The sequence below is a fragment of the Hymenobacter sp. ISL-91 genome, from assembly GCF_018613725.1.
Lineage (GTDB): Bacteria > Bacteroidota > Bacteroidia > Cytophagales > Hymenobacteraceae > Hymenobacter.
In genome coordinates this window covers 1-56,255 of sequence record NZ_JAGGPS010000027.1, presented here as the reverse complement: position 1 = coordinate 56,255, position 56,255 = coordinate 1, and the positions used below count along the sequence as shown (strand labels likewise).

Here is a 56,255-nt window from a genome sequence, read left to right as displayed (position 1 = left end):
GTTTCCAAGGATATAAACATTCAAGCAGTAGACGTAAATAAGCTGGTTCGGGACATTCGAACCGAATCTAGGGCTAACCGCTTGATAACGAAAACAAATAATCCCATAGATTCCTCACCAGCCCAAGAGTCCTACGCTGCCGAAGAATCAGAAGAAGTGGCTACTTGGCGGGAGAAATTACTCTCAACACTGCTAACTATTTCACCTGATGCTTTTGAGAGGTTGGCCAAACGCATTTTGCGGGAAAGCGGCTTTGTTCAGGTCGAAGTAACTGGAAAAACCGGCGACGGCGGTATCGATGGAAAAGGGATAGTACGCATGAGCGGCCTGCTTAGCTTTCATGTAATTTTTCAATGTAAGCGCTACAGAGGCTCTATTTCATCCAGCCAGATAAGGGATTTTCGCGGGGCGATGCAAGGCCGTTCTGATAAAGGGCTGTTCATTACAACTGGCAATTTTACCCGGGATGCCACGAAGGAAGCCACGCGTGATGGAGCACCACCAATTGACCTGATTGATGGAGAGCTGCTATGTGATAAACTGAAAGAGCTGAAGCTAGGTGTCACCGTTGAAATGATAGAATCTGTATCCGTGAAAACGGACTGGTTTCTTAATCTCTAATCCTCCCTATCCTGCACCCTATCTAATAACCGCACGGTGGCGTAGCCGAGTAGCAGAAACAGGCCGTAGAGCAGCGTAACGCCCCAGGTGCCGAGGTAGGCACGCGGGTGCAGCAGGCGGGTGAGGATATCGTAGAACAGGCTGATGGGGTTGGTAAGCACGTCCCAGCTGTTGAAGCGCAGGTAGCGGCCCAGGTAAATACCGAAGCTGCTGAGTAGCAGCGCCAGCGCAGCAAAGCCCCAGCCACTCAGCACCCCCAGCCGGCGCGTTACGAGCTGCTGCATATCGAGCAAGGAGGCGTAGGCCAGCATCAGCCCGTTCCAGGCGCAGCTCAGCAGCAGGGCCAGATCGTACCAGTAGGGCACGCCGGGGCGCGGGTGCAGGTGGAACAGGTCGGTGAGGATGTAGGGCGCGTTGGGAAAAAACAGCAGCCAGACCGCACCCACCGGCAGCAGCACCCGGGCCCGCAGCCGGCCGGCACTCAGGCCCAGCATCGTGCTCAGCCCAAACGGCACCAGGGCCAGAAACAGGTTCCAGAGCAGAAACACAAACGTGAGCTGGCGCGTGAGCAGCACCCGGCCAGTAATCAGGGCCACACTCAGGGCCAACGACAGGCCCAGTACCAGCAGCAGATTCAGGCGCCGCCGCAGCTGGGTTTGGGAGAATGTGCTTACCGACATCGACATGCCCGCAAATACGGAAATTCCGGCTGTCGGGGTCGGCCGCGTTTCTCTGCACAGTCAGTCCCGCCAATAAGCAAGGCAACAACGCGGTCATTCGGACCCTTAACGCGGCCGTTTGAGGTCATAACGTGACCAATCAGACCCATAACGCCGATGTTTGAGCCCATAACGCGGTCATTCAACCCTATAACATGGCCGTTCGAATCCGCAACGCGGCAAATCAAGCTCGCAACGCAGCGAATTGAACCCATAACGTGGTAGATCGAACTCGTAACGTGGGGTTTCAGGGGCAGAACGTGGCCTGCGCTACGGTTGCTCTTCTTCCACGATGCCGCCGGCGGCCCAGCGCAGGGTGGCCTGGGTCTGGGCATACTTGGCCTGCAGCTCGGCCAGTTTCTGGCTGGCCTCCAGCAGCTTGGCATCGCGCGAATTGAGCAGAAACACCGAACTCTCGCCGTTCTCGAAGCGGGTTTGCTCGCCGTCGCGCAGGCGCTGGGCGTTGGCTACCACCTGCTGCTGCAGGGCCAGCTGCTCGCGCAGGGCGGCCCAGCTGTTGGCCACGGTCAGCACCCCGGTTTCAATTTCGCGGGTGTCCTGCTGCAGGGCCAGCTCGGCATCCTGCTGCTTAAGGCGGTTGAGCTGGAGCTTGGCACGCTCCTGGCGCACGAGCAGCGGGTAGGCGAAGCTCACGCCCAGCTTGTAGTTGTTCTGCAGGTAACTGCCACTCAGACTGGCCGCTTTTTCGGGGGCGAACGGCTGGCCGGCCTGCAGGAGGTTGTAATCGAGGTTGAGCTTGGGGAGCAACTTGTTGCGCAGCAGCCGGTTCTCTACGGAGAGCTGCAGCAGCTTGGCCCGGCTCTTCTGCAGCTCCGGATGAATCTGCTGGGCCAGGGCCGTGAGGGCAGCTACCGAGTCGGGGGGCAGCGTGCGCCAGTCGGCGGAGCCGGGCAGCAGCTGCGGGCGGGCGGTCAGGGGCAGGTTCAGGGGCTGCTGCTGCTCGTTCCAGAGGTAGGTGCTCAGCAGCAGCGTGGCATTCTGGAACTCCATGCGGGCCTGGCTCAGCTCGGCCTGGCGCTTCTGCAGCTCGCCCAGCGCCTCCACCGAATCGATGGCCGCCAAATCGCCAAAAATTACGCGCTGGCGCACGGCCCGGAAGCGCACGTCGCCCAGCACCAGGTTCTGGCGGTTCAGCTCCAGCTGCCGGTAGCGCAGCGTCCAGTCCCAGTAGTCTTTGGCGGCCTGCAGCAGCAGCTTGTTGAGAGCCCCGCGGCGCTCGGCTTCGGCTAAGCCCTGCAGGGCCTGGGCCTGGCGCACGGTGGCACGGCGCTCATCTATCAGCAGGCCCTGGGCCAGCGGCACACTCAGGCCCAGGTAGCTCAGGCCGCCCGGAGAGGTGGAGTTTTCGGGGTTGATGTACTGGCCGGTTCCCCGCTCGTAGCCGGCCTTTATGTCGAAGCCATACCAAACCGGAACCCGCAGCTGGGTGTCCCAGTCGTGGAAATACTCCTGGCCTTTAAAGGTTTTGCCGTAGTATTTGCTGGTGGCGGTGGGGTCGAAAAGGCCGCGGGCGTAGCGCACCTCCTGGCGGGCACGCTCGGGCAACAGCCCCGCCTGCCGGGCTACCGGGTGGCGTAGCGTTACGTAGGTCAGCAGGTCGGCCAGCCCGAATACCCGCCCCGAATCAACCGCCGGTGCCTCCACCCTGCCCTGGGCCCCGACCGGTAAGGCGGGCAGAAGCGCCAGTAAAAATAAAATGAGGGTTCGGCAAATCATGGATGTCTGGTTAACACTGCAAGCTGTTTGGGAAGTCGCCACCAGTAATCGGGTCGTCATGCTGAGTATATAGCGCCTGGAGCCAGTGTCGGAGCGAAATCGAAACAGCGCTACGCCCCGGCCAACGCTGCCAGCTGCAACGGCCAGCCGAAGCCTTGTACTCCTTTAATACGCAGCTTCTTCAGCCGCCGGCTGTTCGGCTTTGGTATCTGCTTTCGCCTTACCCGGCTGCTGCTCGGAGGGCGAGCCGACAAAATTGGCGGGGAAACCGTTGAGCTGCCGCCAGAGCTCGTACCAGATGGGCACATCATCGAGCAGAGCCCAGCCGTACACGCCGGACCCCACGCGCAGGGGCTCGGGCCAGCGCTCCAGGTCGGGGTCGGGCGTTACCAGCACCCGGTACTGGCCCTGCGAGTCGATGTTGTCGATGACGGCCACCCGACCGCCAAACGTGCCAAAGCTTGTGCCGGGCCAACCGCTGAATACCAGCGCCGGCCAGCCGTCAAACTGCAGGCGCACCTTGCGGCCTACGCTCAGCAGCGGAATATCCATGGGCTGCACGTACAGCTCGGCGGCCAGCTCGGGAGCTATAGGCAGCACCACCAGCACCGCTTCGCCCTCCTTCACTATTTCGCCCAGGCCCTGCTTGAGCGCCCGCACCACGTAGCCGTCCTGCGGGGCCCTGATGGCGTAGTAGCCCGACCGGATACTGAGGTTGGCCAGCTCGTTGCGCAGCTTGGCAATCTGGCCTTCCGAGTCGAACTGGTAGGCCACGGCCGAGCGGCGGTCCGACTCCGACTTGGCAATTTTATCCTGATACTCGGCCTGCAGCGACGATAGTTCCAGCTGCGCGTTGGTGAGTTCCTGGCGGGAAGCCCCCAGCTTGTTCTGCGACTCCTGCAGCTTGGCCCGCGACTCCTGAAACTTGAGGCGGCGCTGCTCCACTTCGGTCAGGCTTTTCAGCCCCTGTTGGTACAGCTCCTCCTGGCGGTCGAGCTGGCGTTGGGCAATGGCGAAGTCGTTTTCGGCGGCCCGCAATCCGGCTTCTTCCGAGCTTACCTTCAGGCGCGTCTGGGCTACCTTGTTGCGGGCCTTGTCGAGGCTGACGGCCAGCCCGGCCCGCAGGGCGTCCTGCTGGTCGCCGAGGGCTACGGTTTTGCCCTCGTTCTGCTCCAGAGCCGAAATTTTAGCTTCTAGCTGTTCGCGGGTACGCTCCAGCAGCTTGGGGTCGAAGTACTTTTCCTTTATCTCGCTGATTTCGACCAGCGTATCGCCCTTCTGTACCCGCTGGCCCTCGCGCACGTTCCAGCCCACAATACGGCCGGCAATGGTGCTGGGCACCTGCTGGGGCCGGTCCTGGGGCCGCAGCGTCGTCAGGCGGCCCGTCGAGCGGATATTCTGAGTCCAGGGCAGAAAGCCGGCGGCAATGGTAAGCACGCCCAGCACGGCCAGCCAGCGGGCCAGCACCCGCCCCGTACGCGGCGTCTGCACCCGCCGGAACGAGTGGAAACCGGCCGTTAGCGGGTTGGTTTCTTCCAGAGGATTTTCGGCAAAGGGCATTGGGTATGTTCGGGTTGAGTGTGCGGAATGGGAGTGAATGCGGGTGGGTAGCGGGGTGGCGAGGGTCGGCAAAGTCGGCGGGGTAAGAAAGCCACATCATGCCACATCCAGTGTCCACGAAACCGGAGCATCTCTACTACAATGCCCCTCTTGGCATGGGAGATGGTTTGGCAACGAAGTGGCAGAGTTGCTTGGGTTGCGGCGCCGCCTTCGCGGATGCAAAACGAAGCATGACCGTTCGTTTTCCCCTCATTTAATTCCCCATTACTGTCTCATAATCACCTTCTTTCACTACGTGGCCTTCCTGCAACAGCAGCAGGCGGTGGCAGAGGCGGAGCGTATCGGGCTCGTGGCTGGCAATAACTATTGTCCAGGGATGGCCGGGCTCCAGCAGGCGACTCAGGATGCGGTGGCGCTCGGCGCGCTCCACGTTCAGCAACGGGTTGTCGAGCAGTAGCAGGCGGGGGCGGCTGGCCAGGGCGCGGGCCAGCAGCAGCTTTTGGCGGGCGCTGTCGGAGAAGGGGGTGCCCACTCCTACGGGCGTATTCAGGCCCTGCGGGCGGGCGTACAGCTCATCGCGCAAGCCCACCAAATCTACGGCCCAGGCCACGTCGTCGGGCCCGACGCCGGGTTGATTGAGGGTCAGGTTTTGCAGCAGACTACCTTCGAACAGGCCGCGGTGCGAAATATTGTCGGCCAGCTCGTTGCTGAGGCTGTCCGGGGTCAGGTCGCGCATTGGCAGCCCATCGTAGGCTACCACCCCGGTATAGTCGGCCAGCAGGCCAGCCAACACGCTCAGCAGCGTGCTTTTGCCCGAGCCATCGGTACCGGCCAGACCCAGGTTCTCGCCTGCCGCCACGCTGAGCGAGAGGTTTTCGAGGGTGAACTTCTCGTTGGCGGGGTAGCGGTAGCTCAGGTCGCGCACCTCTACCTGCAGGCCAACCACCGGGCTCACGGCCGGCAGCACCAGCGTACCGGTGGCGGCGGGCAGCATCGGCAAATCGAGCACATGGCCGATTTTGTCGAGCGAAGTCAGGGCGTCGTACACCACATCAATTTTGAGCAGCACTTTTTCCATGGCCGTGATGATGAGGATAATCACGATTTCGGCGGCCACAAACTGGCCGATGTTGAGCTGTTTGCTGATCAGCAGCCAGCACCCGATAATAAGCAGTGCGGCTGTAATGAGGCTCTTGAAGGCGACGAAGCCCCAGAACTGCGTAATGAGCACCCGAAAATGGCTTTCGCGGGCCTTCAGGTAGCCTTCCACCAGCTCGTCGGTGCGGCCCAGCGAGAGTTGCTGCCGGGGCACATGGCGGAAGGTATTAACGGTGCGGGCCACGTCTTCGAGCCAGGCCACTACCTTATACTTGTACTTCGACTCGGCCAGGCTGCTATCAAGGCCGCCAGGACCGGTGAGGCGGATGAGCACGGCCAGCATGCCGAGCAGCAGCAGGCCGAATACGATGAAGATGGGATGGTAGAAGGAGAGCAGAATCAGGCCGAACAGGATTTGCAGGGCCGCCGCCGAAAATTCAATCAGCAGCGTAGAAAGGCCTTTTTGCAGCGTGGGCGCGTCGAGCAGCCGGTTCATCAGCTCGGGCAGGTACTGGCCATCGAGTTCTTCGGTACGCACCCGGGGCAGGCGCACGGCAAAATCGAAGCTGATGCGCGCAAACAACCGCCGCTGCACAAACTCGACCAGATGGAGCTGCATTACCTGCAGGGCGCCCACCCCGAACGTGCCCAGCACGATGAAGCTGATGAGTACCACCAGCGAGGTGCTCACGTCGCCGCTGCTCACAAAGCCAATCACCGACTGCACGCCCAGTGGCAGCGTGAGGCTGATGAGGCCCGCCAGCGCCGCATAAATGTAGAGGTAGGTGATGTCGCGCCGCTCGGCGTGCAACAGATTGAAGAGTCGCTGAACGGGCTTGAGCGAAGAGGTGGTGTCGGGCATGAAACGGATGTCGGATTGGCGCAAGTAGCGGAAAGCGGTGCGGAACTCAGGCAGCAGCCTTAGCGTAGCGCCCCGAAGGCCAGGTTTTCAAGGAATCGGTACAGAACTGTCTCTTCGCTGTCAGTGTTTTGCGCGTCGGTGAGTCCGGGCAGATGTCGGGCAAAAAAGTGTTGTTTGCGGGCCGCCTCCACCAAGGTGCTCACCAGCGTCCGCGGAAACGGGTAGGCGGGGGCGAGTTCCGTTACAACAGCGGCTACTTCGGCAACCAGCCGCTTGTATTCGCGAAACAGACCAGCTTGGTTGTCTTCATCCACGGCGTGGGTGAGATAAGCTTTGGAAGCTTCATTTACCACTATGCGGTACAAGGCCGCCTCATCAAGCGAGGTGGTGGTCAGGTCGTCGTGGTGGGCCCGCGTGAATACGCCCAGAATCAGGCGCAGGCGCTGGGCGGCATCGGGCACGTTGTGGGTATGGAAGCGGATCTGGTAGCGCATCCAGGCCCAGTACCACGACACCAGGTACACCAGCAGCCGGTGCTTGTTCTCGAAGTAGCGGTAAAGCGAGGCCTCAGTTGAGCCCATGCGCTGGGCGAGCTTTTTAAACGTGAACTGCTCCAGCCCGATTTCATCAATCAGCTGTACGCTTTCGCCAATCAGCCGGCGGCCCAGTTCCGTATCCTGCGGGTCGCGCAGGTACAGTCGCTCGTTCAACTCAATACGAAGCAGTGGATTCATTGTCTGTGGAGACGGCAAGGGGTAGTACTCTCGTTTTTGATAGCATTACTAGCAGACCGGGAACCAGACGGCGCCTGCCGAACAAGTTGCCCGTAAGGCTTGTCCTTTTCAAAACCTGCTGCAAAGGTACTTCCCCTGCTTGGCCGCTGGCTTAAGATGGAATTAAATGGAGCTTAAATTTCAATTAAAGCATCCTTCCTGCCATCCTTTGTTCCTGTACAACGTGCCTCAGCCCGGCCTTTTGCTGCCGAAGCAGGAGCACTTCCCCAGCAACGCTTCCTACCTGTACGCTACGCCCGTTACGCGGGTAAATGCGGCTGAGGCCGGGCGTGTAGGGCAGCTGCACCAGGCGCAAACCACCGCGCGCCTCCGCCAAGCCAGCATCAGCCCGGTTTCAACCCGGCCGCAACTGCGTACCTTTGCTACGCAGGCTGCGCTGGTAGCGACTTGCGTGGTTGTTCCGCTTTTCCCTGGTTTTCGGTCTATGAGGTTACCTGCCTTTCTGTCCACGGTACTGCTCTGCGCCGGTCTGGCGGCTGCTCCGTCGTTGCGCGCCCAGGCGGTGCGGCCGGCGGCCAAACCAGCCGGGCCGGCAGCGGCTAAGCCAGCAACGGCCAAAACGGCGGTGGCTACAACGGCTACTATGCTGCCGCCACCGGCCGGCCTGGGCTCAGCCGACCAGGATTTGCGCTACAAAAACGGGAAGATTTTAGTGGAGCAGGGCCGCTACGCGCTGGCCATGCAGGAGCTGGAACCCCTGACGCTCCCGGCCGCCAAATTCGGGCGGGCTCCCGAAGCCGCTTATCTGTACGCGGTAGCGGCCAGCCGAGCCAAAAAATGGGCCGAGGCCGAGCAGATGCTTAACCTGCTGCGCAACCGTTACCCTAGCTGGGGCGGCTTACCCGAAGCGCTGTTTCTGCAGGGCCAGATTTCGTTCGAGCAGCAGGACTATGCCAACGCGCTGGCCGTGCTCAACGAACTGCCCGCCAACGCGCTGGCAACTGAGCGGGCCAACATGGAAGCTATGTACCTGCCCCGCATCAGCGAGAAGGCCGTGTTCCAGGGTCTTGTAAAGAACTTCCCGCAAGATGCGGCCCTGGGCCGGGCCTACGCCGATAAGCTGGTGAGCGGCGGCTGGTACACGTCCGCCGACCAGCCCCAGCTCGACCAGCTCATCAGCCGCTTCAAGCTCGACCGCAACACCTACACGCCCCGGCCGGGCGGCACCAAAAAAAGCAGCTACAACATTGGCGTGCTCCTACCCTTCGAGTTCGGCGACACCAGCTGGGAGAAGCGCCGCCGTAACCAGTTCGTAACCGACCTGTATGCCGGCCTGCGCCTAGCCCAGGATTCGCTGCAGCGGGCCGGCCGGCCGGTGCAGCTCTTCGCCTACGACACCGGCGCCGACACTGTACAGCTTAAGCAGGTACTCACGCTGCCCGAGCTCACCGGCATGGATCTTATCATCGGCCCCATCTATAAGTCGGGTTCCAAAATACTGGCCCAGTACGCCCTGCAACACCAGATTGCCGTCGTCAATCCGCTTTCGCAGGATGGCAGCCTGGTAACGGATAACGCCTGGCACTACCTGTTTGAGCCCAGCACGGCCACCCAGGCGCGGCAGGCGGCCCAGTTTGCCTACACCCGCCTGGGCGGGCCACGCACGGCCGTGGTTCTCTACGAAGATACCCATGATGAAACAGCTTTCGGCGTGGCCTATAAGCAGGCCTACGAGGCGCTGGGCGGCAAGGTGCTGCAGCTGCGCCGCATCAAGTCTGATGATGAGACGACGCTGGCTGCCGGCTTCGGTGGCATCGATCTGAAGACCATTGGCCACCTTGTAGTGGCTTCGGACAACCCCAAGGCTGGCGTGTTCACGCTCTCGGCTATGCGGGTGCAGAACGCCAAGCCGCCGCTCATTACGTACGCGTCCTGGCTCAACAATAACCGCCTCAGCCTCGATCAACTCGACTCGCGCGACATTTACTTTGTCCACCCCAAGTACCTCGACCGCAACAATGCCGGGGTGCGGCGGGTGCGCCAGCTATACATTCAGCAGCTGAACCTGCCGCCCTCGGTATTCGCCTACACGGGCTTCGAGCTGCTATACTACTTCGGCAGCCAGTTGCATCAGCACGGCCCATCTTTCCAGCAGCCGTTGGCCAATGGCGGGCCGGTGTCCGGAGCTGTTTTCCAGGGCATTGGCTACCCCAACGGTGCCCACGACAACCAGTACGTGCCTATCACCAAGCTTGAACGACTCGAAGTGGAAGTGCTGAACCCGGTGGGCTTCCGGTAGGTTGGGTAGTATGGAGTAGTGGGTATTGAGTAGTTATATATCCGTTACTCGAACTGGAAGAATCTGATTTTAACCTGCATTTACTTCAATTCTCATGTCTCCCGACTCAGTACGCAATACTCAGCCCGCTCTCAACCTCTCCACCTCCGATACGCTTTTCACCCGCGCCCAGCACCACATTCCAGGGGGTGTAAACTCGCCGGTACGGGCCTTCCGGGCCGTGGGCGGCCACCCGGTGTTCATGCAGTCGGCCAAAGGGGCCTGGCTGACGGATGTAGACGGCAACCAATACCTCGACTTCATCAACTCCTGGGGCCCGATGATTCTGGGCCACGCCCCCGACCTCGTGGTAGATGCCGTGCGAGCTGCTGCCGGCGACTCGCTTTCGTTTGGCGCGCCTACCCGCCGCGAGGTAGAAATGGCCGAGCTGATCAAGAAAATGGTGCCTAGCATTGAGAAGGTGCGGCTGGTGAATTCGGGCACCGAAGCCACTATGTCGGCCATTCGGGTGGCGCGGGGCTACACGGGGCGCGACAAAATCATCAAATTCGAAGGCTGCTACCATGGCCACGGCGACTCGTTTCTGATTGCTGCCGGCTCGGGGGCCCTCACGCTCGGCGCGCCCGATTCGCCCGGCGTCACGCAGGGCGTGGCCCTGGATACCCTTACTGCCCCCTACAACAACCTGGAAGCTACCGAGCGGCTGATACTGGCCAACGAGGGTCAGGTCGCTGCCCTGATTTTAGAGCCGGTAGTAGGCAACATGGGCCTTGTGGCCCCGGCCGAGGGCTATTTGCAGGGCCTACGCGAGTTATGCACCCGCCACGGCATCGTGCTTATTTTTGATGAGGTGATGACCGGTTTCCGCCTCGCCCGCGGCGGAGCCCAGGAGCTGTTCGGTGTAGTGCCCGATATGACCACGCTCGGCAAAATTATTGGTGGCGGTATGCCCGTGGGGGCTTATGGTGGCCGCCAGGATATTATGGACCAGGTGGCTCCGGCCGGCAAGGTGTATCAGGCGGGCACACTTTCGGGCAACCCCATTGCTACGGCCGCCGGCATTGCCCAGCTTACTTACCTGCACGAGCACCCGGAGCTGTACACTGAGCTGGACCGCATCACGGCCCGCCTCGCCGACGGCACCCGCCAGATCTGCGCCGACCTGGGGCTGAACTACACCGTCAACCGCGTCGGCTCGATGTTCAGCGTCTTCTTCACCGACCAGCCCGTTTCCAACCTCGAAGACGCCAAAACCTCCGATACGGAGGCGTTCGGCCGCTACTTCCGGGCCATGCTCAACCGTGGCATCTACCTGGCCCCGGCCCTCTACGAAGCCCTGTTCATCAGCATCTCCATCACCGACGAACTGGTAGACCGCTACCTCACTGCCTGCCGCGAGTCGATGATAGAAGCGCACGGGCTGTAGGGTTAGAGATTATAACAGAGCGTCATTCAGAGCGAAGCGAAGAATCTCGCGTGCAGTAAGTACCCCCATCGTCAGAAGGTACTGTGGCACGCGAGATTCTTCGCTCCGCTCTGAATGACGCTTTTTTAGCTAACAACTAATCACGAAAAATCCGACCTTTGCGCGAATCAACCGCGCTTACATGTTTCGATTTCGCCCGCTGCCACTGCTTTTTCTGTTGCTGGGCCTTATGCTGCCACTGCTGCTGGCGGCCCAATCCACTCCCGATCCGGCTGCTGCCAACAAACGACTCTTCGACCGCACCGTCGACGAGCTGAACTTCCGGACGATGGAAACAGTGTACGATAAATCGTTTGCCCGCGCTAAATATCCGGTGAGCCTGCGCGCTACCAAGGCCCGGGCCGAGTTCGACACTTACTTCGGCCGCGACGACCTTAAAAAGCTGTTTCGTAACTACAACGGCGTATCGGAGCGGTTTAAGAGCCGGTTTGGGAAAGGCCGCACCGATTTGCTAGAGTTCGAAAAGCAGTTGAACAGCCTGCTGGTCGACCGCAACTTCGAGTTCTTTATCCGGGTGCTACCCCGCGATGAGCGGGTGGCGCTGGTACGCACCCTGCAGCGGGTTATCAAGCAGAGCGCAGCCCAGTTCAATGCCTCCCAGGACCCCGCCCCCGACGAGCTGGCGGCCGATGGCGCGGCCGTGCCGCCGGCGGCCGATGGAGCGGCTCCTGCCACGCTGCGCGGGCCTGCGGCCGTAGCCGAAGACCCGAACCCTCAGCCCGAAGCCGACCTAGCCTCGGCCCCCGCCTACGCCGGCCCCCGCCCCCTCGATGTGCCCGCCCGCCACGACTGGATGGATTACCTGAGCCTCATGCTGCTCATCGGCTCATTTCTGCTGCTCCTCTACCTGGTGCTCAGTGTAGCGCCGGCGCTGCAGCAGCGCCTCGACGCTCTTCTGCCTCCTTCCTACGCCGACTCTGACAACGAGCCCGAACCCCAACGGCCGCGCCGTGCCGCGTCGAAGGCTCTGCCCGAAGACCGCTACGAAGAGGAAGAGGAAAGCTGATTAAAAAACCGTGGCATGGAGGAAGAGTCTGCCCGTCGGGCGCCTCGCCCAAAGTGCGGCACAACACCCGAACTGGCTGCTATTTTCCGTTTTCAGCCCTTCACCTACACCTGATAAAATGATTCTTTCCGACCAGCAGATTCTTGCCGAAATTGAGCGGGGCACCATTGTAATAGCGCCTTACGACCGGAGCTGCCTGGGTACCAACTCCTACGACGTGCACCTGGGCCGCTACCTGGCCACCTACCGCGACGCGGTACTCGACGCCCGCAAGCACAACCAAATCGACGTATTCGAAATCCCGGCTGAAGGCTTCGTGCTGCAGCCCGGCACCCTGTACCTGGGCGTAACCGAGGAGTACACCGAAACCCATGCCCACGTACCGTTTCTGGAGGGCAAGAGCAGCGTCGGCCGCCTCGGCATCGACATTCACGCCACCGCCGGCAAGGGCGACATCGGCTTCTGCAACACCTGGACGCTGGAAATCAGCGTGTCGATGCCCGTGCGTATTTACCACGGCATGCCAGTGGGCCAGCTCATCTACTTCACAGTGGAAGGTGAGGTGGAAAACCTCTACAACAGCAAGCCCAACGCCAAGTACAATCAGCGCACCGTGAAGCCTGTTGAGTCGATGATGTGGAAGAACACATTTTAGGGCTGCCTACCTGAACCCTGGGCACTTTATGCAGCCCGCGCGGCGGCCTCGGCTGCCGCGCGGGCTGCGCATTTTTAAAGGGAGCTGGAGCAGCGGCGACACGCCAAAGTAAACTACCTGGCATCATTTTTCGTTAGCATGGGGCAAGCCCCGACCTACAGGCCGGCCGGCTAAAAGCGCTTCGGCCTTATTCCATCTATTCACGCTATTCTTTCCCGATGAAAAAGATACTTGCCCTCGCCTCCGCCCTTCTTCTGACTTCGTTCGGCGTTTATGCCCAGCAGCGGGCTCCGCTGGTTACCAAGCAGGACGCAACCAAACCATCTTCCCGCTTAAGCCCCGGCCAGCAGCGGGCCCAGGACCTGTCGTATCAGATGACGCGTGACTTGCGCCTGAACGGCTATCAGAAATCCCGCGTTCAGGCCATTAATGAAGACAAGCAGGCCCGTATCATTGCTATCATTCAGCAGAATGCCGGCAACGACAAACTCATCAAAGACCAGTGCGACATTGTGTGCCGTGAGCGGGACAAGGAGTTGCAGTCGGTGCTCAGCACCGACCAATACAGCAACTACTATGGTTCGCGCCGCGAGTACAACGCATTTAGCATGAACTATAACATCCAGACCACCAACGACGCTTTCGTGAAGTCGGTGAAGGACCCGGCCCCGGCCAGCAGCAAGGGCGCTACCATTGGCCCGGCTACGGCTACCAAGGCTAAATAGTAGTAGTATTGCTCAATCAATACAAAAGCCCCGTCGGCAGTGCGCCGACGGGGCTTTTGTGTTGGTTGAGCTAACCCAATGTCCGAGTAGCGAAACGAGTAATTACTTCTGCTTCTGCTGCTCGTCCTCAATATGATCCATGAGTTGGCGGCACAACTCGCGCATTTTGGTGGCCATTACTGTGTCGTTGGTGGCGGTGAGCACGCTTTCGGCCATGGCGCCGATGGTATCGACGTAGAAATGCTTCATCTCATCGACGGGCATATCCTTGGTCCAGAGGTCGATTTTCATCGTGCCCCGCTCGTCCCGGTCCCAAAGGGCAATGTTGATGGCTTTGGCAAAGTGGATATCGGGCCCCGCATCGGTGGCCGACCAACTGATGGCCTCGGGCACCTTCTGGTCGTCGAGGGCAATGCTGAAGCGGATTTCAGATTTCTTCATCACGGATTAGCGTGGATTTAAACGGATTTCACGGATTTTGTAGGCGGGTCACGAAGCAGCACGAATCCGGATGGATTTCATGAATGGTATCCTGGGAACAGTCGTTCGACGGGCCCATCTACAAAATCCGTGAAATCCGCGCTAATCCGCGCTAATCCGTGATCAGACGTAGTTGTTGAGCATCACGGGCATCACCAGCATCAGGATGCTTTCGTGGTCGTCGGGGGTGGTGGGCATCAGCAGGCCGGCGCGGTTGGGCGTGCTCAGCTCCAGCGTGATTTCCTCCGAGTCGATGTTGCTGAGCATTTCCTGCAGGAACTTGGCGTTGAAGCCGATTTCCATGTCCTCGCCGTCGTACTGGCAAGCCAGCTTCTCGTTGGCCTCGTTGCTGAAATCGAGGTCCTCGGCCGACACCGTCAGCTCGGAACCGGCGAGGCGCAGGCGCACCTGGTGGGTGGTCTTGTTCGAATAGATGCTGATGCGCTTCACCGAGTTCAGCAACTCCTGGCGGCTGATGATGAGCTTGTTGGGGTTGCTGACCGGAATTACGTTCTCGTAATCGGGGTAGCGCTCATCAATCAGGCGGCACACGAGGCGCATCTGGTTGAAGCTGAAGTAGGCGTTGGAGGCGTTGAACTCCATGCGCACGGGCGTGGCCTCGGAGGGCAGCGCGCCTTTCAGCAGATTGAAGGCCTTGCGCGGGATGATGATGTTGCTGGTCTGGCCCGCGCCCACATCGGAGCGGCGGTAGCGCAGCAGGCGGTGGCCGTCGGTGGCCACGAAGGTTACCTGGTTGTCGGCCAGCTGCACCAGAATGCCGGTCATGGCCGGGCGCAGCTCGTCGGTGCTCACCGCGAAGATAGTTTTGTTGATGGCCCGGCTCAGCGACGAAGAAGGCATTTCGACCGGAGCCGTGCCTTTTACCACCGGCACGCGGGGGAAGTCGGTGGCGTTTTCGCCGGCCAGCTTGTAGCGACCGTTGCTGCTGGCAATTTCGATGCTGTAGGTTTCCTCGTCGAGCGTGAAGGTAACGGGCTGGTCGGGCAGGTTTTTGAGCGTATCGAGCAGGATGCGGGCGGGAGCGGCAATGCGGCCGCTTTCGCGGGCTTCCACGGGCAGCTCGGTCATCATGCTCGTCTCCAGGTCGGAGGCCGTAATCGTCAGCTTGCCGTCCTCGATTTCAAAGAGAAAGTTCTCCAGAATGGGCACCACGGGGTTGTTCGTAACCACGCCGTTGATGCTCTGGAGCTGCTTGAGCAGGGCGGAAGACGAGACGATGAACTTCATAGGAAGAGTTGAGTTGGAAGGCAGTTGGGGTAATAGGCAAAGATAGGCAACGCGGCCGGGGTTTTCTAACGCCGGCGGGCGGCGTGGGCCGGGAATGTGGCAGCCGTGGTGCCATCACCGCAAAACAGCCATTTATGGCTCTGGTCCCACTCGCACCGCCCGCAGGTTAGCGGCCAATGGCACGACTGCATTTTACTGCCCGATAGCGGCCCAGAGGGCCTTTCCCAGCAGCAGCAACCCCGTCGCCGCCAATGCCAGCAGCAGCGCCACGCCCAGCCCCTGCAGCAGTCCCGTCAGCACTGCCGAGCCAGCCGTGGCGTAGCGGCCGCCGTAGCGCCCGGCCAGCTGCTCGCGCACCCGCCGCGGCCGCCAGTAGCGCAGATAGAGGTATACAAAGCCGATGCTGGCCTTCACGGCGTTGCTGAGGGAGCCTAGCAGGCCTTCAATGAGTATTTCACCTATAAATTCGCCGAGCATCATTTTTTGTTAACAATCAGGCTGTAATCGGCGGAATATCAAACATCCTAAACTTCAATCCTTTATCGTGTTTCAATGACGGGTGGATGTCAGCTCGCATTTCTATTAATAATTTGGTGAGATAGTCATCGTGAGATTCTGTTGTCTTACTGCTATTACTGTACTTTATTTCATCCTGAAAATTATAGAGAGCGGCCAACACTTTCTCCGGTGCAACTAATTGCAGAGTGTTTACAGCATCAGCATATCGTATTTGACTTTCAGCAGATGTACGCGAGCCAATAGCCCCCGATAGCGCGGCCATGTATGTTCTGTAATGTTCTAGTTTTAGCTTCCTCCATTCTATTTCTTGTTCACGGCGCTTAGTAAGATAATAAGTCAAACCAGCCACTATTACGGCCGAAACGGCTGTAACCAATGTTGTAATAACTGGAGTTTCCATTCTTGCAAATTAAACACCTATTCGCATCTCAAAACCGGGCATACCGGCGCTTGCGGCGCCAGGCGCGCACGACTCCGAAGAGGCCCAGCAACACCAGCGGGGCGGCTAGGTTCAGGAGCTGCCAGCGGCTCCGTTCGGCCGCTATGCGCACTTTATCGAGGGGGCGGAGCGTGATTTGCTTGCCGCGCACCGCTATCAGGCCCGACTGGTCGAGCATGTAATCGACGGCATTGAGCACCAGCTCGCGGTTGGCGAATTCGGTGGGCGCGAGGCGGTCGAAGCCCAGGCGCATGGGGCGGCCCGTTTTGGGGTCGATGTCGTTGCGCACGAAGTCGCCGTCGGAGATGACGAGGATTTTGGCGGGGCGGTTTTCGGGGCTGGTTTCGGGCAGGAAGCGGCTGGTGCCGGGCGCGGCGCGGTTGGCAAACAGCGAGCGGAACTGGCCTTCGAGCAGGTAGCCCACCGGCTTGTTGCGGGCCGTGTAGAGCTTGGGGTCGGGCGGCAGGCGGGCGTCGTTGAGGTTCACGGGCACCGGCGAGGGCAGCACCCGGGTGTAGCGCGAGGTGAACAGCAGCGGCGTTTTGCGGATGCCCACGGCCTTCACCGTATCGATACTGCTCACGAACTTGGTGTACACCGCGTCGAGGTTGCGGGTGATGGGGTGCGGGCTGAACTGGTTGATAAGCGGGTAAAACTGCCAGGGCATGGGCTCCACCTTGGGCTTATCGCCGTTCAGGCCCGTTACCAGCGGAATAACGCCCGAGTTGAGGTCGAGCAGCAAATCGGGGTTGATGCGCACACCGTACCTGAACAACAGGTCGTCGAGGTTCAGGCTGAGTGGGAAGGCGAGCATACCGCCGCGGCTGGCGCTGTCGAGGTTCACGCGCATGGCATCGACAAAGAACAGCGCGTTGCCGCCCTGCGTGATAAACTGGTCGAGCTTGAACTTCTCGGGCTCGGTGTAAGGCTGGGCGGGCTTAGCCACGATGAGGGCGCTGAGCGTGGTCAGATCCTGGGGACGCGACTTGTCCAGATTCACCCGAAACACGTCGTAGTCGCGGCTGAGCGAACCAATCAGGTCGCCGGCTTCGAGGTTGGTCAGCTCGCCGTGGCCTTCTACTACCCCGATACGCTGGCGCTTGCCGGGGCTAAGCCGGCCAATGGCACTGGCCAACTCGTATTCCAGGCCCTCGATGCTTTGGTTGAGGCGCACTTCGGGCGATTCGGCCTGGTTGCCGCGCAGCAGCAGCACCTTTTCCTCCTTGCCCCCGGCCGATACCACGGCCCAGGGGAAGATGATTTTCTCGGTGCGCTTGCCGTTGTCGTTGGCCCCGAGGTTGGTGGGCGTCAGGCCCTTTTTGAACAGCGTCTGGTAGAACTCGTTGCGGGCCTGCTCGGTGGCTGCCGCCGAGGGGTCGACGAATACGAAATGCAGGTTGGCGCCGCCATACACGCGCATTTCATTCAGGGTTTCGCGCACGCCCTGCTGCAGGCGCCGGAAGCCGGGCGGGAAGTCGCCATCCAGGTACACCGTCACGGTTACGGGCTGGGGCAGCTTCTCCAGCAGCTCCTTGGTGGCCCCCGACATGGTGTAGCGCTTATCCTCCGTCAGGTCGAGCCGGAAGAAGAACAGACTACCCAGAAAACTGAGCAGCAGCAGCGCGCCCAGCAGCACCGCAAACCGGGTCAAGTCGCGCTTTTTAGTTTGAGCTGTTGGGTTTTGAGCTGTTAGCTGAGAGCTGTTAGCTGTTAGCTCCTGTTCTGGTTCAATACTCACGAATGCATGCAAAAAAGTTATTCAAACTCACTCTCAATAGCTGACAGCCCTAAACAGAGCCATTAGCACAGAAAGCTAGCAGCTATCAGCTACTAGCTATCAGCTTAAGAAATCACCAGTTGCGGCTTTGGAGCGCCAGCCGGGTGGCCAGCAGCATGGCGGCGCTAAGGGTGAAGAAGTAGAGCAGGTCGCGCGAATCGATGAGGCCCTTGCTCAAGTCGCGGTAGTGAGCCGCAATGCCGAGCTGGCCGATGTAGTAGGCCGGCGCGCCATCGAACACCGAAGCCAGCGAATCGAAGCCCGAGTACACCAGGAAGCAGCCCACCACGGCCGCCAGAAAGGCCACAATCTGGTCGCGGGTGAGGGCCGAGGCAAACACGCCGATGGCCGCAAACACTGCCGCCAGCAGCGCCAGACCCAGGTACGAGCCCACCGTAGCCGCCGAGTCGATATTGCCTTGCGGGTCGCCGAGCTGGTACACCGAGTAGTAGTAGAGCAGCGTGGGCAGCAGCGCCAGTAGCGCCAGTAGCAGGCAGGCCAGGTACTTGCCGCCGATGAGCTGGGTATCGGTGAGCGGGCGCGTGAGCAGCAGCTCCATGGTGCCGGCCTTCTTCTCCTCGGCAAACGTGCGCATGGTGAGGGCCGGAATCAGAAACAGGAAAATCCAGGGCGCGATATTGAACAGCGTCTGCAAGTCGGCAAACCCGTAGTCGAGCACCGAGCTGTCAGGGAACACCCACACGAACAGCCCGGTAGCCACCAGAAACACGCCCAGCACCACATAAGCCACGGGCGAGTTCAGGAAGCTGTTGAATTCTTTGCGCAGAATGGCAAGCATGGTTGGGGGTTGATTTTTTGATGTGCTGAAGGGAAAGAAAGCAGTACTGGAGAACGTCATTCAGAGCGCAGCGAAGAATCTCGCACGCACTCTTTAGGGTTGCTGCTGCAACGTCAGCATGCGAGATTCTTCGCTGCGCTCTGAATGACGTTCTTTTCTCACTTCTTCCCGCCTTCTGTCAGCTGCTGAAACACCTGCTCCAAACTCTGTTCTTCCTGGCGCAGGCCCAGCAGTACCCAGCCCTGGGCGGCGGCCAAGCGCGAAATAGCGCCGCGCTGGTCGGAGCCGGCGCGGGCCCGGATGCGGTAGGTAGTGCCGGTTTCCAGGTCGGCGGCCAGGATGCCGGGCAGCGCCAGCAGCGGCGCCGTATCAATTAGCTGCTCGAACTCGGCGCGGATAACGGTTTCACCGGCGGCGCGGGCCCCCAGCTCGGCTACCGGCGAATCGGCCACGAGGCGGCCGCGGCTGATGATGACGGCCCGGCTGCACAGAGCGGCTACTTCGGGCAGGATGTGGGTGCTAAAAATGACGGTTTTGTCCTGGCCCAACTCGCGGATAAGCTGGCGGATTTCGCCGATTTGGTTGGGGTCGAGGCCGGTGGTAGGCTCGTCGAGGATGAGCACGCCGGGGTCGTGGATGAGGGCCTGGGCCAGGCCCACGCGCTGGCGGTAGCCCTTGCTGAGGGCGCCGATGAGCTTGTTCTGCTCGCGGCCAAGCCCTACCCGCTCCACCAGCTGGCGCACCCGCTGGCGCAGGCCGCTGCCGCCCAGTCCGTGCACCGAGCCGATAAATTCGAGGTACTCGTGCACGTACATATCAAGGTAGAGCGGGTTGTGCTCGGGCAGGTAGCCCACCCGGCGGCGCACTTCCAGCGGGGCCGTGCGCACATCGAACCCCTCCACGACCACCGTGCCGGCCGAGGGCGGCAGGTAGCCCAGCGCCATTTTCATGGTCGTGGATTTGCCCGCCCCGTTCGGCCCCAGAAAGCCCAGGATTTCGCCCTTGCCCACCGAAAAGCTGATGTCGTCGACGGCGGCCTGCGAGCCGAAGGTTTTGGTCAGGTGCTGAACTTCTACCATAGTTGCGTTATACGTTGTACGGATGCCCCCGCAGCTGTCATCCTGAGCGGAGCGAAGGACCTTATCACGTCTCTGTTGGTTGTTTCCTGATAAGGTCCTTCGCTCCGCTCAGGATGACAGCTGGTTTACCAACTTACTTCTTCGGCTGCAAAGGCCGCATTTCAATGTCTACTAGATGGAAGTTGAACGGCGTTTCCAGTGCATACACCATGGTCTCGGCAATGTCCTGGGGCTGCATCATGCCTTCGTTGGCTTCCACGCCAGGAATGTCGTCGAAGAAATTGGTTTGCGTAGAGCCGGGGTAAATGCAGGTAACCTTGATACCGTCTTTGCGCACCTCTTTAAATACCGACTGCGAGAAGCCGCGAACCGCAAACTTGCTGGCGCAGTAGCCGGCCATGTTCTCGATGCCGGTAGTGCCGGCAATGGAGCTGATGTTGAAGATGTGGCCCAACTGCTGCTTTTTCATGGCGGGCAGCACGGCCTGGGTGCAGTAAAAAGTGCCGTGCACGTTGGTGTCGAACATCAGCCGCCAGTCATCAGCCGAAAAGCCGTCAACGGCCCCCGAAATACCCAGTCCGGCGTTGTTTACCAGCACGTGTACCTCCTGCCCCAACTGCTTCTGGGTGGCTTTAAAAGCCTTCTGCACGGCCTTTTCATCGCGCACGTCGCACTCGATGAAGTGGAAGCGTGGGTGCTGGAAATCGGTGGGCGCGTTGCGGCCCCAGCCGGCTACATGCATGCCTTTGGCCAGCAGCGCCTCAACGGTGGCCAGTCCGATACCCTTGCTGACGCCTGTGATAATGGCTACCTTGCCGCTCAAATCCATTGCGCGAAGTGCTAAAATGTGGGGTTCCTGTTTGAAGATGCAAGGTAACGCCCCCGGCCGGGTTTTGCGCGTGGCCGCAGTTCTGGCCCTCGCCACCGCGCTGGGCGGCTGCCAAAAAGACAACGAGGCCGGCTGCTTCACCAGCACCGGCAACATCGTAGTTGAGCGCCGCAGCCTATCCCCGTTTCAGCAGCTTACCACCTACGACAACATCACGGTGATTCTGGTGCAGGACTCGGAAACCTACGCCGAAGTGCGGGCCGGCAAAAACCTGCAGGATGATATCCGGCTGGAAGTAACCGACGGCATGCTGACGGTGCGCAATAGCAGCCGCTGCAACTGGGTCCGCCGTTACAACACGCCCCGCGAAGTCACGTTGCACGTGCCCCGACTCACCGACCTGTTCCTGCGCGGCCAGGCCGACATCCGCACCGAAGGGCCATTTCGGCAGGACACCATTTCGCCCCACCTAGTGGGGGCCGGCGACCTGCGCCTGCATCTCATCAGCCACTACGTAAACATGGACCAGTACGAGCTGGGCAACATTTACCTCAGCGGCTCTGCCAAAGAGCTGCACCACACGCTGGGCGGCAGCGGCAGCCTCTACGCCCAGGAATTCGGGCTCCGCGACGCCTACTTACAAACCAACTCCGGCAGCGACGGCAATGCCCGCCTGCGCCCTTCGCGGCTGCTGGTAGGCACGCATGCTGGCACCGGCACCGTGTTCTACGCTCCGCCCGCTCCCACAACGCTCAGCCTGGCTGTTACCGGCCGCGGCCAACTTCGGCCCGAATAGCGCTATCTGTTTAGTATGGCCGCCTCCTACCCTTCCTGGCAACTTCTGCTGACTATAGCTGCCTACAGCCTGTTGCTGTGGGTTGTCTGGAACGGGCAGTTGCGCCGTAGCCGATTTGCCCTTCCAGTAGCCGGCACGGTGGCAGTGCTACTTGTCAGGCTATTGTTTAAAGTGCAGCACTCGGAGGGCAGCATGGTGCTGCTCGTCGGTAGCGGTGTGGCATTGATCGGGCTCTACGGCGCGTGGTTCGCCCGCAAACCCACCAAAACCCGCCTCGACCTGCTCAAGCTAAGCTACGCCCTTAGCCTGGGTATGTGGGCGGCGGCGCTGGGGCTGGGCTGGCGGCCGCTGCTGCCGTGGCTGAGGAGCCTGCTGCTGATGAGCCTATGGGCCGTGCTGCTCGATTTCGTGTATGTGCGCTACATCCGTCGGCCGGCTGGCAAAAACGCGCTATAAGTCGCCTAGCTGGGGTCGAATCAGCAACTCCTCTACTACCGCCTGCCCCGAGAGGCTGAAGACGCCAAAAATGGCATCGGCCACGTCTTCAGCCTTGATGAAGCGCTCCGCTGGCAGGTCTACGCCTTCCCAGCTGGCCGTAAGCGTGGCCCCAGGCAGCACTGCCGTCACCCGCAACCCGCTTTCTTTGAGTTCCTCGCGCAGGTTTTTGCTGAAGCCCAGCAGCGCGTGCTTGGCAATGCCGTAGGAGCCGCCGTTGGGGTAGGCCGTAATGCTGGCCGTCGAGCAGATGTTGAAGATATGGCCTTCGCGCTGCGTCAGCATGCCAGGCAGCAGCGCCAGCGTAGTGTCGTAGGCGCTCAGCAGGTTCACGGCCAGCATCTGGCGCAGCTGCGAGCCGTCGGCGGGCTCATCCTGCAACCTTCCGGGAATAAAAGCGCCCGTGTTGTTGATGAGCACCGCTACCGGCCCCAGTTCGCGCACAGCCTCGGTAAAGCCCTGCGTTTGCGCCTGCTCGCTCAGGTCGGCGGCGTGGGTGTGCAACACGGCGCCGGGCACCAGGGCAGCAGCAGCGGTTTGCAGCTCGGCCAGCCCCTCGGTCGAGCGGGCGCAAGTGATAACCGGGTAGCCGGCCCGCAGAAACCGAAACACCAGCGCCCGCCCAATTCCTTTGGTGCCGCCCGTTACGACGATATTTTTTTGCATTCCTTTGTTTAGCATAGCCGTTTTTACGTAGGGAAATCAGCGCCGGTCGACGGCCGAGCTTTCTGCCTGCCTTATCCCGGCACAAGTATCCGATTTTACTTTCTGTTTTTCCTTTTTATGGTTAAATCTTTTGGTCAGTTTTTGCTTTTCATGCAAAGCATGCTGGTGCGCAAAGAACGCTTTGCTGTGCTCTGGAAGCGTACTATCGATGAGTGCGTCACCATTGGTGTCAACTCCATCTTCATCGTCGCTATTGTATCGGCCTTTATCGGGGCGGTAACCTGCGTCCAGATTGCCTATAACCTAGTGAATCCGCTCATTCCCAAGAGCACCATTGGGTACATGGTGCGCGAAATGACCATTCTGGAGCTGGCTCCCACTATCACCAGCATCGTGCTGGCCGGCAAAGTGGGCTCCAGCATTGCCGGCGGCCTGGGTACTATGCGCATCACCGAGCAGGTGTCGGCGCTGGAGGTAATGGGCATCAACTCGGCCTCCTACTTGGTGCTGCCTCGCATCCTGGCCGCTATTTTCATGTTTCCGCTGCTTGTGGTTCTGGCCATGGCCCTGTCTATTATTGGCGGTTACCTGGCCGGCTCACTTACCGGTTCCATTTCGGGCCAGGAGTACATCGAGGGTATCCGCTCCGATTTTATTCCTTACAACATCGTGTTTGCCCTCATCAAGTCGGTGGTATTTGCCTTCCTGGTATCGGCCATATCGGCGTTTAAGGGCTATTTTACCGAGGGCGGTGCGCTCGAAGTGGGAACGGCTAGCACTACGGCCGTCAACAACTCCATCATCGCCATTCTCATTGCCGATTTTGTGCTGGCGGCGGTACTGCTGTAACTGAGTTCAGGGTTCTGAGCTTTACGGCGGGCGCAATGCGCAACCCAGCACTGCACCGCCACCATAGTTTAGGGCGCTCCTACTTTCAGCCCCACGTTTCCGATTTATATGATTGAGATTCATAACATTGAAAAGAGCTTCGACGGCAACCCGATACTTAAGGGCATCAGCTGCACGTTCGAAACGGGCAAGTGCAACCTGCTGCTCGGCGGCTCGGGCACCGGCAAATCGGTGCTGTTGCAGTGCGTGGTGGGCCTGATGCAGCCCGATCTGGGCAGTATCACCTTCGACGGCACTGTTTTCTCCAACAATAAGGTGCAGGTGCGGCAGGAAATCCGACGTAAAATCGGGATGCTGTTCCAGGGCTCGGCTCTCTTCGACTCGATGACGGTGGCCAAGAACGTGGAGTTTCCGCTGCAGATGCTGACGCCCGAAATGAGCCGCGAGGAGCGCCGCGACCGGGTGGAGTTCTGCCTTAAGCGCGTGGGACTCGAAAACGCGGGCGAAAAGATGCCCTCCGAAATTTCGGGCGGCATGAAAAAGCGCGTGGGCATTGCCCGCGCTATTGCTCCTAACTGCACCTACCTGTTCTGCGACGAGCCCAACTCCGGCCTAGACCCGCTGACGAGCCTCAAAATTGATGAGCTCATCCAGGAAATCACCTACGAATACAACATCACCACCGTCATCATCACCCACGATATGAATTCGGTGGTGGAAATCGGCGACCATATCATCTTCCTTTATAAGGGCCTTAAGCTCTGGGACGGCACCAAGGACGAAATTCTGAACGCGCAGGTACCCGAGCTCAAGGAGTTCATTTTCAGCAGCAGTCTGGTACGCGCCGCCAAGCGCATTGATGACGAAACGCACAGCGGCTTAGTCAAGCCCTAAAAACCCAGGGGTAGCGGGCATCTGAAGCCGGCTTCCGCTTTTACATGCCCTACAGCTACAAGGCCCCCGGCGTGCGTACGTCGGGAGCCTTCTAGCTGTGGGGGCTTTTGGTGAAGGGAAATACAGGCTTATACACCGGCGCAGTTCTGCTGCTCCCTGCGCTACAACTATTTACTCACCAGCTACCTCGTTGCCCCGCAAATGGGCCAGGTGGTGGCGGCCGTGCCAGGAGTACAGCACCAGCGCTTGGTCGAGCGTAAACGTGCGGTTAGCATCGGGATGGTAATACGTGCGCTGCCACTGCTCGTCGGTGAGGTGGCGCAGCAGCCGCACCCAGCGGATGTGCAGGGCCTCCAGCAGCGCCAGCGACACGGCCGGGGGCGTGGCCGTGCTATCGGGTAGATCGGCCCAGGCCGCCTCATCGTAGGGCTTGATGGTGGGGTTGTCTTCGGTGAGGGCCTGCTTGAAGCGCGTGTACGCCTGCATGTGCGAGTCGGGCAGGTGGTGCAGCAGCTGGCGCATCGTCCAGCCGCCGGGGCGGTAGGGCTGGTCGAGCTGGGCCGGCGTGCGGCCAGCTACAGTGGCCCGCACTAAGTCGGGCAGCGTGGCCAGGTGGGCCATATAAGCCGTGCGGGCACCGTGCTCCAACGGAGCGTCGGGCAACACTGGGTGGCCGATGGGGTAGCGCAGATCGGGAGAACCGGGGGCAGAATCTTGCATGAGAGCCAAAGCGAAGAAATCAGATGGGCCGGCAAGGTACGTCACAAAGCAAAACCCCGCCCCAACACGGGGCTGGGGCGGGGTTTTCAGCTGTACACTGTGCAGCAACAGTCGAAACCTAGTCGTTGCGTTTATTCAGCTCGTCGCGAATTTTGGCGGCCTTTTCGTAGTCCTCGCGTTCCAGGGCCTGGGCCAGCATCTTGGTCAGCTCGTCGAGCGACACCTGGCCGCTGGGCTCGCGCGGTGGCGGAGTTGCCCGGGGCTCGTCGGTATCAATGTCGTCATCATCATCGTCGTCGTCCGCGTCGTCGCCTTCGGTTTCATCGAGGTCAGAGAGGATGATGCCCGCTTCGCTGAGGACGCTTTCCACCGTGAAAATGGGTACACCAAAGCGCAAACCGATGGCAATGGCATCGGAAGGCCGCGAGTCCAGCTCGAACGTGCTGGCCCCATCGGAGCACACAATCTTGGAGTAGAACACGCCTTCCTTGAGGTCGGAAATCACCACTTCCAGCACCGCCACATGCACCTGCTCGGCAAACGAGCGAAACAAATCGTGGGTGAGGGGCCGGTTGGGGCTGATTTTCTCAATCTGGATGGCAATGCTCTGCGCCTCGAACATGCCGATAATAATGGGCAGGCGGCGGTTGCCGGTCTTCTCGCCCAGAATAAGCGCGAACGAGCCCGACTGCGACTGGCTGGACGAGAGGCCCAGGATTTCGAGCGGTATTTTTTTCACTGGCAAAGTCTTCGGGTTGGTGCTGATGGACCAGATGTACATACGTGCAGCTGGATAGGGCGGGAAGAAACACTTGGTCCTTCCGCCCTATCCAGCTGCCGATGGTATACTAGTTTAATTGCTTTACAGCCTCGGTAAGCTTGGGCAGCACGTCGAATACGTCGCCTACAATACCATAATCGGCCGCCTTGAAGAACGGCGCCTCGGGGTCTTTGTTGATAACCACAATCACCTTGCTCGAATTGACGCCGGCCAGATGCTGGATGGCACCCGAAATACCGCAGGCAATGTACAGGTTCGGCGACACGGTGATGCCGGTCTGGCCTACGTGCTCGTGGTGAGGGCGCCAGTCAACGTCCGAAACGGGCTTGGAGCAGGCTGTGGCGGCCCCCAGGGCTTTGGCCAGGTCTTCGATGAGGTTCCAATTCTCGGGGCCTTTCATGCCGCGGCCACCCGACACTACGAGGTCGGCCTCGGGCAGCAGTACGCCGCCGGCCTGGTCCTGCATGATCACCTCTTTGGGCGCATCGGCGAAGTCGGCATCGGTCAGCTGGGCCGAGAACGACTCGACCGGAGCCGTTTTACCGGCTTCGTGCAGGGCCTCAATCGAGTTCTTCTTAACGGCAATAATTTTCCGGTCACCGGCCAGCTCTACGTCGGCGAAGGCTTTGCCCGAGAAGGCACCGCGCTTTACCACGAATTTGCCGCCATCGGTTTTGGGCAGCTCTACTACGTTGGTAGCAATGCTGGCCTCAAGGCGGATGGAGAGGCGCGAGCCTACAGCGGCTCCGATGTTGGAGTTGGCCAGCACAATTACCTTGGCGTCCTCGTTCTGGGCCGCGGCGGCAATAAGCTTGGTATACGCTCCATTCACAAAATCTTTCAGGCGGGGCTCGGCGTCATACAACACCTTGCTAATGCCCTGCTCGCCGAGCAGGGCCAGGTTGGCCTCGGTAGCTTCGCCTACGGCAATAGCCGTGGCGGTGGTGCCCAGCATCTGGGCAACCTGGCTGCCGTAAGATGCCACCTCTAACGAGGACTTCTTTACCTCGCCGCCGTCACATTCAACAACTACTAATACAGACATTTATTTAGACATGAGATGTGAGAAATGAGTTGTGAGACGCTGGTGAGAAACGAGTAGAATGCAGCCCAATCAATGCCAGGGCAAACTTCTCGCCTCTTCGTACTCACTTCTACATTAAATTACTTTCGCCTCGTTACGAAGCAGCTTTATCAGCTCGCCGGCATTCTCGGCCGCGATGAGCTTGACGCCCTGCTTAGCAGGGGGCAGCGCGAAGGTGTCTACCTCGGTGCGGGCCGCATCGGTGGTAGGCTCTACTACCTTCAGCGGCTTGGTGCGGGCCGTCATGATGCCGCGCATGTTGGGAATGCGGGGCTCGCACATGGGCTGCTGGCAGGAAGCCACGAAAGGCGCATTCACCTCCACGATTTCCTTGCCGCCTTCGATTTCGCGCTCCAGCGTAGCGGTGTTGCCGCTCATATCGAGCTTCATGGCCGGAGCTACCGTTGGGATGCCGAGCAGCTCGCCCACCATGCCGTGTACCTGGAAGCCGTTGTAGTCGATGCTTTCCTTGCCCATCAGGATGACGTCGTAGCCACCTTCTTTGGCAATGGCCGCAATCTGCTTGGCCACAAAAAAGGCATCCTTGGGATGCGCATTCACGCGAATAGCGTCGTCGGCACCGATAGCCAGGGCCTTGCGGATATTGGGCTCGGTGTCGGCTTCGCCTACGTTGAGCACGGTAACGGTACCAGCACCTTGGGCTTCTTTCAGCTCAATGGCGCGGGTGAGGGCATATTCGTCCCAGGGATTAATCACGAACTGCACCCCGGCCTTGTTGAACTCCTTGTTATCGGGCGTGAAGGTGATTTTGGTGGTCGTGTCGGGTACGTTGCTGATGCAAACGAGAAACTTCATCTACGGCTGCTTATATGGAAGAAACTAAAGAAAGTGTCAAATTTGGGCGAAGATACTCAAAACTCCTGCCCTATGGAAACCGCGCCGAGCCGTTTGCAACAACTCCTGGCCTTCTACGAAGACGACCCTACCGACGCGTTTACCATCTATGCGCTGGCCACCGAATACCGCGAAACGGAACCCGAAACGGCCATGCGCTACTACCAGACGCTGCTCGACCAGCACCCCGATTATGTGGGTACGTACTACCACGCCGGCAAGATGCTGCAACACCTGCAAAAGCCCGACGAAGCCGAAAAAGTTTACCAGAAGGGCCTGCGCGTAGCCCGCAAAGCCGGGCAGCTGCACGCCGCCAGCGAAATTCAGCAGGCCCTCAACCAGCTACTGGGCCTCGATTATGAGGATGAGGACTAATTGTAGGTGCTTTGGTAGTATGGACACCTAACAAACCCAAGCGACGGTATACATCCATCCGCACGCTGTAGGGGCGGGGCTTGTCCCCGCCCGCCGCTGCAACAGGCTTCGCAGGGCCTCAAGTACGCATGCAGCGCATCGTTCTGACGGCGACAAAGGCTACTTCACTGCCACACCACCCGCTTCCAGCACTTTCTGAAAGAACAGCACCTGGTAGGGCAGCGCATTCTGCCAATACTCCCAGGTGTGGGCCCCGGGCCGCTCGATGTAGTCGTGGGGCGTGCGGTTGTACACGAGGCGGCGGTGGACTTCGCGGTTGATATCGATGAGAAAATCGTCTACGCCGCAGTCGATGATGAGGGGCAGCTCGTTGGCCAGCAGCTTATCGGCCATGTTTACCACCGAGTTGGCGCTGTAAACACTGGGCGCGGGTGTTTCGGGACCGAGGATGGGGTTGAACAGACTCTGGCGCTGCCGGGCCTCCGAGGGGTTTAGCTTGCGGTTGGTGATGCTTAGGTCGAGGGCGCCGCTCATGCTGCCGGCCGCCGCAAACAGCTCCGGGTGCCGCCCCGACAGGTACAGCGCGCCGTGCCCGCCCATCGAAAGGCCCGAAATTACGCGGCCCTCTTTGCGGGCCACCGTACGGTAGGTTTGGTCGATTTTGCCAAGTACGTCCTGGGTTATGTAGGTTTCGAACTGGCTGGCGGGGTTCACCGGCGAGTCGAGGTAGAAGCTGAACGTTTCGCCCTCGGGTGTTACAATGAGCAGGTTGTACTGGTCGGCGAGACGGTGGAGCAGGGTTTTGTCGGGCGTTTTGCTCGTCCAGTCGGCAAAGTGGCCGTAGGCGCCGTGCAGCAGGTACAGTACCGGGTAGCGGGCCTTTTTATTTTTGGCGTAGGAAGCCGGCACTACCACGGCGGCCCGGTAGCTACGCTGCATGGACGCGCTGGCAATAACCAGCGTATCGACGCGGGCCGCACGGGCCGATGAGGAGGCCAGCAATAGCAGCAGGCATATCAGCAGGCGAAGAGTTTTCATACTTTCAGGAATTGATTGGCTTTTGCCGGAAATTACGAATTCCTACATCCTCCCTTCTGCCCATGCCCCCAACTACCCCCGCTCCTGCTGCCTGGCCCGCTTTGCCCGTTGCCGGCTGGGCCGATACGCTCACAACCCTGCACATGTGGACGCAGGTAGTGGGCAAAATCCGGCTGGCTCAAACGCCCCTCATCAACCAGTTCTGGAACGTGCCGCTCTACGTTTCGGCCCGGGGCCTGACCACCTCGGCCATGCCCTACGAGCAGCGCAGCTTCGAAATCGAGTTCGATTTCATCGACCACCAGCTTCATATCCGGTGCTCTGACGGGGCCGCCCGGCAGCTGGCATTGGAGCCGCGTTCGGTGGCCGATTTTTACCAAGAAGTGCTGCGGCTGCTGCACGAGCTGGACTTGCAAGTGTCCATCTGGCCCATGCCGGTGGAAGTGGAAAACCCCATCCGGTTTCCCGACGACACCCAGCACGCCAGCTACGACGCTGAGGCAGCCCACCGCTTCTGGCGGGCCCTCACGCTGATGACGCCCATCCTGACGGAATTCCGGAGTGGCTTTACCGGCAAGTGCAGCCCGGTACACTTCTTCTGGGGCTCGTTTGATCTGGCCGTGAGTCGTTTTTCGGGCCGCCCCGCGCCGGTGAAGCCCGAGGCCGATTCCATCACCCGGGAAGCGTACTCGCAGGAAGTCATCAGCCACGGGTTCTGGCCGGGCGGCAATGGGCAGGCGGCCGCTTTTTATGCCTACTGCGTACCGGCCCCCAAGGGGTTTGCCGAGGCCCCGGTGCAACCCGAAGCCGCGTACTATAGCACCGAGCTGGGCGAGTTTCTGCTGCCCTACGAAGCCGTACGCACTGCCCCCGACCCGGCCGCTGCGCTGCACGAGTTCCTGCAGAGCACGTACACCGCCGCCGCCGACCTGGCCGGCTGGGACCGGGCCACATTGGAACGCGCCTGACCTGAAACTGCGCTACTCACCGCGCTGCCAGGCAACCTTGCCACCACTTTCTGCCTCTGTGAGAACTCCTGAGCCAGCTGCGCATCTGTGCCGAAAAGTTTGCAACTAGCACCCACTTTCCCCTTCCTTCATAATTGCCATGAACAAACCCTTCCTGCTGGCTCTTGGGCTGCTGTTTGCCACGCCGGCCCTGGCCCAGCAAGGCCCCGCCCGCCCCGATTCGGTGGCCCTGACGGCCTACCGCGCCTCGCGCACCAAAATCAACAGCCTCGTGCACACCAAGCTCGATGTGCGCTTCGACTATGCCAAGCGCCAGCTTATTGGCAAAGAGTGGCTTACCCTACAGCCCCATGCCTACCCCACCGACTCGTTGCGCCTCGATGCCAAAGGGATGGATATTGGGTCGGTGGCCCTAGTAGGCCAGGGGGATGCCAAGGCGCTTACCTTTAAAAACACCGGCGAGCAGCTCAACATCAAGCTCGACAAAACCTACCAGCCCGGCCAGCCATACACCGTGTACATTGAGTACGTGGCCAAGCCCGACGAGCTGAAAACAAAGGGCAGCGCCGCCATTACCGACGCCAAAGGCCTCTACTTCATCAACCCCGACAGCAGCGTGGCTGGCAAGCCGGTGCAGATCTGGACTCAGGGCGAGACGGAGGCTTCGTCGGTGTGGTTTCCGACTATTGATGCCACCAACCAGAAGACGACCCAGGAAATTGCCATGACCGTGCCGGCCAAGTACGTGACGCTGAGCAATGGGGCCCTGGTCAGCCAGAAGCCCAACGCCGACGGCACCCGCACCGACACCTGGAAGATGGACCTGCCCCACGCGCCCTACCTGTTTATGATGGCCGTAGGTGACTTTAAAATCACCAAGGACACGTGGCGGGGCAAGGAGGTAAACTATTACCTGGAGCCCAAGTACGCGCCTTTCGCCAAGCAGATTTTCGGCAACACGCCCGAAATGCTGGAGTTCTTCTCCAAGAAGCTCGGCGTAGATTATCCGTGGAACAAGTACTCGCAGATTGTGGTGCGCGACTACGTGAGCGGAGCCATGGAAAACACCACCGCCACGCTGCACGGCGACTTCCTGCACAAGGACGCCCGCGAGGCACTCGATGCCGAGTACGACCGGGGCGAGTCGGTTATTGCCCACGAGCTGTTTCACCAGTGGTTCGGCGACCTGGTAACGGCCGAGAGTTGGAGCAACCTGACGGTGAACGAGTCGTTTGCCGACTTCTCGGAGGCGCTGTGGGCCGAATACAAATACGGCCAGGAGGCCGGCGACGCGCATGCCTACCTGAACATGCGCAACTACCTGCGCAGCCCCCGCGACGCCCAGAAAAAGCTGGTGCGCTTCCAGTATGCCGATAAGGAGGACATGTTTGATCTGGTGAGCTACCAGAAAGGCGGCCAGATTCTGAACATGCTGCGCAGCTACCTCGGCGAGGAGGTCTTCTTCAAAAGCCTGCAGAAATACCTTACCGACAACAAGTTCGGCACCGCCGAAGCCCATCAGCTGCGGCTGGCCTTTGAGGCTGTATCGGGCCAGGATTTGAACTGGTTTTTCAACCAGTGGTACTTCGGCGCGGGCCACCCCCTGGTGGCCATCGACTACAGCTACGACCAGCTCAACAAAGAGCAGGTGGTTACCATTAAGCAGAACCAGCCCGGCCAAGTGTTTGAGCTGCCGCTGGCCATTGATGTGTACCAGAAAGGCAAGCCCACCCGCCACAACGTGGTGTTGCGCAAAGCCACCGAAGTGCTGCGCCTGCCCGCCGCTACCCAACCCGAGCTGGTGAATGTGGATGCCGAAAAGGTAACGCTGTGGCAGAAGCAGGACAACAAGCCCTTCGCCCAGTTCGCCTACCAGTACCGCAACGCCCCGCGCTACGTCGACCGGCGCGAGGCCGTGGCCGCTGCCGCCGCGCTGCCCCCCACCGATGCCGCCGCCCGTCAGCTGCTGTTTGCGGCCCTGAGCGACAAAAGCGAGTTTATCCGCCGCGCCGCGCTTGCTTCGCTTAAGCTCGACGACAAAGCCGTAGCGAAGGCAGCTGCCCCGCTGATTCGCAAGCAGTTGGCGCAGGAGAAAAACACCAATAACCAGGCAGGCATGTTGCAGGCCTTGGCAGCTATTGGCGATAAAAAAGACGAGAAACTGTTTACGAAGTCGCTCAGCAGTCAGTCGTATGCCGTGCAGGGCGCTGCCCTGGAGGGCCTGGCCGCCGTGCAGCCCAAGCAGGCCCTGGCCCGCGCCAAGACCCTGGAGGCCAGCGCCAAAGGCGACGTAGCCGCTGCCATCGCCAGCGTGTACGCCGAGGCCGGCGACGCCAGCACCTGGCCCTACGTGCGTACCCAGTTCGACGCTGGTGGCCCGCAGGCACAGTTTCAGATGCTGGAGAGCCTGGTCGGTTTTATGGCCCGCCTCTCCGACCCAACCATCCTGCGCGAAGGCGTGGACCGGCTGCAGAAAATGGCCATCCAATACAAGCAGTACGGAGTGGCCGAGCCCATTCTGGCCATGCTCGAAAAGGTGAAGCAGGGCAAGCCCGCCGACCAGCAAGCTGTTGTAATGGCTGCTGAAGAAGCCATAAAAGCAGCACAATAGCCTAAAGCTCAGCGCTTAGAAGCGCATGTAAAGGTCCCCACTGCGGTTGCGGTGGGGACCTTCTTTTTTGGGTCTGCTGTGAGTGGTCATCAGCTGAGCACAAACTACTATAAAATTAACACAAAGCACTAACGACCAAGCAGTAACAAACGGAACCATTTGTGGCTGGTGGGCGTCTTGGCTGCCATGCGTAAAACCACTTTGCTGACTACCGGCGCGCTGCTCATATTGGCGGCCCCGGTTCGCACCCTGGCCCAATCGGCTGCTGCTGATGCCGAGTTCAACCCGAACATGGAGTCGCCCTTTGTGCGGCTCATCCGCCCCGACCGGCCCGGGCAAACCATCACCACCAACATGCTGTATCCCGGGCAGTTTCAGCTCGAAACCAGCCTGACGCGCTACGCAGATGGCAGCAGTGTGGGTTACGCCGGCCGCCGGGTGTGGGGCAATACGCTCCGGGTGGGCTTCTTCAACCACATTGAGCTGCGCGCCACCCAGAACTACCTACCCGACCCGGTTGCCAACCGCTTGCTGGGGGATGTGCCGACTCCCTCCCTTGGTGGCCCGCGCGGTTTCGCGCCCCTCAACGTAGGGGCAAAATTCCTGGCTTCCAGCACGCAGAATGCCCGCTCGCAAGTGGTAGTGTTACTCGATATGAACTTGCGCAACGGCAACGCCAGCTTTACGGACAAGCAGTTGGAGCCCGGTGCCCGGTTACTGGTTTCGCAGCAGCTCGGTCAGCGGTTTGGCTTGGAAGGCAACTTTGGGTTTCGGCAGCGGGGCTTTAAGGCCGAGGGCACCAAACAGGGTCAGTATCTGACTACGCTGGCACTCAACGGTCCACTTGGAGCAGGTACGCACTTCGGTTTTTTGGCCGAAACCTATGCCACCTGGCAACGCCAGCAGGGTTGGCGGCCGGGCCTCAGCTCGGGACTGTACTATCGGCCCTTACCCGGCCTGCGCCTCGATGTAACCGCCGGCCACGGCCTTACACCGGCGGCCGGTGGCTTCAATATAGGAGCCGGCCTGAGCGCGCGACTGGGCAAGTAAACTACCGGCAGTCAGCATCCCGCTTCGTTACTTCTTCGCTTCCTCGCCCACAATGCGAGTTGGCGTTTGCTGCCCACTGATGATGGGCGCAGCAGCGCGGGCTATGGCCGTAATAACGGCCGTCATGTTGGCCAGGTCGAGGCTTTCCACTTCATCGTTCACAGAATGGTAGAGCTTGTCGGTCGGAATCTGGTCGGTGCTGATGGTATGGGCCGGTACGCCCAGTCGGGCCAGGGTAGCGTTGTCGGAGCGGTAGAACAGGTTCTGCTCGGGGTACGGATCGGCCTCAAACCGAAATATGCTGCCTTTGGCGTTCTGCTGAAGCAGCGGCCCGAAATCAGACTTATCGAAACCCGTAATAAAGGCGGAGTTGGGACCGAATTTAGCCTGCTTGCCAATCATTTCGATGTTGAACATGGCCACTACCTGGGCAGGGTTCAGCTGCCGGGAGAAGTGGCCCGCTCCGAAGCCGCCAATTTCTTCGGCCACGAAGGCCACGAACAGCAGCGGGCGGGCATTGCTGCGCTGCTGTTTGAAGTACTCTGCCAAAGCCACTACGGCCGATGTACCACTGGCATCGTCATCGGCCCCGTTGGCAATAGAGTCGCCGGCCACGGCAGGCAGCGTACCGATGTGGTCGTAGTGGGCACTGAATACGACTTTCTCGTTTTCCCGGTCTTTATCCAGGCCTGGCAGTACACCCACCACATTGCGCAGCTGTACCGTGCGGATTTCGGTGGTGGCCGTTATCAGAAACTTAAGCGGACCAACCGGAGCCTTGCCCAGCACGAGCAGCGTGGAAAAAGAATTGGGCTTTTCGGCCCGTAGCCCGCCACGTTCTACAGCACCGGCCACGCGCTTAAACGCGGCTTGGTGGGCCGAATCGACGAATACAATGGTATTGGCCTGGGGGTTGAGCAGCGGCCGGATTTCCTTCATCAGGTTATCCTTCGGCCCAACTGTTATGATGCGGGGCGCGGGTTCGTCGTAATGCATCCAGTTGAGTTTGGGCTGGCCCGAAACCAGCACGAATCGGCTGGCCGGTACCACTGCCCCCCCTACCGAAACCAGCATGGCATTGGTGCGGGCTTCATACACCGGAAACGACTGCGAGAAGCCCGGCAGGCCCGGTAACGGCTCCAGCCCGATCCGCTGAAACTCGGCCACCAAAAAATCGGCCGCCTTCTCGGCGCCGGGCTTGCCGGAGGCACGGCCCTGCATATCATCGGCGGCCAGTGCCCTGACAACCCGCTCTACGGTAGCTGCAGCAACGCCGGGGGCTGCCGGTAGCTTGACGGGTTTTTTTTGGGCGAATACGGGGCGGCCGGCAAGCCCCAGCAGCAGAACGAGCGCAATAGCTTTATACATGACGCAAAATAGGCAGCCCGCGCCGGATTTAATGCATTCCTGCGCGGGCTGCCTATTTACCTATCCTACTATTTAAATATTGGTAGGCCGTACTACGCAACTGCTATTTCTTTTCGGCAGCCGCTAGCACTGCAGCCCATTCGACATCGGTACTAGCTTTCCCGGCACCAGGCACCGATTTCAGGGCCAGTTCCGGGGCGGCAGCCTGCAGCGTTTTTAGCGTCAGTTTCAGCAGAACAAGCGTCTTATCGGGTCGTAACAGGTAATATTGGTTTTGATCATTTATTTCGTCATATCGTTGATCGGGGCTATAAGGTCCTTGGTAATTAGCCTTGCGCTTCAATTTGCTGTATCGCTTAAGCAGGGTATACTTTCCCTCATATACAACTTCCACATATGTTAATTGCTGCTCGAGAGTGGGAGCTTCCATAAAACGGCGAAAGTGCTGCTGGTGCGCCGGCTGGTTATAATCGCCTGGCACGGCCATCGTGAAACTTACAACAGAAGCATCGTTGAGCCGGATAGAATCATTCGGTGACTGGGGCAATCGTACCAATAGGCGTTGTTCCAGAATGTCATATTTAAGCAGCATCGATTCGGTTTTCGTTTCATTGGTTAACTGCACATTGGTTTTAAGCCACCGTTGGTCCAAATAAGGTGACCCTTTGAGACCGTAGGATTCACCCCTTGGTAGTGATACAGCATTTCCGTCTACGAGAGCTCGAACGTTATCCTTACCTGAGACCCCATCCTGCTTAAGCTTGGGAATTTCGGTTTTCTGATTTTGAGCTTGCACAGCCGTTACTGCTAATAACAGTGGTATTACGTAACGAATTTTCATTGGATAAGGACTTAAGTAATGGATATGCTAAAGCTACCTTTTTTTCGCAAAAACCAAATTCTTACCCCAGCGTCAGCACCAAGTCGTCGGCGTTTACCAGCGTGCCCTCGGCCAGGTTTACGGCCTGCACGGTGGTGTCGTTGGGGGCCGTGATGGTGGTTTCCATCTTCATGGCTTCGATGATGAACAGAGGCGTGTTTTTGCGCACCTGCTCGCCGCTTTTCACCAGCACCCGGCTCAGCAGGCCCTGCAGGGGCGCGCCCAACTGGCGGGGGTTGGCTTTATCGGCTTTCGGATTGCTGATGCGCTTGACCTCCACCGACTGGTCGCGGATTTTGAGGTTACGGGTCTGGCCGTTGAGGGTGAAGAACAGCGTGCGGTTGCCGTCCTCATCCACCGGCCCGATGCTCTGCAAACCCACGATGATGCTCTTGCCGCGGGCAATTTCGATGAGCGTTTCGGCGCCCGGCTGCAGGCCGTAGTAGAATACCGGCGTGGGCACCACCGACACGTCGCCGTACTGCTGGCGGAAGTCCCAGTACTGCTCAAACACCTTGGGGTAGAGCAGCCACGAAAGCACGTCGGTGAACTTGCCTTCGACCTCGAATTTTTCCTTGAAATTGGCCTGCTCCTGCTCGAAGTCAATCGGGGCCAGGTGTTCGTTGGGCCGGTCGGTGAAGGGCTCCTCCCCTTTCAGCACCACAGCCTGCACATCCTGGGGCCAGCCGCCCTCAGGCTGGCCAATGTCGCCGCGGAACAGCTGGCGCACCGACTCGGGGAAGTTGAGCGTCTCGCCCTTCTCCAGCACGTCGGCCGTCGTCAGGTCATTCGACACCAGGAACAGCGCCATGTCGCCGACTACTTTCGACGAGGGCGTGACCTTCACGATGTCGCCGAACAGCTGGTTGACGTCAGCGAAGGTGGTTTTCACGGTTTCGAACTTGTCGAGCAAACCCAGGGCCTGGGCCTGGGGCCGCAGGTTGGAGTATTGCCCACCCGGAATTTCGTGCTGGAACACCTCCGAGGTGCCCGCCTTCAGGCCCGACTCGAAGGGGTAGTAGTACTCGCGCACCGTTTCCCAGTAGGTCGAAAACTCATTGAGCGAGAGTTGGTTGAACTCGCGGTGCCGGGGCTGGCCGCGCAGCATTTCCACCACCGAGTTGAAGTTGGGCTGCGACGTGAGGCCCGAGAGCGAGCCCAGGGCTACATCAATCACGTTAACGCCGGCCTCCACGGCCTTAAGGTAGGTGGCGGGCTGCAGGCTGCTGGTGTCGTGGGTGTGCAGGTGGATGGGCAGGCTGATGGTGTCGCGCAGGGCCGTAATGAGTTCCTGGGCGGCGTAGGGCTTCAGCAGGCCGGCCATATCCTTGATGCAAAGGATGTGGGCGCCGGCGTCCTCAATCTGGCGGGCCAGGCGCAGGTAGTAATTGAGGTTGTACTTCTGGTGGCGGCTCACGTCGAGCAAGTCGCCGGTGTAGCAGATGCTGGCCTCGGCGAGCCGGTCGGTTTTGTTGCGCACGAAGCCAATGCAGGCCTCCATGCCCGGCATCCAGTTCAGCGAGTCGAATATGCGGAACACGTCGATGCCGGTTTCGGCCGCCTGCTGCACGAACCGCTCGGTCAGGTTATCCGGGTAGGCCTTGTAGCCCACGCCGTTGGCCCCACGAATCAGCATCTGGAGCAGAATGTTGGGCACGGCGGCGCGCAGCTTGGCCAGCCGCTCCCAGGGGTCTTCGTGCAAAAAGCGCAGCGCCACATCGAACGTGGCCCCGCCCCAGCACTCCAGCGAGAAAGTTTGCGGATGCTCGTGGGCGTAGCGGCCGGCCACTTTCAGCATATCAAACGTGCGCATGCGGGTGGCCAGCAAACTCTGGTGGGCGTCGCGCAGCGTGGTGTCGGTGTAGTGGATCTGCGGGTCGGCGCGCAGCCACTTGGAGAACCCCTCAGGGCCCAGCTCGGTGAGTAGCTGCTTGGTGCCGGCCGGCGGCGGGCCCGTGAGGTCCGATTCGGGCAAACGGGGTTTGCGCAGCTCCTTTTTGGGGTCGACGCTGCCCGCGACGTCGGCGTGGCCGTTCACGCTCACGTCGCCCAGAAAGCGCAGGATGCGGGTGGCCCGGTCGCGGCGCTGCTGAAAGCGGAACAGCTCGGGGTGGTCCTTGATGAAGTCGACGTTGGCCTCGCCGGCCATGAACACCGGGTGGGCAATGATGTTCTGCAGGAACTGGATGTTGGTACTCACCCCGCGCACCCGGAACTCGTCGAGGGTGCGGGCCATCTTCTGGGCCGCATCGGCCAGCGTGGGCGCCTGGGTCGATACCTTCACCAGCAGCGAATCAAAGAACGGCGACACCCGCACGCCGCTGTACACCGAGCCCTGGTCGAGGCGGATGCCGAAGCCGCCGGCCGAGCGGTACGCCGTGATGGTGCCGTAATCGGGCTTGAAATCCTGCTCGGGGTTTTCGGTGGTGATGCGGCACTGGATGGCGTAGCCGTTTTTCATCGGCACCACCTCGGGCCCCAAGTTGATTTCGGGGCTGTCGAGCCGGTAGCCGGCGGCCACGTAGAGCTGGGTTTTAATCAGGTCGACGCCCGTAATCATCTCCGTCACGGTGTGCTCGACCTGGATGCGCGGGTTCACCTCGATGAAGTAGATGCGGTTGAGCTCGGGGTTCACCAGAAATTCGACGGTGCCCACGTTGTTGTAGCCCACGGCCCGGCCCAGGCGCAGGGCGTACTCGTAGAGCTGCTCGCGCATTTCGGGCGTCAGGTGCAGCGAGGGGGCCACTTCCACCACTTTCTGGTAGCGGCGCTGCACCGAGCAGTCGCGCTCGTAGAGGTGGGTTAGCCCCCCGTGGTTGTCGGCCACCAGCTGCACCTCAATGTGCTTGGGCCGCTCCACGAACCGCTCCAGAAACACGGTGTCGTCGCCAAACGCCTTCAGGGCCTCGTTGCGGGCCTCAAAAAAGCCGCGCTCCAGCTGCTCATCGTCGCGGATGACGCGCATGCCCCGGCCGCCGCCGCCGCTGGCCGCCTTCAGCATCACCGGGTAGCCGATGCGGTGGGCTTCTACCAGCGCCACTTCCAGGTCGGTCAGGTCCTGCTCGCTGCTTTCAATGATGGGCACGCCGCACTCCACGGCCACGCGCTTGGCGGCTACCTTGTCGCCCAGCGCATCCATCACCTCCGGCCGCGGGCCCACGAAGATGATGCCTTCCTCGCGGCAGCGGCGGGCCAGCGTGGCGTTTTCGCTCAGGAAGCCGTAGCCGGGATGAATGGCATCAACCTGGTTTTCCTTGGCCGTGCGAATAATACCTTCAATGTCGAGGTAGGGCTTGAGCGGGTCGTCGTCGCGGCCCACCTGGTAGGCCTCGTCGGCCTTGTAGCGGTGCAGCGAGTAGCGGTCTTCGTAGGTGTAGATGGCCACGGTGCGGATGCCCAGCTCGGTGGCGGCGCGCAGCACGCGAATGGCAATTTCGCCGCGGTTGGCGACCAGTAATCGACGGATATTCATGCGGCAGGAAGGAATAGGGGTCACGAAGGAAGATGCCGCAAGCTACGGAAGGCGACGCAAAAACGTTAGCGAATATTTGCTGACAGCGAAATTTTGATAACGCCGTCCGAATGCCGGCCGGGTCGCCGGCCTGTTTTCACCACTGATTATCAATAAATTCATCTAATAGCGCTCTACTTCGTTAGTACCCGCAAACTCAACCGGCGGTTCATGGCGCGGCCGGCGGCGGTTTCGTTGGAGGCTATGGGGTAGTTGGGGCCGTAACCGCGGGCTTCGAGGCGCGAGGGGCTCACGCCCATTTCCACGAGGGCAGTCCAGGCGGTGCGGGCGCGGGCTTCACTCAGCTGCCGGTTCATCTGGTAGTTGCCCACGCTGTCGGTGTAGCCGCCTATTTTGAGGCGGGCCTGCGGATAGCTCTGCAGCAAAAGCGCAATGTTTTTGAGCTGGTTTCTCGATTCGGGCGTGAGCGTGGCCTGGCCCGTCATGAAGAACACCCGGTCGAAGCTGATCCAGCCCCGGGTGCGGTCCACGGTATCTACCTGCTGGCGAGGGCTGCTCAGGAACTGGTAGAGCTGGCTTTCGGTAGATTGGCGGCCCACATTACGCACCTGCTGGCCTTTGGGCAGCGGCAGCGTGATGGGCGTTCCGGTGTGGTAAATGTAGTAGCCCGATTTCGCGTCGTAGTGCCCGTCTACCAGCGGTGGCGCAATGGTGCCCGCCCGGCGGCTTCCCGGCTGATAGCGCGGCCGGCTCCGGGCGGCGGGCGGCAGCAGAGGAGGCGTTGGCCGCGCTGCAGCCGGTTGGGCCGAGGTAGGCGGCGAAGGAGTTGCAGCAGCTACCGGAGCGGCTGCTGCAACTGCTGCCGGAGTGGCTGGCGGAGCGGCGGCTGGTTTGGCGGCAACGGCCGCCGGGCGGGCGGCCGGTTTGGCGGGCGTTGCGGCCTTCGCGCGGGCAGCCGTGGCCGCCTCGCCCGGCGGAATAATGCGGCACTGCTGAATATAGGTCAGGTAGTCGCGGTTGGGCGTTTGGTTCGGCCCTTTTTCCACGGGGAAAAGCACGAACGTGCCGTTGGCCGTTTTGCCGGCCAGCAGAAAGATGTTCTCGATTTTCTGGGGCTGAAAACCGGTCTGGCTGACCTGTAGCAGGTAAGGCCCGCCCACTGCCAGGCCCTTGAAGGCGAAGTTACCGGCCTCATCGGTGGTGGTCGTGGTGCGGGTCTGGCTGGGCCCGTGTACCACTACCACCGCCGCCTTTTCGAGGGCCTGGTTGTTGGGCGCCATCACGTTGCCGACGATGCCCACCAGCTCCTGGGCCACTCCGGGCGTAGCCAGACTGAGCAGGCCCAGCAGAACGAGCAGCAGGAAATTAGAGAAGCGTTTCATAAGAATGTATTGAAGACCGAAACAAACAAATCAGTAACCCAATGTAAGCACAAGGCTGACTGATGCACATCAAAATACAAAATTATTTCTCTCTTTAATTATATTTATAATGACAGATATTTCACCGCTCCGCCATTTCCTGCCAATGGCCAGAAACCTTCCCTGCATGTCCTAGTTCTCTGGCCGCCCCCTCACCTAACCTCCCACGCATGGAATTCGCGGACAAGAACATTCTCATCATTGGCGCCTCTTCGGGTATCGGGCTGGCCACGGCCCGGCTGCTCAGCAAGCTCAACGCCAACCTCTACACGGCCTCGCGCACCCACTCGCCCGAGCTGGCCGAGCTGAACACGACCTTCGTGGAGCTCGACGTGACCCAACCGCTGGGCACCGCCCTCGACGCGCTGCCCGAGGTGCTGCACGGCGTGGTGTACTGCCCCGGCTCCATCAAGCTGCGGCCCTTCGAGCGCATTCCGCTGGCCGATTTTCAGGCCGATTTCCAGCTGAACGTGCTGGGCGCGGTGCAGGTGCTGCAAGCCTGCATGAAGCGGCTCAAGAAAGCCGATGGCGCCTCCGTCGTGCTGTTCAGCACCGTGGCGGCCGATACGGGCATGTCGTTTCATGCCAGCATTGCCACGGCTAAAGCGGCCGTGGAGGGCCTCACGCGCGCGCTGGCCGCCGAGTATGCCGGCAGCAACATCCGCGTGAATTGCGTGGCGCCCTCGCTCACCGATACACCCCTGGCCGCCGCCCTGCTCAACACGCCCGAAAAGCAGGAAGCCGGCGCCAAGCGCCACCCGCTGCAGCGCATCGGCCAGCCCCAGGATTTGGCCTACATGGCCTCTTTCCTGCTTTCCGACCACGGCTCATTCATCACCGGCCAGGTGATGAACGTGGATGGCGGCATGGGCAATCTGAAGTAAACACCTTGGTTGAACTTCATCCTGCCCACCGATGAAATGCGTCCTTTTCTGGCACCGGCGCGACCTGCGGGTGCACGACAACGCGGGCCTCGCGGCCGCTCTGCAAAGCGGCTATCCGGTGCTGCCGCTGTTCATCTACGACCGCGAAATCCTGGATTTGCTGCCTTCCCGGCAGGATGCCCGCGTCACGTTCATTTACGACCAGGTGGAACGGCTGGGCCGCGAAACCGCAGCCGCCGGCGGCTCTTTTCTGGCTTTCTACGGTCGGCCCCTGGAAGTATTTGAGCAGCTGCTGCGCCAGTATGAGGTGGCCGCCATCTACACCAACGAGGACTACGAGCCCTACGCCGCTGAGCGCGACGGGGCCGTGGCGGCGCTGGCCCGGCAGCACAGCGCGGAATTCCACGCGTTCAAAGACCAGGTAATTTTCGCCAAAAGCGAGTTGCTGGGTAAATCGGGTAAGCCGGCCCGCACGTTTGGCTCCTACCGCAAAGCCTGGCTGGAAAAGGTACAGGAGCAGGACCTTGCGCCGTACCCTTCGGCCGATCTGTTTATGGCAGAGCGGCTTTACGCCTTACCGAAAACCCCGGCCCGGCCCACGCTGGCCGAGATGGGCTTTGCGCGGCGCGAGCAGTTCGTGCCGGCCAACGAGCTGCCCGCCGAGGCGCTGGTGCGCAACTACCACGAAACCCGCGACCGGCCGGGCCTCGTCGACAGCAGCACCCGCCGCTCGGTGCACCTGCGCTTCGGCACGCTGAGCGTGCGCGAGCTGATGCGCCAGGCCCGGGAGCTCAACCCCAAGCTGCTGGCCGAGCTGGTGTGGCGCGACTACTTTATGATGCTGCTCTGGCACTACCCCGGCACGGCCACCGAAAGCTTCGACCCGCGCCTGCGCCAGGTGCCCTACCGCAACAACGAAGACGAATTCGCGGCCTGGTGCGCGGGCCAGACGGGCTACCCGCTCGTGGATGCCGGCATGCGCGAGCTGAACGCTACCGGCTACCTGCCCAACCGGGCCCGTATTGCGGCGGCCGGCTTTCTGGTGAAACACCTGCTCATCGACTGGCGCTGGGGCGACCGGTATTTTGCCGATAAGCTGCTCGACTACGATATGAGCCAGAACGTAGGTAACTGGCAGTGGATGGCCGGCACCGGCGTGGTGGCCGCCCCGTGGTTTCGGGTGTACAGCCCCCAAAGTCAGCTCGAAACCTACGACCCCGACCTGGCCTACGTGAAGCAGTGGGTGCCCGAGTACGGCACGGCCGCCTACCCCGCTCCCATCGTGGAGCACAAATTTGCCCGGCAGCGGGCTATTGATACGCTGCGAGCGGCCTACCGGGCCGCGGGGTAGCGTGCGAAACCCTACTGTACAGCTTCTTGTTATACCTCTGATATGAAACAGCCGACCACTGCCGCGCCCGAAGCGGCCACGCCCAAGGCCCGCATCAAGCAGGCATATTTCGATTACGTGCTCAAAAAGGGCTACCCGCCGCAGTCGGTGTACAAGCTCACCAAAAAGCTGGGCCTGCCCGAGCAGGAGTTCTACCGGGTGTACGCCAACTTCGACGCCATCGACCGCGAAATCTGGGCCGACTTTGGCCGGGAAGCCCGCGACACGGCCGCCCGCGAGCCGGTTTGGGAGCAGTACGGGGCCCGCGAAAAGCTGCTGGGTTTCTATTACACGCTGATTGAGATTCTCAAACGCAACCGCAGCTACGCCCTACAAAGCGTCCGTCGCTCCTTCGAGCGCCGCCCGATGCCCGGTTTCACGCCCCGCGTACTCGACGATTTCCGCCAGGATTTCGAGGAGTTTGTAGGTGAGATTCTGCGCGAAGGCCGCCGCACCGACGAGGTAGCCAGCCGCAAGCTTGTGCAGGACGGCTACCCCCGCTTCTTCTGGCAGCAAGTGCTGTTCGTGCTTGGCTTCTTCGCCAAAGACGACACCGTGGACTTTGAGCGCACCGATGCCGCCATCGAAAAGGCCGTCACCCTGAGCTTCGACCTGGTGGGCCGCAACACCCTCGATTCGGCCGTGGATTTCGTGCGCTTTTTGCTGCACAGCCGGCGGCACCGACGGTAGTTTTTAGTTGTCAGTTGCTGGAACGTCATTCAGCGCGAAGCGAAGAATCTCGCGTGCTAAAGTATTCCTGACGCAAGGAGTTACCGTTGCATGCGAGATTCTTCGCTTCGCTCTGAATGACGTTCAGTTTCGTTAGTACCATCCCTCGATACCCTTTTCGCATGTCCGATAGCCCTGCCAAGTCCCTCACCTCGCTGCCGACCACCAAAGTGGCGCGGGCGGCGCGGTTTGCCAAAACCGGCCTCAACGTGGGGGCCAACTACGTGAAGCACTACGCCAAGCGGGCCGTGGGCGCCGACAGCACGATGGCCGATTTGCACGCCGCCAACGCAGCCGAATTGTATGGCACACTCAGCGAGATGAAGGGCTCGGTGCTGAAGGTGGCCCAGATGCTGGCGATGGAGAAAAACCTGCTGCCCACTGCTTACGCCGACCAGTTTGCCCAGGCCCAGTACCAGACCCCGCCCCTCTCGGGGCCGCTGGTGGTCAAGGCCTTCCGCGATGCGTTTGGCAAGTCGCCGTTTGAGCTGTTTGATGAGTTTGACCGCGAAGCCCGGCAGGCGGCCAGCATCGGGCAGGTGCATTTCGCCCGCAAGGATGGTCGCGAGCTGGCCGTGAAGGTGCAGTATCCCGGCGTGGCCGACAGCATCCGCTCCGACATCCGGCTGGTGAAGCCGGTGGCATTGCGCGTACTCGGGCTCGATGAGGCTACCGTGCGCCCCTACATGCAGGAGGTGGAAACCCGCCTTATCGAGGAAACCGACTACGCCCTGGAGCTGCGCCGGGGCCAGGAAATTGCCGCCGCCTGCGCTAATCTGGCCCATTTACAGTTCCCGCACTACTACCCCGAGCTGTCGGCGGCCCGCATCCTGACGATGGACTGGCTACCCGGTCAACACCTGCGCGAGTTCCTGCTGACGGCGCCCAGCCAGGAAATCCGCAACCAGCTCGGCCAGGCCCTTTGGGACTTTTATATGTTCCAGCTCAACGAATTACGCCGGGTGCACGCCGACCCGCACCCTGGTAACTTCCTGCTGCGCTCCGACAACGGCGGCAGCGTGGGCGTGCTCGATTTCGGCTGCGTGAAGGAAATTCCCGAAGATGTGCACCGCCTTTTCACGGCCCTGCTCACCCCCGAAACCCTGGCCGACCCGGCCCAGCTGGCCGCGCTGCTCGAAGAAGGCGGCGTGCTCCAGGCCACCGACGCGCCCTCTCAGCGAAGCTTTTACGTGGAAACCATGCGGGCCTCGCTGGAGCTGGTGGGCCGCCCGTTTCGCCAACCCCGCTTCGACTTCGGCGACCCCAGCTACATGCAGGCCCTCTACGCCCTCGGCGACGATTTGATGCAGCAGCCCGAGCTACGGGAGCAGCGCGAACCCCGCGGCTCCGAGCACTTCATCTACCTCAACCGCACCTACGTGGGCCTCTACGCCTTGCTCACCGAGCTCCGGGCCAGCATCCGCACCGGCGCCGAATAGCGGGGCGCAAAACCAATTTACCGTCTTCCGGTTAAGAGCAACCCTGGCCTATTAGTGTAGCTACACGAAAAGGGTCGGGGTATTTTTCGCACCCTTTTATTTCTCCCCATGAAAAGATTCTGGACCCTTTGCGCCGCGCTGCTGAGCGTGGTTTCCATGGCTTCGGCCCAAACCTCCATGAGCTGCTGCGCCAAACCGGCCGCCGGCCCCAACGCCACCGAAACCTTCGCTATGCTGGCTTCCAACGAGGATTTCTCGGGTGGCCACGATGCGCCCCTGCCCTTCCGCTACGCCGGCGGCGGCGAGATGATAGAGTTCACGACCACCGACGGCGGCACGAGCAAGGCCTTCGAAATCAAGCCCAACATCCGCTCAGACAAGTACCTTTTCGTCATCCACGAGTGGTGGGGCCTCAACGACTACATCAAGCAGGAGGCCGCCCGCTTGGCCAAGGAACTGCCCGGCACCAACGTCATTGCCCTCGACCTGTATGATGGCCAAGTAGCCGCCACAGCCGACGAAGCCGGCAAGCTGATGCAGGCCGTGAAGACCGCGCGGGCCGAAGCCATTGTTAAGGGGGCGCTGCTGTATGCCGGCCCGCGGGCTCAGGTGGCCAGCATCGGCTGGTGCTTTGGGGGTGGCTGGAGTCTGCAGACGGCGCTGCTGGCCGGCAAGCAGGCGGTGGGTGCGGTGATGTACTACGGCATGCCCGAAAAGGATGTAGCCAAGCTCAAAACTTTGAACACCGATGTGCTGATGATTTTCGCCAAGCAGGACAAGTGGATCAATCAGGAAGTGGTAACCGAGTTCGAAAAGAACATGAAGGCGGCCAAGAAAGGCCTCACCGTGAAAACCTACGATGCCGACCATGCCTTTGCCAACCCTTCGAACCCCAAGTATAGCAAGGCCATGGCCGAAGATGCTCACGCCGCTTCCGTCGCTTACCTCAAAAAGAACCTCAAGCTCAAATAGGCTGCAAATTTTGTAAACGGGTACCTATATAACTGCGCCCCACCTAAAAACCCAGTGTTGCTCAACAAGAAAGGCTGCCCCTATGAGGCAGCCTTTCTTATTTGCTTCAGGAAAAAACTCGAGAGGGAGTTGGCACATGAACACCCAGCGGGTATGCTCCGGCCTGCTATTTCGCCTCGATGATTTCCTCCAGCGCAATCAGGCTCTCCGGCAGTTGGTCCATGCTGTCGAGCACGAAGTAGAGGTCCTGGAATTTGTCCTTCTCGAAGGGCGTATCCAACACGCCCTGCAGGCTAAAGGACAGGCGCGTAGGCTGCTCGCCCAGGCTGAATTTCACCTCGCCATGCGACGACAGCAGGCCCGCCCCGTAGATGCGCAGGCCCTCGGGCTGCTGGATCAGACCGAACTCGGCCGTGAACCAGTACAGGCGCGTGAACAGTTCGAGCGCGCCGGGCTGCTCACGGTGCTGCACGGCTGCCGCCCCCAGGTTCTGCAGGAAAGCCGCGAAACCGGGGTTCGTCAGCAACGGTACGTGGCCAAACACGTCGTGGAACATGTCGGGCTCCTCCAGATAATCGAGCTGGGCCAGGGTGCGCAGCCAAGTGGTGGCCGGAAACTTGCGCTCGGCCAGCAAACCAAAAAATATAGCATCGTCTACAATACCAGGCACTACCACCAGCTCCCAGCCCGTTAGCTCGCGCAGGCGCGGGTTCACCTCTCTAAAGTCAGGAATGGCCTCCCGGGTAAACCCAACCTGGCGTACACCTTCCAGAAACGCATCAGAAGCGCGGCTCGGCAATAGCTCCATTTGCCTATCGAAAAGCAACTGCCACACATGCTGGTCGGCGGCGGTGTAGCGGGCATATTCCTGGCGGAGCAGGGGCTGGAGGGCGGCGGTGGTTTCGAGGAGCGTGTTCATTGCAAATAAGAAAAAGAGGGAAAAAGAAAAGGCCTGCCCCCGCACGAAGCGGAAGCAGGCCTGACAAGACGTTGGATGAGGATTTGCTACTCCTGGTTCCGGCACGCCGCCGCCGCTCCGCTCCCTTGCGGGGCGTAATAGGCATAAGCATAATAGCGGGAAGTGAAGCGGGTCATCGGATGCAAATGTAGCTCGTCAAAATTGAACAGCCCAGGATCAGGCTGAAAAGCCGAAATTTTATATCGAACTGGCAGCCCATTAGCTGGCTACCAGCATTGGTCGGGGGGCATCGGCCAGCACGGCGGCCAGGTCGGCCACACTTTCGGTGAGCTGCTCCCAGCCGCTAAGCTCGAAGTAGGCATCCTGCAGGTGCGCCTCGCTGTAGGGCGTTTCGAGCACGGCCGCCAACTCGAAAGGCTGGCGCGGAGCTGCCTCAGACAGATAGTGATGAATTTCGCCCGACGACGAGAGCAGCCCGGCCCCGAACAGACGGGTTTCGCCGCCCTCACGCACCAGCCCAAACTGCACCGCGAAACCGTAGAGCCGCTCCAGGCGCACCATTGCCGCCGCGTCGGGCAGGTGCAGGGTAGCTACGTGGCCCAGAAACTGCAGGAAATCGGCGAAGGCCGCATCCATCAGCAACGGCACATGGCCGAACACGCCGTGGAACAGGTCGGGCTCCTCAATGAAATCGAACTGCGCCATGCTGCGAATCCAGACCGTGGCCGGGAACCGGCGCCGGGCCAGCAGGCCGTAAAAGTCGGCATCGCCCAGCAGGCCGGCCACCGGCACCAGCTGCCAGCCGGTAGCCTGCTGCAGGCGCTGGCTTACCTGCCCGAAATCGGGCAGGGCGTGGCGGTGCAGGCCGGCGGCGCGCAGCCCCTGCCAGAAGGCCCCGCAGGCCCGCTTGTGTAGCAGGGCGGTCTGGCGGTCAAACAATACTTTCCACACCAAGTGGTCCTGGGCCGAGTACTGGTCGTAGTGTTGCTGTAACATGGCAAAAGGCATAAAAAAAGGCCCGTTTCCTGTCGGAAGCGGGCCTTGCTGAGGTTCAGAGGAGGAGGTTGTTCAAATTCCCTACCTGTTGCACCGGCCACGCCGCCCGCTACCATACTGCAGATTGCAGACGGTAATCGACATAAAGCGCGTTGCGGTTGGTTTGAACATGGTATTGCAAATATAGAACTATATTTTTCTGATGCTAGTACTTTCTCTGCGGACAGTTTTCAGCTGAGAAGTCCTCTGCTCCCGCAACTTAGGCTTGCGGGTGGATTTCGGCCTTCTGATTGGAGAACGTGCGCCGCCCGTTCTTGTAGCCCAGCAACGGCTGGGCAATGGTGCGGATGGCCTCCACGGCGTCGGTGGCTTCCAGCAGCACAAACGTGGCCGGACCGCCTACCCGCAACTGCGCCTGCCGCGAAAGCAGCTTGGCGGCATCAGTACTTATCATCTCGTAGGTGTCCCGGATTTCGTCGTCGGTGGTGAGCTGGGCCACGTTGGCGTACAGGTTGGCCATGCGCACCAGCGAGGCGTCGCCGTAGGGCGTGAAGGCGTTGAGGATGTTGTTGCTGGAAATGGCCGTGGTAACGCCCAGCGCGCTGAACTCGTTGGCATTCACCACGCCTCGCGGAATCAGGTGCGAGTGGTCCTGGCCCATCATCAGCAGGTCGGTGGCCGGCAGCACAATCAGGGCCACATTGGCCTCCTGGAGCAGCCGGGCCAGCTTCAGGCGCTGGGCCGGGGGCATGGCGCTGAGCTTGTTGACGTGGCCGATGGACACGCGGCCCTGGTAGTTGCGGCGCTTGGTCTGCTCCACAATTTTGGGGATGCTGGTGTGGCTGGGGTCGAGGTCAAAATCGAGGTGGAAATCCACGGGCACGTCGAACTCCTGGGCCAAATCAAAAACCAGCTCGATGTGGCGGGCGGGGTCGGCGTCGGTATAGGGGCAGCCGCCCACTAGGTCGGCGCCCTGCTGCAGGGCCTGGCGCAGCAGGTCGTAGGTTTCCATCTCGTCGGTGAGGCCTTCCTGGGCGAAGGCGCACAACTCGATGTCGATGGCGTAGGCGTACTTCTCGCGCACCCGCTTCAGGGCTTCGAAGGAGCGCAAGCCGGCACGGGGGTCGGTTTCCACGAAGCTGCGCAGGGCCATGGTGCCCTTCTTGATGGCCATTTCCACCACCCGGCTACCGCGCGCAAACACGTCTTCTTCGGTGAAGTGCTTTTTGGCTTCCTTGGTTACTGAAGCGGCCTCGCCCTTGGTGCCTTTCTGCACGGTGCAGCGGTCCAGAATGCAGGCTTTGTCGAGGTGAATGTGGGTTTCAAAGAAGCCGGCGCACACAAACTGGCCCTCGGCGTCGATGGTCGTGCGGGCTTTGCGGGTGATGTTGGCTTCCAGCAGCTCAATTTTGTCGGCTACCACACCCACATCCACGCAGCCATCATGGTTGTCCAGCCGGGCGTTTTTTATCAGTAAATCAAGCATTCAGCATAGAAAACAAGTCCGCCGCAACGCGGAAACCGGGCACATAGTGCCGCCCGGCGGAAGAGGAAATTCAGCCAGTACAAGGCCGAAACCGAAACCCATTCGGCTCAGTTAGTACGGCCTGGCACCGGCACAGTTCGGCTTCCAGCCAAGTAGCGAAATCTAAATCTGAACCGCAGAAAAAAGCGGTGTACTACTCCAGTTCCTGCCGCAGCGCGTACACGCGGCGCAGGTTACGAATCAGGCGGCCCGACTCGTCGAAGTCGAGTGTCTGGGCGCCGTCGGAGGCGGCTTTTTCGGGCGTTGCGTGGGTTTCGTAGATGATACCGTCGGCGCCGGCCATCACGCCGGCCAGGGCCATGGCGGCCACGTGCTCGCGCAGGCCGATGCCGTGCGAGGGGTCGACGATGACGGGCAGGTGCGTTTTCTCCTTGAGAATGGGCACCGCGTTCAAATCCAGCGTGTTGCGCGAGGCCGTTTCGAAGGTCCGGATGCCCCGCTCGCACAGAATCAGCTTCTCGTTGCCGCCCGAAAACACGTACTCGGCCGACGAAAGCAGCTCTTCCAGCGTGCCCGAAATGCCGCGCTTAATCAGCACCGGCTTATCGACCCCGCCCAGCGCATCGAGCAGGTTGAAGTTCTGGGTGTTGCGGGCGCCCACCTGAAACACATCCACGTAGTCGTGCATCTCCTCCACCTGCGACACCTGCATCACTTCGGTAATAATTTTGATGCCGCGGGCGCGGGCCATCTGATGAAACAGCTTCAGCCCGTCCATACCCAGCCCCCGGAACGAATAGGGCGAGGAGCGCGGCTTGAACACGCCACCGCGCATAATGCGCACGTCATTGTCCAGCAAGTGCTGCATCACGCTCTCCATCTGCGCCTCGCTCTCGATGCTGCACGGGCCGGCAGCCAGCGTCAGCGTGCCCTCGCCAATGCGCACGCCGTCGCCGAGGTCGAGCACGGTGGGGCGCACGCGCCACTTACGGCTCACCAGCTTGTAATCGTCGGATACGCGGTGGATATCCTGCACGCCGGGCAGCTGGCCCAGGCTGCGCAGGTCGATTTCGGCCTTGCCGATGGCCACGAGGTAATGCGCCCGCTGAGTTTTCACCTCGGTGGATTTGTAGTTCAGGGCCTTTATCCGGGCTTCGATTTCTTGCTGGTTCTGCGCGGAAATCCGGGGGTCGAGTTGGAGAATCATTGGGTGGTAAGGGAAGGTTTTCGCAGCACGATGTAGGGGCGGGGCTTGTCCCCGTCCGCCGTTGAACGATTGTCGTTGAATAAGCACCGTTGATGTGGCGCTAACGGCGGGCGGGGACAGCCCCGCCCCTACGTCGTTCTTCACTGCCTGGGTTACTTGATAACGGAAGAAACGAAAGCGGCAGCGGCGGCCGGCGCATCATCGGCGCCCTCCAGGGCCCGAATCAGGGCCGAACCGATGATGGCGCCCTCGGCGTGCTGGCAAGCCTTCTCAAACGACTGCTTGTCGGAAATGCCGAAGCCCACGAGGCGCGGGTTGCGCAGGTTCATGGCCTCAATCCGCTCGAAATAGGCTTCCTGCACGCCCGCGGCCTGGGTGTTGGCCCCGCCCGTAGTGCCGGGGCCCGACACGAGGTAGAGGAACGAATCGGTCAGTTCATCGATGCGGCGGATGCGCTCGGGAGCGGTTTGGGGCGTGATGAGGAACACCGGCCGCAGGTTGTGACGGCGGAAAATGTCCTGGTATTCGGCCACATAGTCGTCGAGCGGCAGGTCGGGCAGAATCACGCCATCGACGCCGGCCGCGGCGGCCTCGCGGCAGAAGTTTTCGACCCCAAACTGCATCACCGGGTTGAGGTAGCCCATGAGCAGAATCGGCGTGTTGGGCACCTGTTCGCGCACGCCTTTCAGCTGCCCGAACAGCACCCGCATGTTCATGCCGTTCTGCAGGGCCACGCTGCTGCTCTGCTGAATCACCGGCCCATCAGCCAGCGGGTCAGAAAACGGCACTCCGATTTCGATAACGTCGGCGCCGGCGCTGGCCAGTGCTTTCAGGATGGGCACTGTGTCGTTGAGCCGCGGGTAGCCGGCCGTGAAGTAGATGTTGAGCAGTTTTTTATCCTGCTGGAAGGCTTGTTGAATTCGGTTCATGGCTTTGGTATAAACTGTCATCCTGAGTTTGCGAAGGACCTTACCACGTTGCTGCGGTTATCATTCATCGTGATGAGGTCCTTCGCAAGCTCAGGATGACAGACGTTTCAACGGCTTACATCAAGTCCTGCTGGATATAGGTTTCGAGGTCTTTGTCGCCGCGGCCCGAGAGGTTGATGACTACCACATCGTCGGGGCCGGCACCAATTCGGTCGAGCACGGCCAGCGCGTGGGCCGTTTCGAGGGCCGGAATGATGCCTTCGAGGCGGCTACACTCCACCACCGCTTTCAGCGCATCGTCGTCGGTAACGCTGATGAACTGCGCCCGGCCGGCATCGGCCAGAAAGGCGTGCAGCGGCCCGATACCGGGGTAGTCGAGGCCCGCCGAAAGCGAGTAGGGCTCAGTAATCTGGCCATCTTCGTCCTGCATGAGCAGCGTCCGCGAGCCGTGGATAATGCCCGGCTTGCCCAGCACCGACGTAGCCGCCGAGTGGCCCGAATGCACGCCGTGTCCGGCCGCTTCCACGGCCACCAGCTGCACCTCAGCGTCTTCCAGAAAGTGATAGAACGCCCCGGCCGCATTCGAGCCGCCGCCCACACAGGCTACCACGTACTGGGGCAGCTCGGAGCCCGTTTTTTCCAGCAGCTGCTTGCGCATCTCCTCGCTGATAACGGCTTGCAGGCGCGCCACCAGATCGGGGTACGGGTGTGGGCCGACCACCGAGCCGATGATGTAGTGGGTGTCGACGGGGTTGGAAATCCAGTCGCGGATGGCCTCGTTGGTGGCATCTTTCAGGGTTTTGCTGCCGCTGCTGGCGGGCCGCACTTCGGCGCCCAGCAGGCGCATGCGGTACACGTTGGGCTTCTGGCGCTCCATGTCCACCTCGCCCATGTACACGATGCACTCCATGCCCATCAGGGCGCACACGGTGGCAGTGGCCACGCCGTGCTGGCCGGCGCCGGTTTCGGCAATGATGCGGGTTTTGCCCAGCCGCCGGGCCAGCAGAATCTGGCCCACCGTGTTGTTCACTTTGTGGGCGCCGGTGTGGCAGAGGTCTTCGCGCTTGAGAAACACGCGGGTATTGTACTTGGCCGACAGCCGCTTGGCCTCGAACAGTGGCGTGGGCCGGCCCACGTAGTCGCGCAGCAGCTGCTGGTATTCCTGCTGAAACGCCGGATCGGCCATGATGGCCAGGTATTGCTGGCGCAGCTCCTCCACGTTGGGGTAGAGCATTTCGGGGATGAAGGCGCCGCCGAACTGGCCGTAGTAGCCGCGCTCGGTGGGTTGCTGGTAGGTTGGAGCAGTCATAATATAGGTTGAGCTGTTAGCCGCTGGCTGCTAGCCGGTAGCTTTTCGTTGAGAAAACAAATGCTGATGGAAGGCAAGCCAGAAACAGGGGCTGGCCGGAGGAAATCAAGAAGTGAACATCACTCCCGTAAATCGGCGAAAAACCGGCGTAGCACGGCCGCATCCTTTAGGGCCGGCGCCGTTTCGAAGCCGCTGTTCACATCGAAGCCGTACAGACCCGGCAGGCGCAGGTGGGCCAGCTCGGCTACCATGCCCGGGGTGATACCGCCGGCCAGCAGGTAGGGCACCGGCAACGCATACTGGCGTAGCAGCTCCCAGTTGAAGCGGGTGCCGTTGCCGCCCGGCTGGGGCCCGGCCGCATCAAACAGAAAGTAGTTGCACACCGGCGCGTAGGGTTCCAGCGTGGCGAAATCAACGGCTTCGCCCACCGCAAACGCCTTGATAACGCCCACGCCGGCCGCTTGCAATTCGGCACACTGGGCTGGCGACTCGGCACCGTGCAGCTGCACCAAATCGAGGCCAAAACGCCGCACCTGCTGCATGATTTCAGCCGTACTTTGGTCAACAAAGACACCGACTTTGCGCACGCTGGCCGGCAGGCTCTTCAGCAGCTCCTCACTCAGCTCTTCGCCCACAAAACGCTTGGACTGGGGAGAGAAGATGAAACCGATGAAATCGGGTTCGAGGCCTGCCACTTCCAAAATATTGCCAGCCTGCCGCAGGCCGCAGACTTTCAAATGCAGGGGAGCAATAGGTACCATACCGTAGTTTTTGAAGAGCCAACCGGGACAGGGGCAGCGAAGTTCAGGAACGAGTGCAGCGGCAGCGCCTTACAGCTGCTGAACCAGCGCGGCGCAGGCCTGCTCGGGACGGGCGTGGCGCATGAAGGCCTCCCCCATCAGAAAACCCCGGTACCCGACCTCGCGCAACGCCCGGATGTCGGCCGCCGAGTTCAGGCCACTTTCGGTCACCTTCACGTACTCGTCCGGAATCTGGCGGGCCAGCTCGCCCGAAACGTCGAGGCTCACGGCGAAATCGTGCAGGTTGCGGTTGTTTACGCCTACCAGGCTCACGGCGTCGGGGTGCAGCGTAGCCGTCAGCTCCTGCTCGTTATGGATTTCGAGTAGCACCTCCATGCCCAGGCTACGGGCCAGCCGGCCCAGGCGCAGCACTTCCTCGCCGCTGAGCACAGCCGCAATCAGCAGCACGGCATCGGCCCCGAGGCTTTTGGCCTCGATAATCTGGTATTCGCCCACCACAAAATCCTTGCGCAGAATGGGGCAGAAATTAAAGCGCCGGGCCGTGGTCAGGTCCTCGTTGCGGCCACCGAAAAACTCGGTGTCCGTGAGCACCGACAGCGCCGACGCACCGGCCTGCATGTAGCCCAACGTGGTGCGCTCGACCGGCGCGTGCGCATTGATAATGCCCTTGCTAGGTGATTTGCGCTTGAACTCGGCAATAATGCCGCTCAAATCGTCGCGCAGCACGTAATGGCGCAAGCTCAGCGGCTTGGCCTCCATGTACAGGCTCTGCTCCAGCAGTTTTAGTGGCACCAGGCTCTCACGGTCGGCTACTTCGCGGCGTTTATGGGCAATGATTTTATCCAGAATGGTCATTTTTTTAAGCTTTTAGCTAACAGCTGGTAGCTGGTAGCCTGATGTTCTGTTTTAATAGGAATCTGTTTTGGTGTAAAAGGCGCCGCGAGCGAAAGCTACCAGCTAAAAGCTGTCAGCTAAAAGCTTCAAAGCCTTTCTCGCCCTTCCTGAATCCAGCGACTCTTGAGCGGCGGCCAGGGCTTCGGCGAAGCTGAAATTTGGTTCGCAGCAGGCAATGGCTAAGGCGGCGTTAGCCGTTACCACGTCGCGTTGGGCGCGAGTGGAGCGGCCTTCGAGCACGTCCACGAACAACCGGGCCGACTCGGTAGGGTTGTGTCCGCCGGCCAGCTCCTCGGGACGGGTGGCGCTCAGGCCTAGGTCGGCGGCGTTGGCTACCCGCTCGCCGGCGGGCGTGGCCAGCTTGGCTGCCCCGGTCAGTGAGAGTTCATCGTAGCCATCGAGGGCATGGACTACGGTGTAGCGGGCATCGGTTTGCTGCAGCAGGTAATGGTAGATGCGCAACAGCTCCAGGCTGAACGTGCCGGCCACCTGAAAGCGGGGCCGCACCGGGTTCACGAGCGGACCCAGAATATTGAAGAACGTACGGACGCCCAGCTCGCGGCGCACCGGCCCGGCGTGGCGCATGGCCGGGTGGAAGGCCGGCGCGTGCAGCACGCAGATATTCGCCCGCTCCAGCTGCCGCTTCAGCGCGTCGTTGTCGGCGGCCAGGTTCACACCCAGCTCGCGCAGCACATCCGACGAGCCACACACCGACGACACGCCGATGTTGCCGTGCTTAGTGACGTGGTAGCCCGCCCCGGCCACCACAAAACAGGCCAGCGTACTGATGTTGAGCGTGTCTTTGCCGTCGCCGCCGGTGCCCACTATGTCAATGGTGTCGCGGGTGCCCAGTTCCGGGTCGCGGCTCAAACTCAGCAGCGCGTCGCGGAAGCCGGCCAGCTCGGGCACCGAAATCGGGCGCATGCGGTACACGCTCATAAAAGCGGCCATTTCGGCAGCGTTGGCTTCGCCCTGCCCGATGCGCAGCATGGCCTCGTGGGCCTCGGCGTGCGTGAGTAGCTGCTGATCAAAAAGTTGGGCAAGAAGTTGTTTCACAATCGTTGATTCGCGCTGGTTATGTTGATTTCGTTGATGAAAGACAGTCATGCTGAGTGAAGCGCAGCGTAGTGGAAGCATCTCTACCGCTTCGTTGCAATCGTCATGATTAAGTAGTGTTGCATAAGTAAACGGGTGGTACGTATGGGCGTATCTTTGGGCCATGATTTTAGCCCCTCTGCCGCTGACAGCCCTCGAAATAACCACCCTGGAAGCGGCTTGTGCCCGGGGGCCGCACCCGCGCATGCGCCGCCGGGCGCAGGCCGTGCTGGGCCACCATCGCGGGGCC

General features: G+C 60.7%; 51 protein-coding genes (1 of these 51 running past the window's edge). 19 read left to right on the top strand and 32 right to left on the bottom strand.

The genetic code is table 11. The features are described from left to right. Positions 1-621 carry the 3' portion of a restriction endonuclease gene (locus J7E24_RS11980; RefSeq protein ID WP_215138387.1) on the top strand. Its footprint begins 258 nt before the window's first position, so only the last 621 of its 879 coding nucleotides appear in the window; the start codon falls outside the window, past its left edge; it ends in the stop codon at positions 619-621. On the opposite strand, the gene J7E24_RS11975 is transcribed toward J7E24_RS11980, so the two are convergent. From J7E24_RS11975 to J7E24_RS11955, 5 genes are all read right to left on the bottom strand, one after another. After that, complete coding sequence (locus J7E24_RS11975) at positions 618-1,307, bottom strand: DUF1361 domain-containing protein (RefSeq protein WP_215138386.1); 690 nt, start codon at positions 1,305-1,307, stop codon at positions 618-620. The two genes, J7E24_RS11980 and J7E24_RS11975, sit on opposite strands and share 4 nt — an antisense overlap. A gap of 303 nt (positions 1,308-1,610) precedes the next feature. Continuing rightward, entirely contained in the window at positions 1,611-3,077 is a 1,467-nt protein-coding gene (locus J7E24_RS11970; RefSeq protein ID WP_215138385.1) for a TolC family protein, read from the bottom strand. Positions 3,078-3,242: 165 nt separating this feature from the next. Then, positions 3,243-4,637: an HlyD family secretion protein gene (locus tag J7E24_RS11965; RefSeq protein WP_215138384.1), complete on the bottom strand. Its 1,395-nt coding sequence runs from the start codon at positions 4,635-4,637 to the stop codon at positions 3,243-3,245. Between the two features lie 253 nt (positions 4,638-4,890). After that, entirely contained in the window at positions 4,891-6,597 is a 1,707-nt protein-coding gene (locus J7E24_RS11960) for a peptidase domain-containing ABC transporter (RefSeq protein WP_215138383.1), read from the bottom strand. Between the two features lie 59 nt (positions 6,598-6,656). Beyond that, positions 6,657-7,331: a TetR/AcrR family transcriptional regulator gene (locus J7E24_RS11955; protein ID WP_215138382.1), complete on the bottom strand. Its 675-nt coding sequence runs from the start codon at positions 7,329-7,331 to the stop codon at positions 6,657-6,659. A gap of 484 nt (positions 7,332-7,815) precedes the next feature. On the opposite strand from J7E24_RS11955, the gene J7E24_RS11950 reads away from it, so the two are divergent. The 5 genes from J7E24_RS11950 (at position 7,816) to J7E24_RS11930 (ending at position 13,502) form a co-directional block, all read left to right on the top strand. After that, the gene (locus tag J7E24_RS11950) at positions 7,816-9,630 is read left to right on the top strand and encodes an ABC transporter substrate-binding protein (protein WP_215138381.1); all 1,815 of its coding nucleotides are present in this window, start codon (positions 7,816-7,818) and stop codon (positions 9,628-9,630) included. Between the two features lie 94 nt (positions 9,631-9,724). After that, a complete protein-coding gene (gene hemL / locus J7E24_RS11945; protein WP_215138380.1) occupies positions 9,725-11,056 on the top strand; it encodes a glutamate-1-semialdehyde 2,1-aminomutase in 1,332 nt (443 codons plus the stop codon). Positions 11,057-11,237: 181 nt separating this feature from the next. Continuing rightward, positions 11,238-12,122 (top strand): hypothetical protein, encoded by an 885-nt coding sequence (locus J7E24_RS11940; protein ID WP_215138379.1) that lies wholly within the window; start codon positions 11,238-11,240, stop codon positions 12,120-12,122. A gap of 118 nt (positions 12,123-12,240) precedes the next feature. Continuing rightward, the gene (gene dcd, locus J7E24_RS11935; protein WP_215138378.1) at positions 12,241-12,777 is read left to right on the top strand and encodes a dCTP deaminase; all 537 of its coding nucleotides are present in this window, start codon (positions 12,241-12,243) and stop codon (positions 12,775-12,777) included. Between the two features lie 218 nt (positions 12,778-12,995). Next, positions 12,996-13,502, top strand: coding sequence for a hypothetical protein (locus J7E24_RS11930; RefSeq protein WP_215138377.1), 507 nt, complete (start codon positions 12,996-12,998; stop codon positions 13,500-13,502). Positions 13,503-13,604: 102 nt separating this feature from the next. Here the strand turns inward: J7E24_RS11930 and gldC are convergent, their stop codons facing one another. The 8 genes from gldC to J7E24_RS11890 all read right to left on the bottom strand — a co-directional run bounded on the left by gldC (position 13,605) and on the right by J7E24_RS11890 (position 20,672). After that, on the bottom strand, positions 13,605-13,943 hold the full coding sequence (gene gldC, locus J7E24_RS11925) for a gliding motility protein GldC (protein ID WP_215138414.1): 339 nt from the start codon (positions 13,941-13,943) through the stop codon (positions 13,605-13,607). A gap of 162 nt (positions 13,944-14,105) precedes the next feature. Further along, entirely contained in the window at positions 14,106-15,230 is a 1,125-nt protein-coding gene (gene dnaN, locus J7E24_RS11920; protein WP_092769496.1) for a DNA polymerase III subunit beta, read from the bottom strand. 192 nt (positions 15,231-15,422) lie between these two features. Continuing rightward, a complete protein-coding gene (locus tag J7E24_RS11915) occupies positions 15,423-15,710 on the bottom strand; it encodes a hypothetical protein (RefSeq protein WP_215138376.1) in 288 nt (95 codons plus the stop codon). 13 nt (positions 15,711-15,723) lie between these two features. After that, positions 15,724-16,149 carry a hypothetical protein gene (locus tag J7E24_RS11910; RefSeq protein ID WP_215138375.1) on the bottom strand — a complete coding sequence of 142 codons (426 nt, stop codon included), beginning with the start codon at positions 16,147-16,149 and terminating at the stop codon, positions 15,724-15,726. A 28-nt stretch (positions 16,150-16,177) separates the two neighbouring features. Then, a complete protein-coding gene (gldG, locus tag J7E24_RS11905; protein ID WP_251047171.1) occupies positions 16,178-17,839 on the bottom strand; it encodes a gliding motility-associated ABC transporter substrate-binding protein GldG in 1,662 nt (553 codons plus the stop codon). 199 nt (positions 17,840-18,038) lie between these two features. Beyond that, positions 18,039-18,764 carry a gliding motility-associated ABC transporter permease subunit GldF gene (gene gldF / locus J7E24_RS11900; protein WP_215138374.1) on the bottom strand — a complete coding sequence of 242 codons (726 nt, stop codon included), beginning with the start codon at positions 18,762-18,764 and terminating at the stop codon, positions 18,039-18,041. Positions 18,765-18,922: 158 nt separating this feature from the next. Next, complete coding sequence (gene gldA / locus J7E24_RS11895; RefSeq protein WP_215138373.1) at positions 18,923-19,843, bottom strand: gliding motility-associated ABC transporter ATP-binding subunit GldA; 921 nt, start codon at positions 19,841-19,843, stop codon at positions 18,923-18,925. 133 nt (positions 19,844-19,976) lie between these two features. Further along, positions 19,977-20,672, bottom strand: a complete 696-nt coding sequence (locus tag J7E24_RS11890; protein WP_215138372.1) for an SDR family oxidoreductase — start codon at positions 20,670-20,672, stop codon at positions 19,977-19,979. 37 nt (positions 20,673-20,709) lie between these two features. Between J7E24_RS11890 and J7E24_RS11885 the strand changes: the two genes are divergently transcribed. Then, entirely contained in the window at positions 20,710-21,468 is a 759-nt protein-coding gene (locus tag J7E24_RS11885) for a head GIN domain-containing protein (RefSeq protein WP_215138371.1), read from the top strand. A gap of 15 nt (positions 21,469-21,483) precedes the next feature. After that, entirely contained in the window at positions 21,484-21,924 is a 441-nt protein-coding gene (locus J7E24_RS11880; RefSeq protein WP_215138370.1) for a hypothetical protein, read from the top strand. Here J7E24_RS11880 and J7E24_RS11875 read toward each other — a convergent pair. After that, positions 21,919-22,629 (bottom strand): SDR family oxidoreductase, encoded by a 711-nt coding sequence (locus tag J7E24_RS11875; RefSeq protein WP_215138369.1) that lies wholly within the window; start codon positions 22,627-22,629, stop codon positions 21,919-21,921. The genes J7E24_RS11880 and J7E24_RS11875 overlap by 6 nt on opposite strands. A 117-nt stretch (positions 22,630-22,746) precedes the next feature. On the opposite strand from J7E24_RS11875, the gene J7E24_RS11870 reads away from it, so the two are divergent. Further along, positions 22,747-23,478, top strand: coding sequence for an MlaE family ABC transporter permease (locus J7E24_RS11870; protein ID WP_215138368.1), 732 nt, complete (start codon positions 22,747-22,749; stop codon positions 23,476-23,478). Between the two features lie 108 nt (positions 23,479-23,586). Beyond that, positions 23,587-24,372 carry an ABC transporter ATP-binding protein gene (locus J7E24_RS11865; RefSeq protein WP_215138367.1) on the top strand — a complete coding sequence of 262 codons (786 nt, stop codon included), beginning with the start codon at positions 23,587-23,589 and terminating at the stop codon, positions 24,370-24,372. Positions 24,373-24,543: 171 nt separating this feature from the next. Here the strand turns inward: J7E24_RS11865 and J7E24_RS11860 are convergent, their stop codons facing one another. The 4 genes from J7E24_RS11860 to J7E24_RS11845 all read right to left on the bottom strand — a co-directional run bounded on the left by J7E24_RS11860 (position 24,544) and on the right by J7E24_RS11845 (position 27,773). Then, complete coding sequence (locus J7E24_RS11860; protein WP_215138366.1) at positions 24,544-25,092, bottom strand: YfiT family bacillithiol transferase; 549 nt, start codon at positions 25,090-25,092, stop codon at positions 24,544-24,546. 118 nt (positions 25,093-25,210) lie between these two features. Beyond that, complete coding sequence (locus tag J7E24_RS11855; protein ID WP_215138412.1) at positions 25,211-25,831, bottom strand: bifunctional nuclease family protein; 621 nt, start codon at positions 25,829-25,831, stop codon at positions 25,211-25,213. 109 nt (positions 25,832-25,940) lie between these two features. Further along, positions 25,941-26,918, bottom strand: a complete 978-nt coding sequence (locus tag J7E24_RS11850) for an electron transfer flavoprotein subunit alpha/FixB family protein (protein ID WP_215138365.1) — start codon at positions 26,916-26,918, stop codon at positions 25,941-25,943. 114 nt (positions 26,919-27,032) lie between these two features. Continuing rightward, positions 27,033-27,773 (bottom strand): electron transfer flavoprotein subunit beta/FixA family protein, encoded by a 741-nt coding sequence (locus tag J7E24_RS11845; RefSeq protein ID WP_215138364.1) that lies wholly within the window; start codon positions 27,771-27,773, stop codon positions 27,033-27,035. A gap of 72 nt (positions 27,774-27,845) precedes the next feature. Between J7E24_RS11845 and J7E24_RS11840 the strand changes: the two genes are divergently transcribed. After that, entirely contained in the window at positions 27,846-28,187 is a 342-nt protein-coding gene (locus J7E24_RS11840) for a tetratricopeptide repeat protein (protein WP_215138363.1), read from the top strand. A 159-nt stretch (positions 28,188-28,346) separates the two neighbouring features. Here the strand turns inward: J7E24_RS11840 and J7E24_RS11835 are convergent, their stop codons facing one another. Continuing rightward, on the bottom strand, positions 28,347-29,225 hold the full coding sequence (locus J7E24_RS11835) for an alpha/beta hydrolase (RefSeq protein ID WP_215138362.1): 879 nt from the start codon (positions 29,223-29,225) through the stop codon (positions 28,347-28,349). Between the two features lie 62 nt (positions 29,226-29,287). Here J7E24_RS11835 and J7E24_RS11830 point away from each other — a divergent pair, with 62 nt between their 5' ends. From J7E24_RS11830 to J7E24_RS11820, 3 genes are all read left to right on the top strand, one after another. Continuing rightward, positions 29,288-30,193 (top strand): DUF5996 family protein, encoded by a 906-nt coding sequence (locus J7E24_RS11830; RefSeq protein ID WP_215138361.1) that lies wholly within the window; start codon positions 29,288-29,290, stop codon positions 30,191-30,193. Positions 30,194-30,332: 139 nt separating this feature from the next. After that, on the top strand, positions 30,333-32,804 hold the full coding sequence (locus J7E24_RS11825) for a M1 family metallopeptidase (RefSeq protein ID WP_215138360.1): 2,472 nt from the start codon (positions 30,333-30,335) through the stop codon (positions 32,802-32,804). 186 nt (positions 32,805-32,990) lie between these two features. After that, positions 32,991-33,854, top strand: coding sequence for a transporter (locus J7E24_RS11820; protein ID WP_215138359.1), 864 nt, complete (start codon positions 32,991-32,993; stop codon positions 33,852-33,854). 27 nt (positions 33,855-33,881) lie between these two features. Here the strand turns inward: J7E24_RS11820 and J7E24_RS11815 are convergent, their stop codons facing one another. The 4 genes from J7E24_RS11815 to J7E24_RS11800 all read right to left on the bottom strand — a co-directional run bounded on the left by J7E24_RS11815 (position 33,882) and on the right by J7E24_RS11800 (position 40,956). Then, the gene (locus J7E24_RS11815; RefSeq protein WP_215138358.1) at positions 33,882-35,222 is read right to left on the bottom strand and encodes a M20/M25/M40 family metallo-hydrolase; all 1,341 of its coding nucleotides are present in this window, start codon (positions 35,220-35,222) and stop codon (positions 33,882-33,884) included. Positions 35,223-35,325: 103 nt separating this feature from the next. Then, entirely contained in the window at positions 35,326-36,063 is a 738-nt protein-coding gene (locus J7E24_RS11810; protein ID WP_215138357.1) for a hypothetical protein, read from the bottom strand. A 61-nt stretch (positions 36,064-36,124) separates the two neighbouring features. After that, positions 36,125-39,574 (bottom strand): pyruvate carboxylase, encoded by a 3,450-nt coding sequence (locus J7E24_RS11805; RefSeq protein WP_215138356.1) that lies wholly within the window; start codon positions 39,572-39,574, stop codon positions 36,125-36,127. Positions 39,575-39,747: 173 nt separating this feature from the next. Then, positions 39,748-40,956 carry an OmpA family protein gene (locus J7E24_RS11800; protein ID WP_215138355.1) on the bottom strand — a complete coding sequence of 403 codons (1,209 nt, stop codon included), beginning with the start codon at positions 40,954-40,956 and terminating at the stop codon, positions 39,748-39,750. A gap of 209 nt (positions 40,957-41,165) precedes the next feature. Here J7E24_RS11800 and J7E24_RS11795 point away from each other — a divergent pair, with 209 nt between their 5' ends. The 5 genes from J7E24_RS11795 to J7E24_RS11775 all read left to right on the top strand — a co-directional run bounded on the left by J7E24_RS11795 (position 41,166) and on the right by J7E24_RS11775 (position 46,409). After that, a complete protein-coding gene (locus tag J7E24_RS11795) occupies positions 41,166-41,879 on the top strand; it encodes an SDR family NAD(P)-dependent oxidoreductase (RefSeq protein ID WP_215138354.1) in 714 nt (237 codons plus the stop codon). 31 nt (positions 41,880-41,910) lie between these two features. Beyond that, entirely contained in the window at positions 41,911-43,230 is a 1,320-nt protein-coding gene (locus J7E24_RS11790) for a cryptochrome/photolyase family protein (protein ID WP_215138353.1), read from the top strand. Positions 43,231-43,272: 42 nt separating this feature from the next. Then, a complete protein-coding gene (locus J7E24_RS11785; RefSeq protein ID WP_215138352.1) occupies positions 43,273-43,959 on the top strand; it encodes a TetR/AcrR family transcriptional regulator in 687 nt (228 codons plus the stop codon). 161 nt (positions 43,960-44,120) lie between these two features. Continuing rightward, entirely contained in the window at positions 44,121-45,437 is a 1,317-nt protein-coding gene (locus J7E24_RS11780; RefSeq protein ID WP_215138351.1) for an ABC1 kinase family protein, read from the top strand. Positions 45,438-45,545: 108 nt separating this feature from the next. Continuing rightward, positions 45,546-46,409: a dienelactone hydrolase family protein gene (locus J7E24_RS11775; RefSeq protein WP_251047169.1), complete on the top strand. Its 864-nt coding sequence runs from the start codon at positions 45,546-45,548 to the stop codon at positions 46,407-46,409. A gap of 166 nt (positions 46,410-46,575) precedes the next feature. Here J7E24_RS11775 and phhA read toward each other — a convergent pair whose 3' ends face one another. The 9 genes from phhA to trpD form a co-directional block, all read right to left on the bottom strand. Then, positions 46,576-47,328 carry a phenylalanine 4-monooxygenase gene (gene phhA / locus J7E24_RS11770; RefSeq protein WP_215138350.1) on the bottom strand — a complete coding sequence of 251 codons (753 nt, stop codon included), beginning with the start codon at positions 47,326-47,328 and terminating at the stop codon, positions 46,576-46,578. A gap of 258 nt (positions 47,329-47,586) precedes the next feature. Next, on the bottom strand, positions 47,587-48,324 hold the full coding sequence (locus J7E24_RS11765; RefSeq protein ID WP_251047168.1) for a phenylalanine-4-hydroxylase: 738 nt from the start codon (positions 48,322-48,324) through the stop codon (positions 47,587-47,589). A 259-nt stretch (positions 48,325-48,583) separates the two neighbouring features. Continuing rightward, positions 48,584-49,810 carry an amidohydrolase family protein gene (locus J7E24_RS11760; RefSeq protein ID WP_215138348.1) on the bottom strand — a complete coding sequence of 409 codons (1,227 nt, stop codon included), beginning with the start codon at positions 49,808-49,810 and terminating at the stop codon, positions 48,584-48,586. 193 nt (positions 49,811-50,003) lie between these two features. Beyond that, a complete protein-coding gene (gene aroF / locus J7E24_RS11755; RefSeq protein WP_215138347.1) occupies positions 50,004-51,017 on the bottom strand; it encodes a 3-deoxy-7-phosphoheptulonate synthase in 1,014 nt (337 codons plus the stop codon). Between the two features lie 152 nt (positions 51,018-51,169). Next, positions 51,170-51,946 carry a tryptophan synthase subunit alpha gene (gene trpA, locus J7E24_RS11750; RefSeq protein WP_215138346.1) on the bottom strand — a complete coding sequence of 259 codons (777 nt, stop codon included), beginning with the start codon at positions 51,944-51,946 and terminating at the stop codon, positions 51,170-51,172. 115 nt (positions 51,947-52,061) lie between these two features. Continuing rightward, positions 52,062-53,255, bottom strand: coding sequence for a tryptophan synthase subunit beta (gene trpB, locus J7E24_RS11745; protein WP_215138345.1), 1,194 nt, complete (start codon positions 53,253-53,255; stop codon positions 52,062-52,064). A 119-nt stretch (positions 53,256-53,374) separates the two neighbouring features. Continuing rightward, a complete protein-coding gene (locus J7E24_RS11740; RefSeq protein WP_251047167.1) occupies positions 53,375-54,016 on the bottom strand; it encodes a phosphoribosylanthranilate isomerase in 642 nt (213 codons plus the stop codon). A gap of 69 nt (positions 54,017-54,085) precedes the next feature. Beyond that, complete coding sequence (gene trpC / locus J7E24_RS11735) at positions 54,086-54,871, bottom strand: indole-3-glycerol phosphate synthase TrpC (RefSeq protein WP_215138344.1); 786 nt, start codon at positions 54,869-54,871, stop codon at positions 54,086-54,088. Positions 54,872-54,973: 102 nt separating this feature from the next. Further along, positions 54,974-55,966: an anthranilate phosphoribosyltransferase gene (gene trpD, locus J7E24_RS11730; RefSeq protein ID WP_215138343.1), complete on the bottom strand. Its 993-nt coding sequence runs from the start codon at positions 55,964-55,966 to the stop codon at positions 54,974-54,976. Positions 55,967-56,255 lie beyond the last annotated feature (289 nt).

What these genes read in the sequence shown, in the direction of transcription:
- J7E24_RS11915 (WP_215138376.1), bottom strand. Translation starts at nt 15,710, where the DNA reads ATGATGCTCGGCGAATTTATAGGTGAAATACTCATTGAAGGCCTGCTA.
- J7E24_RS11810 (WP_215138357.1), bottom strand. Translation starts at nt 36,063, where the DNA reads ATGAAAATTCGTTACGTAATACCACTGTTATTAGCAGTAACGGCTGTG.
- J7E24_RS11775 (WP_251047169.1), top strand. Translation starts at nt 45,546, where the DNA reads ATGAAAAGATTCTGGACCCTTTGCGCCGCGCTGCTGAGCGTGGTTTCC.
- aroF (WP_215138347.1), bottom strand. Translation starts at nt 51,017, where the DNA reads ATGATTCTCCAACTCGACCCCCGGATTTCCGCGCAGAACCAGCAAGAA.
- J7E24_RS11795 (WP_215138354.1), top strand. Translation starts at nt 41,166, where the DNA reads ATGGAATTCGCGGACAAGAACATTCTCATCATTGGCGCCTCTTCGGGT.
- J7E24_RS11785 (WP_215138352.1), top strand. Translation starts at nt 43,273, where the DNA reads ATGAAACAGCCGACCACTGCCGCGCCCGAAGCGGCCACGCCCAAGGCC.
- J7E24_RS11910 (WP_215138375.1), bottom strand. Translation starts at nt 16,149, where the DNA reads ATGGAAACTCCAGTTATTACAACATTGGTTACAGCCGTTTCGGCCGTA.
- J7E24_RS11825 (WP_215138360.1), top strand. Translation starts at nt 30,333, where the DNA reads ATGAACAAACCCTTCCTGCTGGCTCTTGGGCTGCTGTTTGCCACGCCG.
- J7E24_RS11800 (WP_215138355.1), bottom strand. Translation starts at nt 40,956, where the DNA reads ATGAAACGCTTCTCTAATTTCCTGCTGCTCGTTCTGCTGGGCCTGCTC.
- J7E24_RS11790 (WP_215138353.1), top strand. Translation starts at nt 41,911, where the DNA reads ATGAAATGCGTCCTTTTCTGGCACCGGCGCGACCTGCGGGTGCACGAC.
- J7E24_RS11870 (WP_215138368.1), top strand. Translation starts at nt 22,747, where the DNA reads ATGGTTAAATCTTTTGGTCAGTTTTTGCTTTTCATGCAAAGCATGCTG.
- J7E24_RS11970 (WP_215138385.1), bottom strand. Translation starts at nt 3,077, where the DNA reads ATGATTTGCCGAACCCTCATTTTATTTTTACTGGCGCTTCTGCCCGCC.
- J7E24_RS11865 (WP_215138367.1), top strand. Translation starts at nt 23,587, where the DNA reads ATGATTGAGATTCATAACATTGAAAAGAGCTTCGACGGCAACCCGATA.
- J7E24_RS11765 (WP_251047168.1), bottom strand. Translation starts at nt 48,324, where the DNA reads ATGTTACAGCAACACTACGACCAGTACTCGGCCCAGGACCACTTGGTG.
- J7E24_RS11860 (WP_215138366.1), bottom strand. Translation starts at nt 25,092, where the DNA reads ATGCAAGATTCTGCCCCCGGTTCTCCCGATCTGCGCTACCCCATCGGC.
- J7E24_RS11960 (WP_215138383.1), bottom strand. Translation starts at nt 6,597, where the DNA reads ATGCCCGACACCACCTCTTCGCTCAAGCCCGTTCAGCGACTCTTCAAT.
- trpC (WP_215138344.1), bottom strand. Translation starts at nt 54,871, where the DNA reads ATGACCATTCTGGATAAAATCATTGCCCATAAACGCCGCGAAGTAGCC.
- J7E24_RS11815 (WP_215138358.1), bottom strand. Translation starts at nt 35,222, where the DNA reads ATGTATAAAGCTATTGCGCTCGTTCTGCTGCTGGGGCTTGCCGGCCGC.
- J7E24_RS11965 (WP_215138384.1), bottom strand. Translation starts at nt 4,637, where the DNA reads ATGCCCTTTGCCGAAAATCCTCTGGAAGAAACCAACCCGCTAACGGCC.
- J7E24_RS11805 (WP_215138356.1), bottom strand. Translation starts at nt 39,574, where the DNA reads ATGAATATCCGTCGATTACTGGTCGCCAACCGCGGCGAAATTGCCATT.
- J7E24_RS11950 (WP_215138381.1), top strand. Translation starts at nt 7,816, where the DNA reads ATGAGGTTACCTGCCTTTCTGTCCACGGTACTGCTCTGCGCCGGTCTG.
- trpB (WP_215138345.1), bottom strand. Translation starts at nt 53,255, where the DNA reads ATGACTGCTCCAACCTACCAGCAACCCACCGAGCGCGGCTACTACGGC.
- hemL (WP_215138380.1), top strand. Translation starts at nt 9,725, where the DNA reads ATGTCTCCCGACTCAGTACGCAATACTCAGCCCGCTCTCAACCTCTCC.
- J7E24_RS11890 (WP_215138372.1), bottom strand. Translation starts at nt 20,672, where the DNA reads ATGGATTTGAGCGGCAAGGTAGCCATTATCACAGGCGTCAGCAAGGGT.
- J7E24_RS11820 (WP_215138359.1), top strand. Translation starts at nt 32,991, where the DNA reads ATGCGTAAAACCACTTTGCTGACTACCGGCGCGCTGCTCATATTGGCG.
- J7E24_RS11880 (WP_215138370.1), top strand. Translation starts at nt 21,484, where the DNA reads ATGGCCGCCTCCTACCCTTCCTGGCAACTTCTGCTGACTATAGCTGCC.
- J7E24_RS11940 (WP_215138379.1), top strand. Translation starts at nt 11,238, where the DNA reads ATGTTTCGATTTCGCCCGCTGCCACTGCTTTTTCTGTTGCTGGGCCTT.
- dnaN (WP_092769496.1), bottom strand. Translation starts at nt 15,230, where the DNA reads ATGAAGTTCATCGTCTCGTCTTCCGCCCTGCTCAAGCAGCTCCAGAGC.
- J7E24_RS11780 (WP_215138351.1), top strand. Translation starts at nt 44,121, where the DNA reads ATGTCCGATAGCCCTGCCAAGTCCCTCACCTCGCTGCCGACCACCAAA.
- J7E24_RS11850 (WP_215138365.1), bottom strand. Translation starts at nt 26,918, where the DNA reads ATGTCTGTATTAGTAGTTGTTGAATGTGACGGCGGCGAGGTAAAGAAG.
- J7E24_RS11845 (WP_215138364.1), bottom strand. Translation starts at nt 27,773, where the DNA reads ATGAAGTTTCTCGTTTGCATCAGCAACGTACCCGACACGACCACCAAA.
- J7E24_RS11840 (WP_215138363.1), top strand. Translation starts at nt 27,846, where the DNA reads ATGGAAACCGCGCCGAGCCGTTTGCAACAACTCCTGGCCTTCTACGAA.
- gldF (WP_215138374.1), bottom strand. Translation starts at nt 18,764, where the DNA reads ATGCTTGCCATTCTGCGCAAAGAATTCAACAGCTTCCTGAACTCGCCC.
- J7E24_RS11875 (WP_215138369.1), bottom strand. Translation starts at nt 22,629, where the DNA reads ATGCAAAAAAATATCGTCGTAACGGGCGGCACCAAAGGAATTGGGCGG.
- J7E24_RS11740 (WP_251047167.1), bottom strand. Translation starts at nt 54,016, where the DNA reads ATGGTACCTATTGCTCCCCTGCATTTGAAAGTCTGCGGCCTGCGGCAG.
- gldC (WP_215138414.1), bottom strand. Translation starts at nt 13,943, where the DNA reads ATGAAGAAATCTGAAATCCGCTTCAGCATTGCCCTCGACGACCAGAAG.
- J7E24_RS11975 (WP_215138386.1), bottom strand. Translation starts at nt 1,307, where the DNA reads ATGTCGATGTCGGTAAGCACATTCTCCCAAACCCAGCTGCGGCGGCGC.
- J7E24_RS11885 (WP_215138371.1), top strand. Translation starts at nt 20,710, where the DNA reads ATGCAAGGTAACGCCCCCGGCCGGGTTTTGCGCGTGGCCGCAGTTCTG.
- phhA (WP_215138350.1), bottom strand. Translation starts at nt 47,328, where the DNA reads ATGAACACGCTCCTCGAAACCACCGCCGCCCTCCAGCCCCTGCTCCGC.
- gldA (WP_215138373.1), bottom strand. Translation starts at nt 19,843, where the DNA reads ATGGTAGAAGTTCAGCACCTGACCAAAACCTTCGGCTCGCAGGCCGCC.
- J7E24_RS11760 (WP_215138348.1), bottom strand. Translation starts at nt 49,810, where the DNA reads ATGCTTGATTTACTGATAAAAAACGCCCGGCTGGACAACCATGATGGC.
- J7E24_RS11835 (WP_215138362.1), bottom strand. Translation starts at nt 29,225, where the DNA reads ATGAAAACTCTTCGCCTGCTGATATGCCTGCTGCTATTGCTGGCCTCC.
- dcd (WP_215138378.1), top strand. Translation starts at nt 12,241, where the DNA reads ATGATTCTTTCCGACCAGCAGATTCTTGCCGAAATTGAGCGGGGCACC.
- trpA (WP_215138346.1), bottom strand. Translation starts at nt 51,946, where the DNA reads ATGAACCGAATTCAACAAGCCTTCCAGCAGGATAAAAAACTGCTCAAC.
- J7E24_RS11830 (WP_215138361.1), top strand. Translation starts at nt 29,288, where the DNA reads ATGCCCCCAACTACCCCCGCTCCTGCTGCCTGGCCCGCTTTGCCCGTT.
- J7E24_RS11930 (WP_215138377.1), top strand. Translation starts at nt 12,996, where the DNA reads ATGAAAAAGATACTTGCCCTCGCCTCCGCCCTTCTTCTGACTTCGTTC.
- J7E24_RS11955 (WP_215138382.1), bottom strand. Translation starts at nt 7,331, where the DNA reads ATGAATCCACTGCTTCGTATTGAGTTGAACGAGCGACTGTACCTGCGC.